At 65.7% G+C, this 55433-nt stretch carries 55 protein-coding genes and 1 other RNA gene (1 of these 56 running past the window's edge); 33 read left to right on the top strand and 23 right to left on the bottom strand.

What is annotated here, in order from left to right; genetic code table 11:
• The 4 genes from QJT82_RS23990 to QJT82_RS23975 all read left to right on the top strand — a co-directional run.
• Nucleotides 1–197, top strand: partial view of a CidA/LrgA family protein gene (locus QJT82_RS23990; RefSeq protein ID WP_018269670.1) — the 3' portion only. 190 nt of this gene lie to the left of the window's left edge; only the last 197 of its 387 coding nucleotides appear in the window; the start codon falls outside the window, past its left edge; it ends in the stop codon at nt 195–197.
• Entirely contained in the window at nt 194–916 is a 723-nt protein-coding gene (locus QJT82_RS23985; RefSeq protein WP_028342566.1) for an LrgB family protein, read from the top strand. The genes QJT82_RS23990 and QJT82_RS23985 overlap by 4 nt, the downstream gene beginning before the upstream one ends.
• 93 nt (nt 917–1009) lie before the next feature.
• Entirely contained in the window at nt 1010–1789 is a 780-nt protein-coding gene (locus QJT82_RS23980) for a sulfite exporter TauE/SafE family protein (RefSeq protein WP_028342565.1), read from the top strand.
• A gap of 36 nt (nt 1790–1825) precedes the next feature.
• The gene (locus tag QJT82_RS23975; protein ID WP_051447989.1) at nt 1826–2503 is read left to right on the top strand and encodes a DsbA family protein; all 678 of its coding nucleotides are present in this window, start codon (nt 1826–1828) and stop codon (nt 2501–2503) included.
• A gap of 77 nt (nt 2504–2580) precedes the next feature.
• Here QJT82_RS23975 and QJT82_RS23970 read toward each other — a convergent pair whose 3' ends face one another.
• Complete coding sequence (locus tag QJT82_RS23970; RefSeq protein ID WP_016841536.1) at nt 2581–2787, bottom strand: hypothetical protein; 207 nt, start codon at nt 2785–2787, stop codon at nt 2581–2583.
• 63 nt (nt 2788–2850) lie between these two features.
• On the bottom strand, nt 2851–3738 hold the full coding sequence (locus QJT82_RS23965) for a LysR family transcriptional regulator (RefSeq protein ID WP_028342563.1): 888 nt from the start codon (nt 3736–3738) through the stop codon (nt 2851–2853).
• A gap of 119 nt (nt 3739–3857) precedes the next feature.
• Here QJT82_RS23965 and QJT82_RS23960 point away from each other — a divergent pair, with 119 nt between their 5' ends.
• Nucleotides 3858–4598, top strand: a complete 741-nt coding sequence (locus tag QJT82_RS23960; protein WP_028342562.1) for an SDR family oxidoreductase — start codon at nt 3858–3860, stop codon at nt 4596–4598.
• Nucleotides 4599–4654: 56 nt separating this feature from the next.
• Nucleotides 4655–5554: an SDR family oxidoreductase gene (locus QJT82_RS23955; RefSeq protein WP_028342561.1), complete on the top strand. Its 900-nt coding sequence runs from the start codon at nt 4655–4657 to the stop codon at nt 5552–5554.
• Between the two features lie 162 nt (nt 5555–5716).
• On the opposite strand, the gene QJT82_RS23950 is transcribed toward QJT82_RS23955, so the two are convergent.
• The 3 genes from QJT82_RS23950 to QJT82_RS23940 form a co-directional block, all read right to left on the bottom strand.
• Nucleotides 5717–6784, bottom strand: a complete 1068-nt coding sequence (locus tag QJT82_RS23950; RefSeq protein ID WP_028342560.1) for a phospholipase — start codon at nt 6782–6784, stop codon at nt 5717–5719.
• Nucleotides 6785–6961: 177 nt separating this feature from the next.
• Nucleotides 6962–7933: a S1C family serine protease gene (locus tag QJT82_RS23945; RefSeq protein WP_028342559.1), complete on the bottom strand. Its 972-nt coding sequence runs from the start codon at nt 7931–7933 to the stop codon at nt 6962–6964.
• 144 nt (nt 7934–8077) lie between these two features.
• Nucleotides 8078–9592 carry an AMP-binding protein gene (locus QJT82_RS23940; protein WP_028342558.1) on the bottom strand — a complete coding sequence of 505 codons (1515 nt, stop codon included), beginning with the start codon at nt 9590–9592 and terminating at the stop codon, nt 8078–8080.
• A gap of 338 nt (nt 9593–9930) precedes the next feature.
• Between QJT82_RS23940 and QJT82_RS23935 the strand changes: the two genes are divergently transcribed.
• Complete coding sequence (locus QJT82_RS23935) at nt 9931–10251, top strand: PilZ domain-containing protein (RefSeq protein WP_051447988.1); 321 nt, start codon at nt 9931–9933, stop codon at nt 10249–10251.
• A 106-nt stretch (nt 10252–10357) separates the two neighbouring features.
• Here QJT82_RS23935 and QJT82_RS23930 read toward each other — a convergent pair whose 3' ends face one another.
• The 3 genes from QJT82_RS23930 to QJT82_RS23920 form a co-directional block, all read right to left on the bottom strand.
• Complete coding sequence (locus QJT82_RS23930; RefSeq protein WP_155258634.1) at nt 10358–10630, bottom strand: hypothetical protein; 273 nt, start codon at nt 10628–10630, stop codon at nt 10358–10360.
• Nucleotides 10631–11348: 718 nt separating this feature from the next.
• Nucleotides 11349–12377 carry a peptidoglycan -binding protein gene (locus QJT82_RS23925; protein WP_028342556.1) on the bottom strand — a complete coding sequence of 343 codons (1029 nt, stop codon included), beginning with the start codon at nt 12375–12377 and terminating at the stop codon, nt 11349–11351.
• A gap of 27 nt (nt 12378–12404) precedes the next feature.
• Nucleotides 12405–13391, bottom strand: a complete 987-nt coding sequence (locus QJT82_RS23920) for a hypothetical protein (protein ID WP_028342555.1) — start codon at nt 13389–13391, stop codon at nt 12405–12407.
• Between the two features lie 542 nt (nt 13392–13933).
• Here QJT82_RS23920 and QJT82_RS23915 point away from each other — a divergent pair.
• The 3 genes from QJT82_RS23915 (at nt 13934) to QJT82_RS23905 (ending at nt 19555) form a co-directional block, all read left to right on the top strand.
• The gene (locus tag QJT82_RS23915) at nt 13934–15139 is read left to right on the top strand and encodes an efflux RND transporter periplasmic adaptor subunit (protein WP_141341973.1); all 1206 of its coding nucleotides are present in this window, start codon (nt 13934–13936) and stop codon (nt 15137–15139) included.
• A 6-nt stretch (nt 15140–15145) separates the two neighbouring features.
• Nucleotides 15146–18301, top strand: a complete 3156-nt coding sequence (locus QJT82_RS23910; protein ID WP_028342553.1) for a multidrug efflux RND transporter permease subunit — start codon at nt 15146–15148, stop codon at nt 18299–18301.
• A gap of 117 nt (nt 18302–18418) precedes the next feature.
• Entirely contained in the window at nt 18419–19555 is a 1137-nt protein-coding gene (locus tag QJT82_RS23905) for an AAA family ATPase (protein WP_028342552.1), read from the top strand.
• A 14-nt stretch (nt 19556–19569) separates the two neighbouring features.
• Here the strand turns inward: QJT82_RS23905 and QJT82_RS23900 are convergent, their stop codons facing one another.
• From QJT82_RS23900 to tkt, 8 genes are all read right to left on the bottom strand, one after another.
• Nucleotides 19570–20364: an inositol monophosphatase family protein gene (locus QJT82_RS23900; RefSeq protein ID WP_028332804.1), complete on the bottom strand. Its 795-nt coding sequence runs from the start codon at nt 20362–20364 to the stop codon at nt 19570–19572.
• 229 nt (nt 20365–20593) lie between these two features.
• Nucleotides 20594–21676, bottom strand: coding sequence for an SEL1-like repeat protein (locus tag QJT82_RS23895; RefSeq protein ID WP_028343983.1), 1083 nt, complete (start codon nt 21674–21676; stop codon nt 20594–20596).
• Between the two features lie 7 nt (nt 21677–21683).
• The gene (locus QJT82_RS23890) at nt 21684–22373 is read right to left on the bottom strand and encodes a thiamine phosphate synthase (RefSeq protein WP_028343982.1); all 690 of its coding nucleotides are present in this window, start codon (nt 22371–22373) and stop codon (nt 21684–21686) included.
• The gene (locus QJT82_RS23885; protein WP_028343981.1) at nt 22374–23399 is read right to left on the bottom strand and encodes a class I fructose-bisphosphate aldolase; all 1026 of its coding nucleotides are present in this window, start codon (nt 23397–23399) and stop codon (nt 22374–22376) included.
• 191 nt (nt 23400–23590) lie between these two features.
• The gene (fba, locus tag QJT82_RS23880) at nt 23591–24658 is read right to left on the bottom strand and encodes a class II fructose-bisphosphate aldolase (protein WP_028343980.1); all 1068 of its coding nucleotides are present in this window, start codon (nt 24656–24658) and stop codon (nt 23591–23593) included.
• Between the two features lie 42 nt (nt 24659–24700).
• A complete protein-coding gene (locus tag QJT82_RS23875; protein ID WP_028343979.1) occupies nt 24701–25897 on the bottom strand; it encodes a phosphoglycerate kinase in 1197 nt (398 codons plus the stop codon).
• A gap of 179 nt (nt 25898–26076) precedes the next feature.
• Entirely contained in the window at nt 26077–27084 is a 1008-nt protein-coding gene (gene gap, locus QJT82_RS23870) for a type I glyceraldehyde-3-phosphate dehydrogenase (protein WP_028343978.1), read from the bottom strand.
• A 160-nt stretch (nt 27085–27244) separates the two neighbouring features.
• Nucleotides 27245–29227 carry a transketolase gene (tkt, locus tag QJT82_RS23865; RefSeq protein WP_028343977.1) on the bottom strand — a complete coding sequence of 661 codons (1983 nt, stop codon included), beginning with the start codon at nt 29225–29227 and terminating at the stop codon, nt 27245–27247.
• 330 nt (nt 29228–29557) lie between these two features.
• On the opposite strand from tkt, the gene QJT82_RS23860 reads away from it, so the two are divergent.
• The 5 genes from QJT82_RS23860 (at nt 29558) to QJT82_RS23840 (ending at nt 32194) form a co-directional block, all read left to right on the top strand.
• Entirely contained in the window at nt 29558–29878 is a 321-nt protein-coding gene (locus QJT82_RS23860; RefSeq protein WP_028343976.1) for a DUF4164 domain-containing protein, read from the top strand.
• Nucleotides 29875–30258 (top strand): cell division protein ZapA, encoded by a 384-nt coding sequence (gene zapA / locus QJT82_RS23855; protein WP_028343975.1) that lies wholly within the window; start codon nt 29875–29877, stop codon nt 30256–30258. The genes QJT82_RS23860 and zapA overlap by 4 nt, the downstream gene beginning before the upstream one ends.
• A 180-nt stretch (nt 30259–30438) precedes the next feature.
• Nucleotides 30439–30599: non-coding RNA, 6S RNA (gene ssrS / locus QJT82_RS23850), on the top strand.
• A 186-nt stretch (nt 30600–30785) separates the two neighbouring features.
• Nucleotides 30786–31364 carry a 5-formyltetrahydrofolate cyclo-ligase gene (locus QJT82_RS23845; RefSeq protein WP_028343974.1) on the top strand — a complete coding sequence of 193 codons (579 nt, stop codon included), beginning with the start codon at nt 30786–30788 and terminating at the stop codon, nt 31362–31364.
• Between the two features lie 2 nt (nt 31365–31366).
• A complete protein-coding gene (locus QJT82_RS23840) occupies nt 31367–32194 on the top strand; it encodes a TIGR00282 family metallophosphoesterase (protein WP_028343973.1) in 828 nt (275 codons plus the stop codon).
• A 308-nt stretch (nt 32195–32502) separates the two neighbouring features.
• Here the strand turns inward: QJT82_RS23840 and QJT82_RS23835 are convergent, their stop codons facing one another.
• A complete protein-coding gene (locus QJT82_RS23835; RefSeq protein ID WP_028343972.1) occupies nt 32503–33927 on the bottom strand; it encodes a methyl-accepting chemotaxis protein in 1425 nt (474 codons plus the stop codon).
• Between the two features lie 197 nt (nt 33928–34124).
• Nucleotides 34125–35891 (bottom strand): methyl-accepting chemotaxis protein, encoded by a 1767-nt coding sequence (locus QJT82_RS23830; protein WP_028343971.1) that lies wholly within the window; start codon nt 35889–35891, stop codon nt 34125–34127.
• 213 nt (nt 35892–36104) lie between these two features.
• Here QJT82_RS23830 and QJT82_RS23825 point away from each other — a divergent pair, with 213 nt between their 5' ends.
• The 7 genes from QJT82_RS23825 to QJT82_RS23795 all read left to right on the top strand — a co-directional run bounded on the left by QJT82_RS23825 (nt 36105) and on the right by QJT82_RS23795 (nt 42181).
• A complete protein-coding gene (locus QJT82_RS23825; RefSeq protein WP_016842553.1) occupies nt 36105–36851 on the top strand; it encodes a YebC/PmpR family DNA-binding transcriptional regulator in 747 nt (248 codons plus the stop codon).
• Between the two features lie 215 nt (nt 36852–37066).
• The gene (gene ruvC / locus QJT82_RS23820; RefSeq protein ID WP_028343970.1) at nt 37067–37594 is read left to right on the top strand and encodes a crossover junction endodeoxyribonuclease RuvC; all 528 of its coding nucleotides are present in this window, start codon (nt 37067–37069) and stop codon (nt 37592–37594) included.
• A gap of 310 nt (nt 37595–37904) precedes the next feature.
• A complete protein-coding gene (ruvA, locus tag QJT82_RS23815; protein ID WP_028343969.1) occupies nt 37905–38522 on the top strand; it encodes a Holliday junction branch migration protein RuvA in 618 nt (205 codons plus the stop codon).
• Between the two features lie 196 nt (nt 38523–38718).
• On the top strand, nt 38719–39768 hold the full coding sequence (gene ruvB / locus QJT82_RS23810) for a Holliday junction branch migration DNA helicase RuvB (RefSeq protein ID WP_016842550.1): 1050 nt from the start codon (nt 38719–38721) through the stop codon (nt 39766–39768).
• A 238-nt stretch (nt 39769–40006) separates the two neighbouring features.
• Nucleotides 40007–40924 carry a metallophosphoesterase gene (locus QJT82_RS23805; RefSeq protein ID WP_028343968.1) on the top strand — a complete coding sequence of 306 codons (918 nt, stop codon included), beginning with the start codon at nt 40007–40009 and terminating at the stop codon, nt 40922–40924.
• A gap of 67 nt (nt 40925–40991) precedes the next feature.
• Nucleotides 40992–41441 carry a tol-pal system-associated acyl-CoA thioesterase gene (gene ybgC / locus QJT82_RS23800; protein ID WP_028332822.1) on the top strand — a complete coding sequence of 150 codons (450 nt, stop codon included), beginning with the start codon at nt 40992–40994 and terminating at the stop codon, nt 41439–41441.
• Nucleotides 41442–41713: 272 nt separating this feature from the next.
• Nucleotides 41714–42181, top strand: coding sequence for a nuclear transport factor 2 family protein (locus QJT82_RS23795; protein WP_028343967.1), 468 nt, complete (start codon nt 41714–41716; stop codon nt 42179–42181).
• Nucleotides 42182–42527: 346 nt separating this feature from the next.
• On the opposite strand, the gene QJT82_RS23790 is transcribed toward QJT82_RS23795, so the two are convergent.
• A complete protein-coding gene (locus QJT82_RS23790; protein WP_028343966.1) occupies nt 42528–43172 on the bottom strand; it encodes a glutathione binding-like protein in 645 nt (214 codons plus the stop codon).
• 93 nt (nt 43173–43265) lie between these two features.
• On the opposite strand from QJT82_RS23790, the gene QJT82_RS23785 reads away from it, so the two are divergent.
• Both QJT82_RS23785 and QJT82_RS23780 read left to right on the top strand, forming a co-directional pair.
• Entirely contained in the window at nt 43266–43925 is a 660-nt protein-coding gene (locus QJT82_RS23785) for a TetR/AcrR family transcriptional regulator (RefSeq protein ID WP_028343965.1), read from the top strand.
• Between the two features lie 91 nt (nt 43926–44016).
• Nucleotides 44017–44670: a dihydrofolate reductase family protein gene (locus tag QJT82_RS23780; RefSeq protein WP_028343964.1), complete on the top strand. Its 654-nt coding sequence runs from the start codon at nt 44017–44019 to the stop codon at nt 44668–44670.
• A 229-nt stretch (nt 44671–44899) separates the two neighbouring features.
• On the opposite strand, the gene QJT82_RS23775 is transcribed toward QJT82_RS23780, so the two are convergent.
• Nucleotides 44900–45865, bottom strand: coding sequence for a glyoxylate/hydroxypyruvate reductase A (locus QJT82_RS23775; protein WP_028343963.1), 966 nt, complete (start codon nt 45863–45865; stop codon nt 44900–44902).
• 87 nt (nt 45866–45952) lie between these two features.
• Here QJT82_RS23775 and QJT82_RS23770 point away from each other — a divergent pair, with 87 nt between their 5' ends.
• The 7 genes from QJT82_RS23770 (at nt 45953) to QJT82_RS23740 (ending at nt 51562) form a co-directional block, all read left to right on the top strand.
• Nucleotides 45953–46246, top strand: coding sequence for a hypothetical protein (locus tag QJT82_RS23770; protein WP_028343962.1), 294 nt, complete (start codon nt 45953–45955; stop codon nt 46244–46246).
• A 182-nt stretch (nt 46247–46428) separates the two neighbouring features.
• Nucleotides 46429–46797 carry a YciI family protein gene (locus QJT82_RS23765; protein WP_028332829.1) on the top strand — a complete coding sequence of 123 codons (369 nt, stop codon included), beginning with the start codon at nt 46429–46431 and terminating at the stop codon, nt 46795–46797.
• Nucleotides 46794–48074, top strand: a complete 1281-nt coding sequence (locus QJT82_RS23760; protein ID WP_028343961.1) for an RNA polymerase sigma factor — start codon at nt 46794–46796, stop codon at nt 48072–48074. Before QJT82_RS23765 ends, QJT82_RS23760 begins: the two co-directional genes overlap by 4 nt.
• 199 nt (nt 48075–48273) lie before the next feature.
• On the top strand, nt 48274–49791 hold the full coding sequence (locus QJT82_RS23755; protein WP_028343960.1) for an arylsulfatase: 1518 nt from the start codon (nt 48274–48276) through the stop codon (nt 49789–49791).
• 202 nt (nt 49792–49993) lie between these two features.
• Nucleotides 49994–50404 (top strand): DoxX family protein, encoded by a 411-nt coding sequence (locus QJT82_RS23750; protein ID WP_028343959.1) that lies wholly within the window; start codon nt 49994–49996, stop codon nt 50402–50404.
• Nucleotides 50405–50496: 92 nt separating this feature from the next.
• The gene (locus QJT82_RS23745; RefSeq protein WP_028343958.1) at nt 50497–51033 is read left to right on the top strand and encodes an SRPBCC family protein; all 537 of its coding nucleotides are present in this window, start codon (nt 50497–50499) and stop codon (nt 51031–51033) included.
• 118 nt (nt 51034–51151) lie between these two features.
• Nucleotides 51152–51562 carry a VOC family protein gene (locus QJT82_RS23740; RefSeq protein ID WP_028343957.1) on the top strand — a complete coding sequence of 137 codons (411 nt, stop codon included), beginning with the start codon at nt 51152–51154 and terminating at the stop codon, nt 51560–51562.
• A 198-nt stretch (nt 51563–51760) separates the two neighbouring features.
• Here the strand turns inward: QJT82_RS23740 and QJT82_RS23735 are convergent, their stop codons facing one another.
• The 3 genes from QJT82_RS23735 to cobT form a co-directional block, all read right to left on the bottom strand.
• Nucleotides 51761–52183 carry a hypothetical protein gene (locus QJT82_RS23735; RefSeq protein ID WP_028343956.1) on the bottom strand — a complete coding sequence of 141 codons (423 nt, stop codon included), beginning with the start codon at nt 52181–52183 and terminating at the stop codon, nt 51761–51763.
• 111 nt (nt 52184–52294) lie between these two features.
• Entirely contained in the window at nt 52295–52585 is a 291-nt protein-coding gene (locus QJT82_RS23730; protein ID WP_016842535.1) for a hypothetical protein, read from the bottom strand.
• Between the two features lie 175 nt (nt 52586–52760).
• Nucleotides 52761–53774, bottom strand: coding sequence for a nicotinate-nucleotide--dimethylbenzimidazole phosphoribosyltransferase (gene cobT, locus QJT82_RS23725; RefSeq protein ID WP_028343955.1), 1014 nt, complete (start codon nt 53772–53774; stop codon nt 52761–52763).
• A 177-nt stretch (nt 53775–53951) separates the two neighbouring features.
• Between cobT and cobS the strand changes: the two genes are divergently transcribed.
• Together cobS and QJT82_RS23715 are read left to right on the top strand one after the other, a co-directional pair.
• On the top strand, nt 53952–54704 hold the full coding sequence (cobS, locus tag QJT82_RS23720) for an adenosylcobinamide-GDP ribazoletransferase (RefSeq protein ID WP_028343954.1): 753 nt from the start codon (nt 53952–53954) through the stop codon (nt 54702–54704).
• Between the two features lie 70 nt (nt 54705–54774).
• Nucleotides 54775–55335, top strand: a complete 561-nt coding sequence (locus QJT82_RS23715; RefSeq protein ID WP_028343953.1) for a histidine phosphatase family protein — start codon at nt 54775–54777, stop codon at nt 55333–55335.
• The last annotated feature ends 98 nt before the right edge of the window (nt 55336–55433 follow it).

The following is a 55433-nucleotide window of genomic DNA, read 5'->3' as shown; positions in this document are numbered from 1 at the left end:
GCGGCATGCTCGCCAACCTCTCGCTGCTGTTCATTCCGGCCGGCGTCGGCGTGGTGCAGAAGCTCGATCTGCTCGCCGAGCACGGCATCGCGGTCCTGGTGATCCTCGCGGTGTCGGTCATCGTCACCCTGCTGGCGACGGTTGCGACCTTCGTTGCGGCGAGCAGTTTGTTGTCGCGCGAGGAGGAGCGGCCGTGAGCGACAATCCCTTTTCGCTCTGGGTCTATCTCTCGCAGTCGCCGCTGCTCTGGCTGACGGTGACGCTGTTGACCTATGCGGTGGCCGACGCGGTGTCGCTGAAGACGAGGCGGCACCCGCTCGCCAATCCCGTGCTGCATTCGGTGTGGATCATCGGCGTGTTCCTGCTGCTGACCGGGACCACCTTCACCACCTATTTTGCCGGCGCGCAGTTCGTGCACTTCCTGCTCGGGCCGGCGACGGTGGCGCTCGCGGTGCCGCTCTACGAGAACCGCAGGCGGGTCGCGGCGGCGATCCTGCCGATGCTGGTTGCGCTCGCGATCGGCTCGCTGACCGCGATCGTCTCGGTGGTGCTGCTGGCGCAGGCGTTCGGGCTGCCGCGCGACGTCATCCTGTCGCTGGCGCCGAAATCGGTCACCGCCGGCGTTGCGATGGGCATTAGCGAATCCCTGCATGCCGATCCCTCGCTGACCGCGGTGTCGGTGATCCTCACCGGCATCATGGGGGCGATCATCGTCACGCCCCTGATGAACTTCACCGGCATCACCGACTTTCGCGCCCGCGGCTTTGCGGCGGGCATCGCCGCCCATGGCATCGGCACCGCGCGCGCCTTCCAGGTCGACGAGGTCGCCGGCGTGTTTGCCGGGATCGCGATGAGCCTGAATGCGCTGGTCACCTCGCTGCTGGTGCCGCTGGCTGTGACATATCTGCTGCGCTAATCCCGGCTGCAGGGCAGTTTTGTGCTATTGGTATGGCGTTGAGCAGCAAATCCTTCTAGGGTCGCCGCCTCAAACGCGAGTCTGTTCCCCTTGGTGTTCTCCGCAACTCAAAGCATGCTTGGGCTGGCATCGGGCATGCTGGTCGGTTTTTCGCTGGGCCTGGTCGGCGGTGGCGGCTCGATCCTTGCCGTGCCGCTGATGGTCTATGTGGTCGGCGTGCCGGAGCCCCATGTCGCGATCGGCACCTCGGCGATCGCGGTCGCGGCCAACGCGGCGGTCAATCTCTCCAACCACGCCCGCGGCGGCACCGTGATCTGGTCCTGCGCGCTGGTGTTCGCGCTGTCGGGCATGCTGGGCGCGTTCGGCGGCTCGATCCTCGGCAAGATGCTGGAGGGGCAGAAGCTGCTCGCGCTGTTCTCGCTGGTGATGCTGGTCATCGCGGGCCTGATGCTGAAGAATCGCGCGCGGATCGGGCTGACCGACGTCAAGATCTCGATGTCCAACATGCCCGCGATCATCGGCCTCGGACTTGCCACCGGAACCATGTCCGGCTTCTTCGGCATCGGCGGCGGCTTCCTGATCGTGCCGGCCCTGATGCTGGCGACCGGGATGCCGATCATGAACGCCGTGAGTTCCTCGCTGGTCGCCGTCACCGCCTTCGGCATGACCACGGCCCTGAGCTATGCGTGGTCCGGGCTGGTGTCGTGGGGCCTGGCGGGGCTATTCGTCGCCGGCGGCATCGCGGGCGGCCTGCTCGGCACAAACAGCGCCCGCCACCTGTCGGAACGGCGCGGCGCGCTGAATATCGTGTTTGCGACTGTGATTATCGTGGTGGCGATCTATATGCTGCTGCGTAACATCAATGTGTCCTGAACGTAGAAGGGCGAAGTGCCCTTGCGAAAGCCAGCCATGACCCAACTGACGAAATCGCCCCTGATCAACGCCGGTGCCACCCGCCGCGGCGCGCTCGGCCTGATCGGTGCCGGCATCGCGCTCATGGCCGGGGGAGCCGCGCGCGCCGAGGACGACAATGTCCTGACCGAGGAGCAGGTGCTGCGCGATCCGGATATTCCGGTGATCGGCAATCCGAAGGGCGACATCACCATCGTCGAATGGTTCGATTACAACTGCCCGTATTGTCGCAAGCTTGCGCCGGAACTGCGCCAGGTGGTGCAGGACGACGGCAAGGTCCGCCTCGTGCTGAAGGATTGGCCGATCCTCGGGCCGGTCTCCAAGGTCGCGGCGCGGATGGCGCTGGCGGCGAAGTACCAGGACAAGTTCGACGTCGCGCATGAGGCGATGATCTCGGTCAATTCGCGCATCACCGAGCCGCGCATCGCCGAATTGCTCTCGGGCGCCGGCCTCGACATGGACCGGCTGAAGAAGGATCACGACGCTAACGCCAAGACGATCGACGCGATCCTTTCGCGCAACAACGAGCAGGCGCTGGCGTTCGGCTTCAACGGCACGCCGTCGTTTATCGTCGGTAAGTACCGCGTGCCGGGCGTGCTCAGCATGGATCAGTTCGAGCAGGTGATCGCCGACGCCCGCAAGGCCAATATGGGCCGCAAGACCGAGCAGAATTGATCGCGCTTCCCGCGACGAAAATGGCCTCTCCGGCGCCGGAGAGGCCATCTGCTTTTGTGTCGGCTTGAAAGCAATCGTTACTTCGCTGCGATCTTGTCCCACTGCTCGCGGGTGCGCGTCTTCAGCAGGTTCCAGTCATGCGCCGCGACGTCCCAATTGACGATGGTGCGCGTGTCCTGCGCCACCTCGCCATTGGCGACGCTCGATGTCCGCATCGAGTCATAGACATAAACGCCGCATATCAGCAGCAGCGCGCCCAAAATCATGCCGAAAAAGGTCCGCATCGCTTAATCCCTCCGGTGTCGGAAGCATAACGTTGTGGGGCTCGGAGTGGTTCCGGCGATCGATCAGCTGCGCGCGAACGCCCGCATCACGTAATCGATGAACACGCGCACGCGCGGCGAGAGCTGGCGGTTGCGCGGATAGAGCAGGTTTACCGGCACCGATGGCGGCGGACATTGCTGGAGCACCGGGACCAGCGTTCCGTTGGCAAGATCGGTTTCGGCATGGAAGCGCGGCACCTGCACGAGGCCGAGACCGAGTTTGGCGCTCGCCAGATAACTCTCGGGGCCGGTCACCGACATCGGCGCCGGCAGCGGAAATTGTTTCAGCACGCCGTCGATCACGAACTCCATCGGCCGCAGGCGTCCGGTCGTCAGCGAGCGGATACCGATCATGCGATGGCCGTCGAGCGCGAACGGGTCGACCGGCGTGCCGAAGCGCGCAAGGTAATCCGGCGTCGCGCAAGTCAGCCGCTCCAGCATCGTGACCTGCCGCGCGATCATGTCGCTGTCGGGCAGCTTGCCGAAGCGCAGCACGCAGTCGACCCCTTCGCGGATCAGATCGACCCAGCGGTCGCTCTCGCTCATGTTGATCTCGATGTCGGGATACTCGGCGAGGAAGCCCGGCAGGTTCGGCAGCAGGAAGTGCCGCGCCAGCGTGCCCTGCACCTCGAGCCGCAGCAGTCCCTTCGGCCGCGCGCCGCCGAACGCACCCTCGGCGTCTTCGAGGTCGGCGATCAGCGACAGGCAGCGGCGGTAGTGCGCCTCGCCGTCGAGCGTCGGGCGCACCGTGCGCGTGGTGCGCTCGAGCAGCCGCACGCCAAGCCGCGCCTCCAGGCCCTTCACCGCGTCCGTTACCGTCGAGCGCGGCAGCCCCAGATCGTCGGCGGCGAGCGAAAAGCTGCGCCGCTCGACCACCCGGGCGAACACGCGCATCGCGTCGAAACGGTCCATCTATTATCCGGAAATCGCGAATAGTGATGCCAGAAGATGCATGATTATCCGGAAGATGCCAAGGCGTAGCGTCCTCCCATCGAACGCGGCGCGGCCGCACAACCCGATGGGAGACTGAAATGATCAACCAAACCAATAAGGTAGCTCTGGTGACGGGTGCCTCGCGCGGGATCGGCGCGGCGGTTGCCGAACGCCTCGCGAAGGATGGCTTCACCGTCGTCATCAACTACTCCGGCGACGCCGAGCCGGCGCAGGCGGTGGCCGACAGGATCGAGGCCGCCGGTGGCCGGGCACTGACCGCGAAGGCCGATGTCAGCGATGCCAGCGCGGTGCGCGGCATGTTCGACGCGGCGGAAGCCGCCTTCGGCGGCGTCGACGTGCTGGTCAACAATGCCGGCATCATGAAGCTCGGCAAGATCGCCGACAGCGACGATGCCGCGTTCGACCAGCAGGTCGCGGTCAATTTGAAGGGCAGCTTCAACACCATGCGCGAGGCGGCGCGCCGGCTGCGCAACGGCGGACGCATCGTCAACTTCTCGACCAGCGTCGTCGGCACCAGGCTCGAGACCTACGGCATCTATGTCGCGACCAAGGCCGCGATCGAGTCGTTGACCGCGATCCTGTCCAAGGAGTTGCGCGGCCGCGGCATCACCGTGAATGCCGTCGCGCCCGGGCCGACCGCGACCGATCTGTTCCTGCACGGCAAGTCGGACGAGCTGATCGACCGCTTCGCCAAGATGGTCCCGCTGGAGCGGCTCGGCACGCCCGATGACATCGCCTCTGTCGTGTCGTTCCTCGCCGGCCCCGACGGCTCCTGGATCAACGGCCAGACCTTGCGCGCCAATGGCGGCCTGGTCTGACGCCCGAACATCTCCAACCCAACGCGCGTTTAACCGACTTCACAGGGATATTTGTCATGAAACAGGTCATCGTCATCACCGGCGCTTCGAGTGGCTTCGGCCGCCTCACCGCCAACGCGCTCGCCAGGGCCGGCCACACCGTCTACGCCTCGATGCGCCATACCACCGGCCGCAATGCCGCCGCGGTCGCTGATATCGAGGAGTTCGCACGCGACAACAAGGTCGACCTGCGCTCGCTCGAGCTCGATGTCGGTTCGCAGGCGTCGGTCGATGCGGCGCTTGCGCAGATCGTCGCCGAGGAAGGCCGCCTCGACGTCGTGATGCACAATGCCGGCCACATGGTGTTCGGCCCGGCGGAGGCGTTCACGCCCGAGCAGCTTGCCGAGCTCTACGACGTCAACGTGCTCTCGACCCAGCGCGTCAATCGCGCGGCGCTGCCGCAGCTGCGCAAGCAGGGCAGGGGTCTCGTGGTCTGGGTGTCGAGCAGCTCTTCGGCCGGCGGCACGCCGCCCTATCTCGCGCCGTATTTCGCGGCCAAGGCCGGCATGGACGCGATGGCCGTGATCTATGCCCGCGAGCTGTCGCGCTGGGGCATCGAGACCTCGATCATCGTGCCCGGCGCCTTCACCGGCGGCACCAACCACTTTGCGCATTCCGGCCGTCCCGCCGACGAAGCGCGCGTCGCCGAATATGAGGCCGGTCCCTATGGCGGCTTCGGCGAGGAGATCATGAAGGCGTTCGCGGCGATCGTGCCCGAGGATGCCGACGCCTCGTCGGTCGCAGACGCGATCGTGAACGTGGTCGACACGCCGTTCGGCAAGCGGCCGTTCCGCGTCCACATCGATCCGACCCAGGATGGTGCCGAGGTTGCATTCGCTGTGATCGACCGCGTCCGCAACGAGATGTTGCACCGGGTCGGCTTCTCCGACCTGCTCAAGCCGCGGGTGAACGGGTAACTCCGCGCCTTTCACCGTCATCCTGAGGCGCGAGCGGAGCGAGCCTCGAAGGATGCACGGCCCCGATGCAGCCGCGCGGCCGCAGCGGGGCCGTCGACCCTTCGAGACGCGCTTCGCGCTCCTCAGGGTGACGGGGAGAGAGTCCTTTAAGTGCCGTTGCTCTCATTCACCATTCAGCCACTGCATGATCTCCGCATTGATCTCGCGCGGATAGGTGTGGCTGAGATCGTCGATCTCGCGATAGGTCACCTTGGCGCCGGCGGCCGACAGCAGGCCTTGCGTCTGCCGCGCGGTCTGCACCGGAAACATCCAGTCGAGCCGGCCGTGGGTGATGAAGATCGGCAAGCCGCGCAGCCGCTCCGCGTCGGCGATTTCCGCCATCAGCGGATGGAAGGTCGCGGCAACGGGCGCAAGATGCGTGAAGCGCGAGGCGCCGTCGAGCCCGCTCACATAGCTGAAGGTGCCGCCGTCGCTCATGCCGGTCAGCAGCATGCGCGTCTCGTCGATCTTCAAGCGCGCGCACACCTGGTCGAGGATGCGGTTGAGGTTTGGCGTGTCGCTGTCCTCGCCCATCAGCGCCCAGGTCTGGCCGGTCGCGGTCGGCGCCACCAGGATGGCGCCGCGGCTGCGCGCATCGCGCAGCCAGCTCCACAGGAAGCCGCGGCCGTTGCCGCTGCCGCCATGCAGCGCCATCACCAGCGGCCAGGCGCGATCGGGCGTGTAGTATTCCGGCACGTATATCGAGAAGCCGCCGCGGCTGCCCGGCTCGTTGCGCTCGTGGAAGATGCCGGTGTCGGCGTTGGGCTTGGCGGCGAGCTTCGCCTGCAGCTCGGTATTCTCGCGCAGATCGGGCGCGATGAAGAAACCGCTGACCGGCGGTAGCTCGGTCAAGGGATAGAGCGCCTCCTGCGCCCGCGGCAGATAGCGCAGCGCGCGGAACACGCTGACCAGATCGCCTTCGCCGTTCTGCACCGCGCGCAGCCCCGCATAGCCTGACAGCGCCGGTTCGATCGCGGTTTCCAGCGCGGTCTTGATATGCGCGAATTTCTCCGGCCAATCGGCAAGCCGCGGCCGCACCGCCTGCAAGGCCTCCTCGGGCTCGCCCGCGATCTGCATCACGCGATCGAAGTCCGGCGGGTTGAGGTTGCGGGCGACGAAGGACAGCGACTCCAGCGTCTGCAGCAGCGGCGGCAGCACGGCCACGATGTCGTCAACCACCGCCTCGCTCATCGCTGCTGTCCTTTGATGGTTAGAGCTTGAAGAGGAGAGCTTGATTCGCGGCCGCAGACGCACTGCAGGCGAGAACCTTTGCATGGAAAGAGCCCCCACCCGCATTGCATCTGCGATGCAATGCGACCTACCCCGCAAGCGGGAGAGGTGAAGGGAAAGGGATCGGTCCGAGGATCATCAATGCAGCCGCGGCGCCTTCAACAGCTTTATGCGGTCGATCGAGGTCAGCGTGACGTCGAAGGTGACGCCCTCGTGATAGATGGTCAGCGGCACGTCGACGCCGGCCGCGCCGAGCGACCAGAGCTTGCGGTAGAAGCCGGCCTGGCTCGTCACCTTGTCGCCGTCGACCGCGAGGATCACGTCGCCGGTCTTCAGTTCGGCGCGCGCCGCCGGTCCCTTGCTGGCGACGCCGACCACCACGAGGCGGTTGTCGATCTCGGTCGTGAACATGCCGAGCCACGGCCGCGCAGGCTTGTCGACCCGGCCGAACTTGCGCAAATCGTCCAGCACCGGATTGAGCAGATCGATCGGCACGATCATGTTGACATGCTCGGCGTGGCCCGAGCGCTCGCGTTCGAGCTGCAGCGAGCCGATGCCGATCAGCTCGCCGGCATTGTTGATCAGTCCGGTGCCGCCCCAGTTCGGATGCGACGGAGAGGTGAAGATCGCCTCGTCCAGCAGATACTCCCAGTAGCCGGCGAATTCCTGCTTCGCCGCGATCTGGCTTGCGACCGAGCGCGTGCGGCCGCCGGCGCCGCCGAGCACCACATTGTCGCCGACCTGCGTCGCCGCGGACGAGCCGATCCGCAGCGGTTCGAGATCGAGCCGGCCGAGCGCCTGCACCAGGCCGAAGCCGGATTCGAAATCGAAGCCGAGCGCGTGGCCCTCGACTGCGCGGCCGTCGCCGAGATGCAGCCACACCGTGGCGGCTTCGGTGATCAGATAGCCGATCGTCAGCACCAGCCCGTCGTCGATCAGGACGCCATTGCCGGCGCGCTCGGTGCCGAGCGTCTCGGCGCTGAAAGCATCCGGCGGAATGATCGAATGCAGCCCGACCACACTCATCAGCGCGCGATCGAGATCGTAGCGGTAATCTTCGGGGCGAGGCTGAAAGGCCGCGGGCACTTTCCATTCGGTCGTGGAGGGCATCAAGGGATCTCCTGGCGTGCAGGGCGCTGGAACCTCAAGGTAGACCGAGGTTCTGCCGGCAGGGAAGATGGAATGATATACCTTGCAGGGCCGCCTGCACAGCTCATGTGGCGTGCAGACCTGCCCCTCGCAAGATAATTGAACCTATTCGGTTTTTGCCGCACGCGCCGGCATGATGCGGAAGGCACGGTTGTCCTTGATCCACGAGGCGCGCTCGTCGCGCAGCATGGTGCGGCGGACCTTTCCGGAATCGTCGCGCGGCGCGATGCCGACGCGCTCGAAACTTTCCGGATGCTTGTAGCGGCTGAGCCGGTCCTTCAGGAAATCGCCCATGCCGTCGGCGATCGCTTGTGCATCGGCGCTGTCGGCGAGCTCGAGGATCGCATGCACGCGCTGGCCGAATTCCGGATCGGGCAGTCCGACCACGACGCAGGAGCGCACCTCGGGATGCTCGCTGACCGCGGCCTCGACCTCGGCCGGATAGATGTTGGCGCCGCCGCGCAGCACCATGTCGGCGAGCCGGTCGCCGAGATAGAGATAGCCCTCTTCATCGAGCCGGCCGATATCGCCGAGCGACTCCCAGCCGTCCGGCCGCCGCTTCGGCGTTGCGCCGAGATAGTGATAGGTCGAGCCGGCGCCGTCATTGGGCAGGAAATAGATTTCGCCGGTCTCGCCGGGCGCGACGTCGTTGCCGTCCTCGCCGATGACGCGCAGCTTCGCGGTCTCGCCGATCTTGCCGACCGAGCCCTTGTGCGCCATCCATTCGGTGCCCGAGATCACGCAGGCGCCCTGTCGCTCGGTGCCGCCATAGAGCTCCCAGATCCGCTCGGGGCCGAGCCATTCGATCCATTTCTCCTTCAGCCAGGGCGGCATCGGAGCTGCCATGTGAAACACGATGTTCAGGCTGGAGACGTCGTAGCGGTTACGCACCTCCTCGGGCAGCGCCCAGATCCGGTGCATCATTGTCGGCACGAAATTCACCCACTGCACGCGCTCGCGCTCGATCAGCCGCAGCGTCTCCTCGGCGTCGAACTTCACCATGCCGGTGACCCTTCCGCCCCCGAACAGCGCAAAGTGCGAGAGGATGAATGGCGCATTGTGATAGAGCGGCCCTGGATTGAGCAGCGAGGTGTCGCGCGCAATGCCAAGCGTCGCCTCGGCCGTGGTCTCGATCACCGCGGGGTTGTGATCGAGGATCACCTTCGGCCGTCCGGTCGAGCCGCCGCTCGTCATCGCCTTCCAATAGCGCGCGACCGGCGCATCGAGCGGCTCCCCGGAGAATCCATCCGGCACGAAATTCACCGGCAGCGAATTCGGCGCATTCCAGTCGGACTCGCCGCCGACCACCAGCGACGGTTTCAGAATCTCGAGCACCGCGGCGGCCTCGCCGCGCGGCAGTCGCCATGACAGCGAGGTCGGCGTCGCGCCGCACTTCCACACCGCGAAGGTCGTCTCGAAGAACGCGTTGCTGTTGGGCAGCCCGATCGCGACGAAGTCGCCGGGCTTGACGCCCTTGGCGGCGAAGGCGCGGGCCCGTGCATTGGCGCGGCGCTCGAGCTCGAGCCAGGTCAACGCATCCGCGCCATGACTGATGGCGATCGCATCCGTGGGCTTGCGTTCGGCATACCAGCGCGGCACGTCGGCGAGGGGGATCAGCATGGGTCGTTTCCGTCGGAAAAGGCGGCTTGAAGCGCTCTTGTTGCAGGGATGTGGCCAAGGCCACAGCCGCCACTTCACCAACAGTGCGGTCTCCGTGTCAAGCCGATGGCTGCCGACGCGGCCGGTATCCCGCTGATGGAATTGTAGAATCCCTGTTCGCTAAAAGCCCCGTCAAGATTCCGGTAAAGTTCAAGCGATCGCGCTAAGCCGGACTTTACGGGGGGCCGGCATTGTGGCCGCTGCGGTTCTGTGCCGGGCGCGTCGATCGACGTGCGCGGTGTGCAATGTATTTCAAGGACGAATGCCTTCAAGGACCAACGGCTTCAAGGACGGCGACGATGGCGAGCAATGGAGCACGGATCAAGGTCAGTCGCGAGCCGCGGCGCCAGCTCAACAATCGTGCGGCGTGGATCACGGTCGGTGATGGCGCGACCGAGCGCGAATGCGCCGTGGTCGACATCTCGCCCGGCGGCGCCAAGATCACGACCGAGGTCGAGTTCGAGGTGAAGGACCGCCTCGCGCTGACCCTGCTCGCCGATCATGCCAAGCGCTACCCTTGCGAGGTGGTCTGGCGTCGCGGCAAGACCTATGGGCTCAAATTCGTGACCGCGGAGGTCGAGCCGGTTGAACCGGCCGCGGAGCCGGCCGGCGCGATCTAGCGCAGCGTTCATCAATCAATGTTCGAATGGACGTTCGGCGCAGACCATCGCCGATCGCATCGGCCGCGCGTTCACGCCAGAATTTCTAACGCAAGCTTGGCTCACGTCATCGCCGCTGCGGGTTGTCGGCATTGCCGGTGGTGCCGGTCGGGCCTCCTGGAAGCGCCGGTGCGGCGCTGCCGCCGCCGGTGCCGGAAGACGGTGCGACGCGCTGGCCGGACTGGGTCGGGAGCGCAGTGCCGCCGACGCCGTTCGACGGCGCGGCGCGGTCGCCTGGCCTCGGCGGCAGCGGGGTGCCGCCGGTGTTCTGCGCGAGAAGCTGGGCCGGTGCGAGGATGAGGCCGGCGGCGATGATGATGGCGAATTTGGTCTTGAGCATGCGCAGGTCCGAGATGGCGCGGTGAGGCTGGGGCATACGCACAGCCGCGACGGAGACGAGATATCCGCCAAGCCCGCGAGATTGCGATACCAACATAACGCCAGCCGCATTTGATGCGTTCCCGAACGCCTCGCCAGGACGAAGCAAATATCCGTGTAATGAACGGTCTCCACCGATCGCGGCGACGCCTCGCCGGTGTTGCGGATCTTTCGACATGAAGTTTGGGCATTCATGTCGCGAGAATGCGGATGTGTGACTCACAGACCTCGCCACACACTCAATGTCGTCCTGGCGAAAGCCAGGACCCATTACCCCAAATCTCAATTGCTGCGCGACGCTGGGGCCGCGATCCCGTTCATCATCAAGTGCGGTGGCTATGGATCCTGGCTTTCGCCAGGACGACGATCGTGTGTGGCATCCGCACCGTCATCGCCCGGCTCGCCGCCTCCGCATGCGCGGGTGACGACACCGCGCTGTTTGACATCTTGAATTGCAACCCATCCTCACCGTCGTCCTGGCGAAAGCCAGGACCCATTACCCCAAATCCCAATTGTTGCGCGACGCTGGGGCCGCGATCCCGTTCATCATCAAATGCGGTGGTTATGGGTCCTGGCTTTCGCCAGGACGACGAACGGATAGTGTCGTGTGCCCGTCCCACGGGTTCACGCAAACACAGTCGAGCCCGGCAATGACGACTGGTTGGCCGGACGCCGTCGTCCTAGCGTTCCGTCAGCTTCAGCTCGATGCGGCGGTTGCGCTTGTAGGCGTCTTCGGTCTGTGCGGTGTCGAGCGGCTGGAATTCGGCGAAGCCTGCGGCGACCAGACGCTGCGCCGGCACGCCGAGCGAGACCAGGTACTGCACCACCGAGATCGCGCGCGCCGAGGACAATTCCCAGTTCGACTTGAACAGCGGACTGTTGATCGGCCGCACGTCGGTGTGGCCGTCGACGCGCAGCACCCAGGCGATCTCGGGTGGGATCTGCTTGTCGAGATCGATCAGCGCGCTCGCGACCGTTTCGAGCTCGGTCTTGCCCTCGGGCAGCAGCGTCGCCTGGCCGGTGTCGAAGAACACTTCCGACTGGAACACGAAGCGGTCGCCGACGACGCGGATATCGGGACGGTTGCCGAGGATCGCACGCAGCCGGCCGAAGAATTCCGAGCGGTATTTCGACAGTTCCTGTACCCGCTGCGCCAGCGCGACATTGAGGCGCTGGCCGAGATCGGCGATGCGGTTCTGCGATTCCTTGTCGCGTTTCTCGGAGGCGTCGAGCGCCTCTTCGAGCGCGGCGAGCTGGCGGCGCAGCGCGCTGATCTGCTGGTTCAGCAGCTCGATCTGCGCCAGCGCGCGCGACGATACGGCCTTCTCGGACTCCAGCGCCTTGTTGAGCTCGTTGGCGCGGCCCTGCGCGTCGCTGCCGGAACTCGCGAGCCCCTCATAGAGCCCCTTCATGCGGTCGCGCTCGCCTTCCGCGGAAGCGAGGCCGGCGCGCAGCTGCGCCACCTGGTCGTCGAGCGTCAGCTTGGAGAGCTTCTCCAGCGACAACAGGTCGTTGAGCTGGGCGATCTTGGCGGTGAGCTGTTCCAGCGCCTTGTCCTTGCCGGTGACCTCCTGCGACAGGAAGAATTGCACGACGAGGAACACCGACAGCAGGAACACGATCGACAGCACCAGCGTCGACAATGCGTCGACAAAGCCGGGCCAGTAGTTGAAGCCGGATTCGCTGCGGCGCGAGCGGGCGAGGGCCATGGGTTTCTCCTTGGGCTTGCTCCCCGGCTAGCTCTTCTCGGGCTGGCGGGCGAGGCGTTCCAGCAGCCGCTTGATCTCGCGGTTCTGCTCGCCCTGGCCGTCGGCCCATTCCCGGATCATCTGCTGCTCGGTGCGCATATGCGCAACCAGCCCCTGGATCGCCTCGGCAAGATTGGCCATCGCGGCCGTGGTGCTGCGGCCGCCGCCGCCTTCCTCAAGCGCGGTGCGGAGCCGGTCGATCGCGCCCTGCATGTTACCGGAAACGCCGGCTTCATCGCCGGAAATGCCGCGCACGGTGCCGGCGAGCCAGTCCTCAAGGTCGGTGTAGAAGCGGTTCTGGGCCTGGCTCGACTGCAGGTCGAGGAAGCCGAGGATCAGCGAGCCGGCGAGGCCGAACAGCGAGGACGAGAACGAGATGCCCATGCCGCCGAGCGGCGCGGCGAGGCCCTCCTTCAGCGTATCGAACAGCGCGCCGGAGTCGCCGCCGACCTTGAGCCCGTCGATCACCTTGCCGACCGAGCCCACCGTCTCGATCAGGCCCCAGAACGTGCCGAGCAGGCCGAGGAACACCAACAGGCCGGTCATGTAGCGCGAGATGTCGCGGGCTTCATCGAGGCGGGTTGCGATCGAATCGAGCAGATGTCGCATGGTCTGCTGCGAGATCGACATCCGCCCCGAGCGTTCGCCGCCGAGGATCGCGGCCATCGGGGCAAGCAGCGTCGGGCGGCGCTCGATCGCAAGGCCGGGATCGGCGATGCGGAAATTGTTGACCCAGGCGACCTCGGGATAGAGCCGGATCACCTGGCGGAACGCCAGGATGATGCCGATCAGCAGCACCGCCCCGATCAGGGCGTTCAGCCCCGGATTGGCAAAGAAGGCGGTGACGATCTGCTTGTACAGCACGACCCCGACCAGGCCGCAGAGCACCAGGAACACCAGCATCCGCACCAGGAAGATCCGGGGCGAGGACAGCTTGCTCAATTCGATCTCCATGTCGGAGCGGGAAGGGGGCATTGCCGGGTCATCCGTTCGCGAAGGCCGCATCTGCAAGCAATATGGCACAGCGGCCGAGTGAGGAAAGCCGATTCCAAGGGCAGCAAACAGCACCTTGGGTTGGAATCTCGTGGGCCGTTGCCGCTTTGCACGGCTTTCCGACCGCTCGCCGCATCACCATCCACAGAGCTGCGCGTCCCACCCGTCAATCGCGAGATGAGGTCGGTTTGCACGCGTCATTCGGTGAGGCGAACGCGACGCGCGGTGATTCGGTCCGATTGTCTCGGTGCGGTGAGGTGCGGCATTCCGCGCAGGCAAAATGGCGGGGTTCCCGCTCACGCAGACCTTAACGCATTCCCACAGCCTGCGATGGAACCCGCTCACAATGCGGTGACAAGGTAAAAGATGCCGTGAAATCAGGGTGATAGCGTTCTGTGACATTGAGCCGCCGAAAAACGCATTGCGTCGCAGCAAGCAGATTTTATTTTCATCGCAGCAACACGAGCGGTGTCGCCGTGACACCGCCGTTCGTTTGTTCAAACCTTTCAGGGGCGATTATCTCAATGTCTGGACTTCGCGCGCAATCGGCATGCATTGCATTGATGCTGGCCGTGACGGCGCCACTGCTTGCAGGCTGCGACGAGCCGAACACCGCAACCGCCGCTGTACAAGCACCCGAGCCGGACGTCAGTGTCGTCACCGTGAAGCCGCAGGCGCGCGCGATGCTGCGCGAGCTGCCGGGCCGCATCGCGCCGACCCGTGTTTCCGAGGTCCGCCCGCGCGTCTCGGGCATCGTCGTCAACCGCATGTTCCATCAGGGCAGCGAGGTGAAGGTCGGCGATCCCTTGTACCAGATCGATCCGCGCCCGTTCGAAGTCGAATTGCAGTCGACCGAGGCGGCGCTGGCGCGCGCCAAGGCCGTGCTCGAACAGGCCGCGCTGCAGGCCCGCCGTATCGCCACCTTGACCAGCCAGCGTGCGGCGCCGGAAGCCGAGAACGAAAAGGCGATCGCGACGCTGAAGCAGGCCGAAGCCGACGTGCAGGGCCGCGAGGCCGAAGTCGCGCGCGCCAAGCTCAATCTGGATTACGCCACGATCCGCGCGCCGATCGACGGCACCATCGGCGCTGCGCTGGTCAGCGAGGGCGCGCTCGTCGTGCAGAACGACGCCGCGAGCCTTGCGACCATCCAGCAGCTCGATCCGATCTATGCCGACTTCCAGCAGTCGGTGACCGAGATGAACCAGCTCCGTCGCGCCTTCGAGAGCGGCGATCTTGACCGCATCGCGCCCGACGCGATGAAGGTGCGGCTCGTGCTCGACGACGGCTCGATCTACCCGCTGCCGGGCAAGCTGCTGTTCTCCGACGCCAAGGTCGACGCCTATACCGGGCAGGTGACGTTGCGCGGCGAGTTCCCGAATCCGCATCGCATCCTGCTGCCGGGCATGTATGTGCGCGTGCTCATCGAGCAGGGCATCGACAGCGATGCGATTGCCGTGCCGCAGCAGGCGATCCAGCGCAATGGCGGCGGCGGCAGCGAGGTGTTCGTCGTCAAGGCCGACAATCACGTCGCGGTGCAGCCGGTGCGAACCGGCTCGCTGCAGGGTGGTTCCTGGTTCGTGACCGACGGTCTGAAAGCCGGCGACAAGGTCGTCGTCGAGGGGTTCCAGAAATTCGCCGCCGGCGACAAGGTCCGGCCGCAAGCCTGGCGCGAGGTCGACGCAGCTGCAGCACCGACGGATCCGCACCAGACCGCGCACGCAGTGCGGTGATCCGGCATGCCTAGCTTCTTCATCGACAGGCCGATCTTCGCCTGGGTCGTCGCGCTGTTCATCTGTCTGATCGGCGCGATCTCGATTCCGTTGCTCGCGGTCGCGCAATATCCGATCATCGCGCCGCCCTCGATCTCGATCTCGACCAGCTATCCCGGAGCGTCGCCGGAGAACCTCTACAACAGCGTGACGCGGCTGATCGAGGAGGAGCTCAACGGCGCCGCCAACATCCTGAACTTCGAATCGACCTCCGACTCGCTGGGCCAGGTCGAGATCATCGCCAACTTCAAGCCGGGCACCGACACCAGCCAAGCCTCGGTCGAGGTGCAGAACCGCCTCAAGCGCGTTGAGGCGCGGCTGCCGCGCGCGGTGATCCAGCAGGGCATCCTGGTCGAGGAAGCCTCGTCCGCCGTGCTGCAGATCATCACGCTGAACTCGACCGACGGCTCGCTGGATGAAGTGGGCCTCGGCGACTTCATGATCCGCAACGTGCTGGGCGAGGTGCGCCGCATCCCCGGCGTCGGCCGCGCCACGCTGTATTCGACCGAGCGGTCCTTGCGGATCTGGATCGATCCGGCCAAGCTGGTCGGCTACGGCCTGTCCGCCGACGACGTCAACAAGGCGATCACGGCGCAGAACGCCCAGGTCGCCTCCGGCAGCATCGGCGCTGAGCCGAGCACCGATACCCAGAAGATTTCCGCGCAGGTGCTGGTGAAGGGCCAGCTGTCCTCGCCCGACGAGTTCGGCGCCATCATCCTGCGCGCCAATGCCGACGGCTCGACGGTCCGCCTGCGCGACGTCGCGCGGATCGAGATCGGCGGCCTCAGCTACCAGTTCAACACCCGCCTCGACGGCAAGCCGACCGCCGGCCTCTCGGTGCTGCTGTCGCCGAAGGGCAATGCGCTGGCGACCGCGAGCGCGGTCGAAGCCAAGATGAAGGAGCTGTCGCGCTTCTTCCCGGCCAATATCTCCTACGAAATCCCCTACAACATCACGCCCGTCGTGAAGGCCTCGATCGAGAAGGTCCTGATGACGCTGGTCGAGGCGGTGGTGCTGGTGTTCATCGTGATGTTCCTGTTCCTGCAGAACATCCGCTACACCATCATCCCGACCATCGTGGTTCCCGTGGCGCTATTAGGCGCCTGCGCCACGCTGATGATCGCGGGCTTCTCGATCAACATGCTGACGATGTTCGGCATGGTGCTGGCGGTCGGCATCCTCGTCGACGACGCCATCGTCGTGGTCGAGAACGTCGAGCGCATCATGGCGGAGGAAGGCCTGCCGCCGAAGGAAGCCACCAAGAAGGCGATGTCGCAGATCACCGGCGCCATCATCGGCATTACGCTGGTGCTGATGGCGGTGTTCGTGCCGATGGCGTTCTTCCCCGGCTCGGTCGGCATCATCTACCGGCAGTTCTCGGTCACCATGGTGGCGGCGATCGCGTTCTCGGCGCTGCTCGCGCTGTCGCTGACGCCGGCGCTGTGCGCGACGCTGCTCAAGCCGGTCAAGAAGGGCCACGGCCATGCCAGCAAGGGTGTGTTCGGCTGGTTCAACCGCGTGCTCGACACCAGCCGCGCCGGCTATGTCAGCACGGTGCAGGCCGGGCTGAAGCGCACCGGCCGCCTGATGCTGATCTATCTGGTGCTGTTCGCAGGCGTCGCCTACGGCTTCGTGCGGTTGCCCGGCGGCTTCCTGCCGGTCGACGACCAGGGCTTCATCACGACCGACGTGCAGACGCCGTCGGAGTCGTCCTATGCCCGGACCGAAGCCGCGGTCGAGCAGGTCGAGAAGTATCTCAAGGACCGCGCCGGCATCGAGAACGTCACGTTCCTCACCGGCTTTAGCTTCCTCGGCCAGGGCATGAACACCGCGCAGGCCTTCATCACCCTGAAGGACTGGTCGGAGCGCGGCCCGAAGGATTCCGCCGCCGCCATCGTTGCGGACATCAACCGCGACCTGTCGTCGATCCGCGACGCCAGGATCTCGGCGTTGCAGCCGCCGCCGATCGACAACCTCGGCAACTCCTCGGGCTTCTCGTTCCGCCTGCAGGACCGCGGCCAGAAGGGTTATTCGGCGCTGATCGCCGCGTCCGATCGCCTGATTGCGGAGGCCAATGCCAGCCCGATCCTGCAGAAGGTCTATGTCGAAGGCCTGCCGCCGGCGCCGCAGGTCAATCTGATGATCGACCGCGAGAAGGCGGGCGCGTTCGGTGTCACCTTCGAGGACATCAACAACACGATCTCGACCAATCTCGGCTCGAACTACATCAACGACTTCCCGAACCGCGGGCGCATGCAGCGCGTCATCGTGCAGGCCGACAAGACCAGCCGCATGAACGCGGACGACATCCTTAACTACAACGTCAAGAACAGCCGCGGCCAGCTGGTGCCGTTCTCGGCCTTCGCCACCATCGAGTGGACGAAGGGGCCGACGCAGATCGCGGGCTTCAACTACTACCCAGCGGTGCGCATCTCCGGCGAGGCGCGGCCGGGCTTCACCTCGGGCGATGCGATCGCCGAGATGGAGCGGCTTGCCGACAAGCTGCCGCGCGGCTTCGGCTATGAATGGACCGGCCAGTCGCTGCAGGAGAAGCTGTCGGGCTCGCAGGCGCCGTTCCTGCTCGCGCTGTCGGTGCTGGTGGTGTTCCTGTTGCTCGCCGCTCTCTATGAGAGCTGGACCATTCCGCTCGCGGTGCTGCTCACCATTCCGCTCGGCATTCTCGGTGCGGTGGTGGCGGCGACGATGCGCGGGCTCTCCAACGACGTCTATTTCACCGTCGGCCTGATCACCATCATCGGCCTTGCCGCCAAGGACGCGATCCTGATCATCGAGTTCGCCAAGGATCTGCGCGCGCAGGGCAAGCCGCTGGTCGAGGCGACCATCGAGGCGTGCAGCCTCAGATTCCGGCCGATCCTGATGACCGGTCTGGCCTTCGTCTGCGGCGTGCTGCCGATGGCGATCGCGACCGGCGCCGGCGGCGCCAGCCAGCAGGCGCTCGGCACGTCAGTGATGGGCGGCATGATCGCCGTCGTGATCCTCGCGCTGCTCCTGGTGCCGGTGTTCTTCGTCAGCGTGCAGCGCGTGCTCGCCGGCGATCGCGAGACGGCGCCGGGGCAGGGTGAGGCGTACGGACCGCCCGCGCCGGCGAGGATCGGTCACTGATATCAGGGACCGACGCCGGTCAGATCAGCGGCTTGCTTTCGCACGCCGGCCAATCCAGATTGCAGCTCTGGATTGAACGGGGAGCGTTTGGGCAACCCCGGAGATTGAGGGCATGCGGTGCGGCCGAGCGATATTGCGATCTCGAATTATCGCTCGATCCGGCGGCTCTTCATGCCCATCCAGCCGCTGTCCGTCTTCGTCGGCGAGAACGGTGTCGGCAAATCCAATCTCTACAAGTCCCTGTCGCTGTTGCGCGACGCGGCAACCGGCCGGATCACGCGCACGATCTCCGACGAAGGCGGTTTGAACTCGGTCTGCTGGTCCGGACTCCGCAAACGGGGCGAGGATGGCCGTTTGCGGCTGGCGGCCAGATTCGAGCACGTCAATTACGCGATCGAGCTTGGACATCCCGGCCCGCTCGAGGCGGCATTTCCCGGCGAGCCGATGATCAAGTCCGAACGCATCGAGGCGATCCACGGCAAGCGGAAAGTCCTGATGATGGAGCGGACCAACTCGCACGTCAGCGTCCGCGGCGAGAGCGGCGCGTGGAGCGAGCACAAGGATGCGGTGCTGCCGTCGGAAACCGCGCTTGCCGATTTCGTCGACGGCAAGGCGTGCCCCGAGATCGATCTGATCCGAAACGCGCTGCAGAGCTGGCGCTTCTATCACGACTTCCGCACCGATCCGGCGTCGCCGATCCGCAAGCCCTGTCTCGCGATCACGACGCCCTCGCTGAGCGCCGATGGCAGTGACCTTGCTGCCGCGCTGGCAACGCTCAGCGCGATCAGACAGGATGCGGTCGACCTGCAGGATGCGATCGAGGATGCGTTCCCGGGCGCCGAGCTCCGGGCATGGGCGGAAAATGGACGGTGCGAATTCGAGCTGCAACAGGCGGACATGCCGCGTCCGTTCAAGGCGCACGAACTATCCGATGGGACGCTGAAATATATCTGCCTGCTCGCCGTGTTCATGGGCTATCGGCTGCCGCCGTTCATCGCGCTGAACGAGCCCGAGTCCAGCCTGCATCCATCGCTGCTGGCGCCATTGGCGAGGCTGATCGCCAAGGCATCGCGCCGCGCCGACATCTGGATCGTCACCCATTCGGAACATCTGATGGAGGCGTTGCGAAGCGAGAGCTCTGTCCCGCTGCGCCGGGTGATCAAGGCAAAGGGCGCCACGACCATCGAGGGCCTGTCCCTCGGCGGTGAATTTCGTGACAGGGAAGACGACGAGGATGACGATGACGACGACTAGATCGCGCCGTCGCGCTACTGCCCGAGCGGCTTCAGGATCTTGATCAATTCGCCGTGCACGAACTCGTTGCCGCAGACGACATGGCCGGTCTGCAACGGGTCGTCATTGCCCTGGATGCCGGAGACGGTGCCGCCGGCCTCGCGGACCATCAGCAGGCCGGCCGCGACGTCCCAGGCCTGCAGGTTGCGCTCCCAATAGCCGTCGAGCCTGCCGGCGGCGACGAAGGCGAGGTCGAGCGAGGCGGCGCCGAAGCGGCGGAAGCCCGCGACCTTGGTCTGCAGCGCGGCCATCTCCTGCAGCGCCAGCTGGTGATTGCCGCGGCCGATATGCGGCAGGCCGCAGGCGACCACGCATTCGTTGAGCTGGCGGCGGCCGGCGACGCGCAGCCGCTGGTCGTTGAGGAAGGCGCCCTTGCCGCGCTCGGCGATGTAAAGCTCGTCATTGGCGGGATTGTAGATCACGCCGGCGATCACGGTGTCCTCGCGCTTGAGCCCAATCGAGATCGCGAATTGCGGGATGCCGTGCAGGAAGTTGGTGGTGCCGTCCAAGGGATCGACGATCCAGGTGTGGCTCTTGTCGCTGCCTTCGCGCTTGCCGCCTTCCTCGCCGAGGAACCCGTAGCCGGGCCGGGCCTTCTCGAGGTCGGTGTAGAGCATCTCCTCGGCGCGCTTGTCGGCGAGCGAGACGAAGTTCGCCGGCCCCTTCAGCGACACCTGGAGATGTTCGATCTCGCCGAGGTCGCGCTTGAGGCTGCGGCCGGCGCGGCGCGCGGCCTTGACCATGACATTGATGAGAGCGGAGTAGAGCATGATGGAAGCTGGTGGCTTTCGAGCGTTGGAAATCGATCGGGCAGCGTGGGCAAGACCCTGCCCGTCATCCTGAGGAGCGCGGAACGCGCGTCTCGAAGGATCGGCGGCCCGGTCCGGGGCCGCGCATCCTTCGAGGCTAGCTCCGCTCGCACCTCAGGATGACGGGAAACGGCCTGTGGCGCCCTGGGTTTCGGACTGGGTGCCCTCTGGAAGTGGCGCCGTCAAGGCGTCATTTGACGTTGTTTCCGATCCATTTTCGCGCGGCTGCCTCGCCCTTGGCGCGGTCTTCCGGGCTCATATCGGCGAGGATGTCGTCGAGATCGGGGTCGCCCTTGCCGGCGGTCTTGGCGACCGTGTGCCATTTCAGCGCCTCGACCTTGTCCACCGGGGCGCCGGCACCGGTCGCCAGCACATGGGCGAGGCGGTTCTGCGCGATCGCGCTGTTCTGCCGGGCCGCCTTGCGCAGCAGCGCTACCGCCGCCGGCACGTTCCGCGGCGTGCCCGAGCCGTTGTAGAGCGCGATGGCATATTCGACCTCGGCATCGACATTGTCGGCCAGCGAGGCGGCCTGCAGCAGCCGCGCCGCCTTCTCGAGGTCCTTCGGCACGCCGGTGCCTTCCTTGTAGAAGGTCGCGAGCGCGTATTGCGCTTCGGGGCTGCCGGCGTCGGCGGCCATGCGCAAGAGTTCGGCGGAGCGGCGGAGGTCCTGCGGCAGGGTCTGGCCGTCGAGATAGAGCAGCGCGAGATTATAGGCCGCCTTCGGCTCGCCGAGCTTGGCCGACGACGCCAGCAGCTTGACCGCGGCATCCTTGTCAACCGCGCCGCCGCGGCCCGCGATCTTCATCATGGCGAGCGCGAACATCGCCTCGCGGTCGCCGGCATCGGAGGCGCGCTTGTACCACTCGTCGGCCTTGACGTAGTCGCGCTTGACGCCGAGCCCGTTGGCATAGAGCTCGCCCAGCATCGTCATGGCCTTGGCATCGTTGTTGTTCTGCGCGCGCACGGTCGCGAGGTCGAACGCGGTCTTGTACATGCCGCGCTGATAGGCGCCGTAGACGAGGTCGACATTGGGATCGTCGACGGCCTGGGTCGGGGTCGGAGAGGGCGTCGGAGATGCGGCAGGCTTCGGCGTCGCCGAGGCGGCGGGCTTGGGCGTCGGCTTCTTCGCGACCGGCGAATGCACCTTCGGCTTCGCAGCCTCCTTCTTCGCGGGCGGCGTCTGGGCCGGCGGCGTGATCGAGAGCTGCGCCATCGCGCCGCTCGCCAGCATCGTGCAGCCGAGCGCAACACCTATCGGACGCAGGCATTTCATTCCGGCGTCATCCCTCGGCCTTTCCGTCGGCCTTGGCCTTGCCGAATGCGCCGGCATGCGCCCGCGCCATCGCGTCGCCGATCTCGGCGAGCGCCGCCTTGGCGCCGCGCGGATCGGACCAGACGAAGTCTCCGACCAGCACGAAATCCGCGCCGGCCGCCGCGAACGCCTCGGCTTCCTCGCGCGAGGTTGCAAAGCCGACGCAGGGCGGCTCGAACAGTTCGTCCCACCATTCCAGCCGCTCGGCGATCGCCTCGCGCGAGGGCCGCTGTCCGTTGGCGTCGGGCTCGCCGAACAGCACATAGTCGGCACCGGCTTCGCCTGCGGCCATGGAATCGTGGCGGGTCGCGAGCCCGCCGACGCCGACAATGCGATCGGGCTTCAGCGACGGCACCGCCTCTTCCATCGCGGCGATGCCGGTTAGATGCGCGCCGTCGGCGCCGCCGCGAGCCACGATATCGGGATGGCCGTCGATCAGCAGCGCCGCGCCGGCGTTCTGGATCGCAGGCGCCAGCGCCTTGATGGTGGAGATCATGCTGCGTGGATCGCTCTCACGCAGCCGCACCAGCACGGCCGCGACATCGGCCGCGGCGAGCAGCTCGGTGAGCTCGGCCGCAAGCCGCGCGGGCTCATCGACCGGCGGCGTTGCCAGATAGAGGCGCGGCGCCGGCCGCGGCGGAACGGGCTTGGTCGCCAACTATGCCGCCTGTTTCTCGAGGCCGGCTTCCCAATTGCCGGTGCTCGCGAGTCCGTTCATCCGGGCGCGATGCGAGAAGGCATGCTGGCCCGCGGGCACGTTGTCTGATTTGCCGGACCACGCCTTCTGCGGCGCCGCCTGCAGCGCACGGCCATAAGAGAAGGTCAGCCGCCAGGGCAAATTGCCAATCTTGTTCATGGCGTCGAGATGGGCGGTCGCTTCCTCGTCGCTCTGACCGCCGGAGAGGAAGGCGATGCCGGGCACCGCGGCCGGCACGCAGCTCTTGAGCAGGCGGATGGTCTTCTCGGCGACTTCCTGGACCGACGCCTGCTTCGGGCATTTCTTGCCCGAGATCGCCATGTTCGGCTTCAGGATCATGCCTTCCAGCGCGACGCGCTGCACCCGCAATTCCTGGAAGGTTCGGTTCAGCACGCGTTGCGTCACCTCATAGCAGCGGTCGATGTCGTGATCGCCGTCCATCAGCACCTCGGGCTCGACGATCGGCACGATCTGCGCGGCCTGGCACAACGCGGCGTAGCGCGCCAGCGCATGCGCATTGACGCGGACCGCGGTCTGGGTCGGGATTCGCGGCCCGATGTCGATCACCGCGCGCCATTTCGCAAAGCGCGCACCGCGCTCGTAATATTTCTTCAGGCGCTCGGCGAGCTTGTCGAGGCCGACGGTAACGAGTTCGCCCGGGCAGTTCGGCAGCGCCTGGGTGCCCTCGTCGACCTTGATGCCGGGGATCGCGCCGGCCTGCTCGATCAGCTTGACCAGCGGCGTGCCGTCCTTGGCATTCTGCCAGATCGTCTCGTCGTAGAGGATGACGCCGGAGATGTACTTGCTCATCGCCTCCTGCGAGCGGAACAGCATCTCGCGATAGTCGCGGCGATTGTCCTCGGTCGAATCGACCTTGATGGCGTCGAAGCGCTTCTTGATCGTGCCGGAGGATTCGTCGGCGGCGAGGATGCCCTTGCCCGGGGTGACCATGGCAAGCGCGATTTTGTTGAGGTCGGAGAGGTTCATCGGGGCGTCCTCCAGAGCCATTGCCTTTGCAAACCAAAATAGGCGGTTCTCGGGCAAATGCCTAGAAAACGTTCGTCGCGGCCGATGTTTGTCGCAGCCGGCGATCAAGCCTTCGGGACACCGCTTCCGACTGCGCCGGAGCCGGTGTCCCGCCGTAATGTTTCAGGCGATATGTTGTCAGGCAAACCTTGTCAGGCAACCTTGGGGTCGAGCTGGCCCGCGGCGTAGCGCTTGGCCATTTCCGCCGTGGTCAGCACCTTCTTGATCTTGCTGGCCTGGCCCGCGGTGTTGAACTCCTGCAGGCGCTGTTTGCACAGCTTGGTCATCGCCTCCATCGCGGGCTTCAGGTACTTGCGCGGATCGAACTCTTCCGGATTGTCCTTCAGCACCTTGCGGATCTGGCCGGTCATCGCCATCCGGTTGTCGGTGTCGATGTTGATCTTGCGCACGCCGTTCTTGATGCCGCGCTGGATCTCGGCGACCGGCACGCCCCAGGTCGGCTTCATCTTGCCGCCATTGGCGTTGATGATCTCCTGCAGCTCCTGCGGCACCGACGAGGAGCCGTGCATGACGAGATGCGTGTTCGGCAGCTTGCGATGGATTTCCTCGATCACGTTCATGGCGAGGATGTCGCCGTCGGGCTTGCGGGTGAACTTGTAGGCGCCGTGCGAGGTGCCCATCGCGATCGCGAGCGCATCGACCTTGGTTTCCCTGACGAACTTCACGGCCTCGTCCGGATTGGTCAGCAGCTGGTCGTGCGACAGCTTGCCCTCGGCGCCATGGCCGTCTTCCTTGTCGCCCATGCCGGTCTCGAGCGAGCCGAGCACGCCGAGCTCGCCTTCCACCGAGATGCCGCCGAGATGGGCCATGCCGGTCACGGTTTTGGTGACGCCGACATTGTAGTCCCAGTCGCCGGGGGTCTTGCCGTCGGCCTTCAGCGAGCCGTCCATCATGACCGAGGTGAAGCCGGCCTGGATCGCGGTCATGCAGGTCGCGGGCTCGTTGCCATGGTCGAGATGCACGCAGACCGGGATCTGCGGGTAGATCTCGGTGACGGCGTCCATCATGTGCTTGAGCATGACGTCGTTGGCGTAGGACCGCGCGCCGCGCGAGGCCTGGATGATGACGGGCGCGTCGACCTCGGAGGCTGCCGCCATGATCGACAGCGCCTGTTCCATGTTGTTGATGTTGAAGGCAGGTACGCCGTAATCATGCTCGGCCGCGTGGTCGAGCAGTTGCCGCAACGTAATGCGAGCCATTCCATTTCTCCCTGTAGTGCAAGTTCGCGGATGTGACCTAAATCAACCTTTTTTCAAGACTTCGACGCCCGGCAGCGGCTTGCCTTCCATCCATTCAAGAAACGCGCCGCCCGCGGTCGAGACGTAGGAAAAATCACCGCCGACGCCCGCCTGATTCAGCGCAGCGACGGTGTCGCCGCCGCCGGCAACCGAAATCAGCTTCCTGGCCTTGGTGCGTTCGGCGGCATGCTTGGCCGACACCATGGTGCCGCGGTCGAACGGCGTCAGCTCGAAGGCGCCGAGCGGGCCGTTCCAGACCAGTGTCGCCGCGTCGTCGATCGCGGCATGGATGCGCGCGATCGATTGCGGACCGACGTCGAGGATCATGCCGTCGGCCGGGATCGCATCGAGGCCATAGGCATGCGACGGCGCGTTGGCGGCAAACTGGTTGGCGACGACAGCGTCGACCGGGAGGATGATGGCGCAATTGGCCGCGTTGGCTTTCTCCATGATCCGCAGCGCGGTCGGGGCAAGATCCTTTTCGGCGAGCGACTTGCCGACGGCGACGCCCTGCGCGTGCAGGAAGGTGTTGGCCATGCCGCCTCCGATCACCAGCGCGTCGACCTTGCTCACGAGGTTTTCCAAGAGGTCGATCTTGGTCGAGACCTTGGCGCCGCCGATGATTGCGATCACCGGCTTGGTCGGCGCTTCCAGCGCCTTGCCGAGCGCGTCGAGTTCGGCCTGCATGGTGCGGCCGGCATAGGCCGGAAGCTTGTGGCCGAGGCCTTCGGTCGAGGCGTGGGCGCGATGCGCGGCGGAGAAGGCGTCGTTGACCCAGATGTCGCCGAGCTTGGCGAGTTCGGCGACGAAGCCGGCGTCGTTCTTCTCCTCTTCCTTGTGGAAGCGAGTGTTTTCGAGACAGAGGATGTCGCCGTCCTTGAGGGCGGCGACCGCCTTGGCTGCGGCATCGCCGATGCAGTCCTCGGCGAAGGCCACCGGGCGCTTGATCACTTTCGACAGCGCGTCAGCGACCGGCTTCAGCGATTCCTTGGGATCGCGTCCCTTGGGGCGGCCGAAATGGGCGAGCAAGATCACCTTGCCGCCCTTGTCGGAAATTTCGGTGATGGTGGGGGCAACGCGCTCGAGCCGGGTGGCATCGGTGACGCGGCCATTTTCCATGGGGACGTTGAGGTCGACGCGCAGCAGCACGCGCTTGCCCTTCACGTTGACGTCGTCGAGGGTGCGGAACGATTTTGTCATGGGGGGTGTCGAACTCCTGGGGTCATTCCGGGGCGATGCGGAGCATCGAACCTCAGATGCGCAATTGCGCATCGGGGAATCTCGAGATTCCGGGTCTGGTCCTGCGGACCATCCCGGAATGACGGAGCGGCAAACACGCAGATGCCCGGCGGTGAGCCGGGCATCACGAACAGTCGAACTTAAACCAGCTTGCCGATCGCGACGGCGGTATCCGCCATACGGTTCGAGAAGCCCCATTCATTGTCGTACCAGGACATCACGCGCACGAAGTTGCCGTTCTGCACCTTGGTCTGGTCCATGTGGAAGGTCGACGAGTGCGGATCGTGGTTGAAGTCGATCGAGACGTTCGGCGCGTTGGTGTAGCCGAGGATGCCCTTGAGCTGCTGCTCGGACGCACGCTTCATCGCCTCGTTGATCTCCTTGACGTCGGTTGCGCGCTTGGCGACGATCTTGAGGTCGATCACGGAAACGTTCGGGGTCGGAACGCGGACCGAGACGCCGTCGAGCTTACCCTTCAGCTCGGGCAGCACGAGGCCGATCGCCTTCGCGGCACCGGTCGAGGTCGGGATCATCGACATCGCCGCGGCGCGGCCGCGATAGAGATCCTTGTGCAGGGTGTCGAGCGTCGGCTGGTCGCCGGTATAGGCATGGATCGTGGTCATGAAGCCGGTCTCGATGCCGACGGTGTCGTTCAGGACCTTGGCGACCGGCGCGAGGCAGTTGGTGGTGCAGGAGCCGTTCGAGATCACCAGGTGATCCTTGGTCAGCGTGTCGTGGTTGACGCCGTAGACGATGGTGGCGTCAGCACCGTCGGCGGGCGCCGAGACCAGCACGCGCTTGGCGCCGGCGGTGAGGTGTGCGGAGGCCTTGTCCTTCGCGGTGAAGATGCCGGTGCATTCCAGCGCGACGTCGACGCCGAGCGCCTTCCACGGCAGCTTGGAGGGATCGCGCTCGGCCGAAACCTTGATCTTGTTGTCGCCGAGGCTGATCGAGTCGCCGTCGACGGTGACGGTGCCGGGGAAGCGGCCATGCACGGAATCGAAGCGCAGCAGGTGCGCATTGGTCTCGACCGGGCCGAGGTCGTTGATGCCGACCACCTCGATGTCCTTGCGGCCGGACTCGGCGATGGCGCGCAGAATGTTGCGGCCGATACGCCCAAACCCGTTGATCGCGACGCGGATTGCCATGCTCGTCTCCTCTAATGCTGTTGTCAGCCCCGCGGGAGCGCTCCCACGAGGTTTTTACGGCGGAACGCCCGGTTCGGCCGGGCGCGTACGGAAAAGATGGAGCTTAGGTAATCCTTTTTTGCGACAAGCTCAACCTTGGCCGACGGGTGTCAGGCCAGCGTCAGACGCGCTTGGTGGCAGCGTTAACGACGGCTTCAGCAGTAATGCCGAAATGCCGGAAAAGGTCCTTCGCCGGGGCGCTGGCGCCAAATCCGTGCATGCCGATGAATTCGCCGTCATGGCCGATCACGGCATCCCAGCCCCAGCGCACCGCGGCCTCGATCGCGATCTTGACCGGGGCGTTGCCGATAATGGCATTTTGCCGCTCGGCGGGCTGCGCCAGCAGCAATTCCAGCGACGGGACCGAGACCACCCGCGTCGCGATGCCGCGTCCGGCGAGCTGTTTCTGCGCCTCGACCGCGATCTGGACCTCGGAACCCGACGCGAACAATGACACTTTTGCGTCGCCCTGCGCTGCGACCAGCTCATAGGCGCCGTGGCTGCACGGGTTGTCGTTCGGCGCGGTGGTGCGGAGCTGCGGCAGGTTCTGGCGGGTCAGCGCCAGCACCGTCGGTCCGTCGACGCGGTTGAGCGCCAGTTCCCAGCACTCGGCGGTCTCGACCGCGTCGCAGGGACGGAACACGCGCATGTTGGGGATCGCGCGCAGTGCGGAGAGGTGCTCGACCGGCTGGTGCGTCGGGCCGTCCTCGCCGAGGCCGATCGAGTCATGGGTCATGACATAGACGACGCCCGTGCCCATCAGCGCCGACAGCCGCATCGCGGGGCGCGCATAATCGGTGAACACCAGGAAGGTGGCGCCGTTCGGCGCGAAGCCGCCGTGCAGGAAGATGCCGTTGAGGCACGCCGCCATGCCGTGCTCGCGGACGCCGTAATGGATGAAGCGGCCCTTCGGCGTCTTGGCGCCGAACGCCGTCGCCGACTTCGCCTTGTTGTTGTTGGAGCCGGTGAGGTCGGCCGAGCCGGCCACGAACTCCATCGGCATCGCAGCCGCGATCACCTCGATCGCAGCCTCCGACGATTTGCGGGTCGCGACGTTGAGCGGATTTTCCAACAGCCCCTTCTTGAAGGCGCGCAGCCCCTTGGCGAGCGACTGCGGCCGCTCGTGGCGAATGCGGCGTTCGAACTCGGCGCGCTTGCGGCTGCCGAGCTGCGCGAACTGCTCGTCCCACGCCTTGTGCTCGGCGGCGCCGCGGGCGCCTGCCTCGCGCCAGGCCTTCAGCACATCGTCGGGCACCGAGAACGGCTCGAGCGAGATGCCGAGCTTCTCCTTGGCGGCCTTGAGCTCGTCGGCGCCGAGCGCCTCGCCATGCGCCTTGGCGGTGCCGGCCTTGTGCGGCGCGCCGTACCCGATCGTGGTCTTGCAGGCGATCATCGAGGGCTTGTTGGATTTCTGCGCGCGGGTGATTGCAGCGGCAATCGCCTGCGGATCGTGGCCGTCGATCAATTCGGCGGCCCAGCCTGCGGACTTGAAGCGCTTCACCTGATCGACCGAATCGGAGATCGAGGTCGGGCCGTCGATCGAGATGCCGTTGTCGTCGTACAGCACGATCATCCTGTTGAGCCGCCAGACACCGGCGAGCGCGATCGCTTCCTGCGAGATGCCCTCCATCAGGTCGCCGTCGGAGGCGAGCACATAGGTGTGGTGGTTGACGATCTTCTTGCCGAATTCGGCGGCCAGCATCTTCTCGGCGACCGCCATGCCGACCGCGGTCGCAATGCCCTGGCCGAGCGGACCGGTGGTGGTCTCGATGCCCTTGGTGTGGAAGTTCTCGGGGTGTCCCGGCGTCAGCGATCCGAGCTGGCGGAAATGCTTGAGCTGGTCGAGCGTCATGTCCTTGTTGCCGGTGAGGTACAGCAACGAATAGAGCAGCATCGAACCATGGCCGGCCGAGAGCACGAAGCGGTCGCGATCGGGCCACGCCGTGTCGGCCGCATCGAATTTCAGGAATTTTGTGAACAGGACGGTCGCGACGTCGGCGGCGCCCATCGGCAGGCCGGGATGGCCGGAATTCGCCTTTTCGACGGCGTCCATGGCAAGGCCACGGATCGCATTGGCCATACGGGTGTGATCGACCTGCGTCATGATGAAAAGTCCGCCTAAAATGAGGAGCTGATTGCGGGACGGATCGGGGCGGGCAGCCGCGATACGCGCGTGGATGGCCTTACGGGTTGCGGGTGGATTAGCACCTCAATTCCGCAAGTCCAAGGCGATGAAACGCCTCAAAACGGGGAAAAGTTGCCCGAAATCGCCCTATTTCATTCAACGGTGCATAGTTCTGCGCCGCCGTTGCGCTGGGCTCGCTTGCCACGTAAATTTCGTCCCGTAAACGCTTGCCGAACCGCCAGTTTTGCCGTGCGGCAGGCCTGTCTGTAGCAAGCTACCAAGCCAACCGAAGGGTCCACGCCGCGTGCCATGAGTGATCGTCTCGCCAACGGGTCTGGCAATACCGAGGCACCGCTTGCCGATATCGATGCTGCGACAAAGCGGCTGATGTCAGCGCTTGATGCGCTGGAGAGCTCGGTGGAGCGGCGCCGCGAGGCCGACCGCGACGAGAACGAATTGGCGAGCCGGATCCAGGCACTCGGCGCCGATCGCTCGCGGCTTGCCGACGAGCTCGACGGCTCGCTGGTGAAGACGCGCAAGCTCGAGCGCGCCAATCGTGAGATCGCGGAAAAGCTCGACGCGGCAATCGGCAGCATTCGCGCCGTGCTCGATGGCGGAGACAGCAGATGAGCCACATCAACGTCACCATCAATGGCCGGCAATACCGGATGGCCTGCGAGGAGGGCCAGGAGGTGCGGCTGCTGAAGCTCGCGGAAAATCTCCAGCAGCGCGTCGAATCGCTGCGCGGCAAGTTCGGCGAGATCGGCGATGCGCGGCTGACGGTGATGGCGGCGCTCACCGCCTGCGACGAACTGGTCGACGCCAGCGCACGCATCCGCAGCCTCGAGGAAGAGGTCGAGCAGCTGCGCAATGCGCGCGTTGCCGCCGTCGACCGCGCCCGCGCGACCCAGACCGCGGTCTCCAACGCGCTCAACGCCGCCGCCGAGCGGATCGAGCGCACCACGCAGGTGCTCAACCGCACCATCGGCGGCGGCATCGCGATCGGGTGATTATTCTTGGTCGTCCCGGCGAAGGCCGGGACCCATAACCACCATCGCCGATTGTTGCGCGTGGTATTGATCCTCACCGCCTAAATCGAACGGCCGCGGAGTATGGGTCCCGGCCTTCGCCGGGACGACGCCAAGTTCTTACCGCTGGCGGATTGCGGCAACGATGGCTAGATTAGCCCCGCGAAGCTGCGTCGTGCGTCAGGAGCCATATATCCCCGGGGCCTTATCGATCCTTTAGGGAACTGTCCCTGGCCGGGTCCGTGGACCCGGACATATGGTGCCCACCTACTTTCGTAGGGAACTCCGGGATCGAGCGCTCCAACGGCCTCTGCGGCTTCGCACTGATTTTTGCTGTTGCCTTGTCGTCGCGCTGCGGCGGTTGAATTGTCTGGCAGTGTTGTGCCCCGCGATACGGGGCGTCCAGCGCGCCGCGGCGGTCTTACGAAAGCTCTGGCCTTAACGAAAGCTAGCGTCTCTGGAATGATGGATCGTCCGTTGTCGCGGACGACGACAGCGGAAGATGGATCATGCACGCATCTCCATCGAAGGCCGAGCTTCGGGCACTTGCTCTCGCCAAGCGCGATGCGCTGAGCGACGAGCAGCGCGCGACCGCTGCCGAAGCGCTCGCCAAGCGCGGCGCGCCGTTCGAGATCGCGCAGGGCATGATCGTCTCGGGCTATGCGCCGATCCGCAGCGAGCTCGATCCGGCGCCGTTGATGAAGAAGCTTGCCGACAAGGGCGCGCGGCTCGCGCTGCCCTGCATCAATGCGCGCGGCCAGTCGCTGATCTTCCGCAGCTGGTCGCCGCAGGACCGGCTGATGCTCGGGCCGCTCGGCATTCCCGAGCCGTCGCCGGCCGCCGCCGAAGTGCATCCGGACGTGATGCTGGTGCCGCTCGCGGCTTTCGACAAGCTCGGTCACCGCATCGGCTACGGCGCCGGCTATTACGACTATACCTTCGCGCATCTGCGCAAGGCCAAGCATGTGATCGGGGTCGGACTTGCCTTTGCTGCACAGGAAACCAAGGCGATTCCGGCGCTGTCGCACGACGTCCCGCTCGATTATGTGCTAACGGAGCGCAAGACGTTCGATTTCCGGAGTAGCTAGCCTTGCGAATTCTCTTCGTTGGTGACGTCGTCGGCAGGACCGGCCGCACCGCCATCGCCGACCACCTTCCCGGCATGATCAGGGACTGGTCGCTCGATCTCGTGGTCGTCAATGGCGAGAATTCCGCCGGCGGCTTCGGCATCACCGAGGCGATCTATCAGGAGCTGCTCGACGCCGGCGCCGATGCGATCACGCTCGGCAACCACGCCTGGAATCAGAAGGAGGCGCTGGTCTTCATCGAGCGCGCGCCGCGCCTGATCCGCCCGCTGAATTTCCCGCGCCATTCGCCCGGCCGCGGCGCCACGCTGGTCGATACCAAGAGCGGCAAGCGGGCGCTGGTCATCAACGCGATCGGCCGCGTCTTCATGGAGCCGTCCTCGAACGATCCGTTCAGCGCCATCGAGCGCGAGCTCGAGGCCTGTCCGCTGCGCGAGGGCTGTGACGCCATCGTGCTCGATTTCCATGCCGAGGCGACCAGCGAGAAGCAGGGCATCGGCTTCTTCTGCGACGGCCGCGTCAGCCTCGTGGTCGGTACCCATACCCATGTGCCGACATCAGATCATCAGGTGCTGCCGGGCGGCACCGCCTATATGAGCGATGCCGGCATGACCGGCGACTATGACTCGGTGATCGGCATGCAGAAGGAGGAGCCGCTGCAGCGCTTCCTCACCGGTATTCCCTCCGGCCGTTTCGAGCCGGCGGGCGGTGTGGCCACGCTGAGCGGCGTCGCGGTCGAGACCGACGATGCGACCGGGCTCGCGGTGAAGGTCGCGCCGGTGCGCGCCGGCGGGCGGCTCGAGCCCGCGGTGCCGGGATTCTGGGTGAAGTGAGTTTCAGCGCTCGCTAGCTGCAGATTTTTTCGTCATTGCGAGCGAAGCGAAGCAATCCATCTTACCACAAGCGGCGGCATGGATTGCTTCGTCGCTGTCGCTCCTCGCAATGACGGGGATGGGGTCGCGGATTTCACGACTGCCCGGGACGAGGAGTGTTCGCATTATTTCGGAATAATAGAAGAGTACTTCTGAGTTGCCCGACGTGTCAAGTGCAGTGTCGAGCGCCGACAGCCGCCGGCTTACTTTGCATGGGGTTGTTTTCCATATTTTGGCATTGCATCCCCCGTCCCGGCCAAGGGGCTGGCCTAGCTCTGCCGGAAGCCCATTCGGAATGCGCCCCAGTGGCGGCCGTTCACGACGATCGGCGATGACAGGTCCTTCATCAGCACGAAATTGCCGCCGCCCATGTCGCGGCGATAGGTCTGCAGCAGGAACGGTTTTGTGTTGGCAGCGACCTTGCTCACCGCGCGGTCGTTGAACAGGCGGCGGTTGCGGCAATTGGCGTTGTTCCAGACCGGGTCCGGTCCCTGCGGCTGCCGGTAGTTCGGATTGTGGGTCGGCAGATAGCCGCTGCGCGCCCAGGCGACGCAGAACACGATGCGCGGGTCGCTCTTCTGGATCGGATCCTGGATCGCGGGCAATACGCGGTCGGTGAAGGCGACGTAGTCGGTCAGGTACTGCTTCGGATTGGTGCCGGCGATCTCGCGATAATTCTCGTCCATCAATTGCGCGAGCGTGATCTCGCCGCGCGCGACGGCATTCTCGAACAGCTCCGAGATCTGCCTTGCGGTGTCGATCACGACGCGGATCAGCGGCGTGTCACTGGTCTCCACGCCGCTGTCGGCGATGGTCACGATCAGGCTCTCGGAGAGCTCGAGCAGTTTCGCGACGCGGCTGTCGGCGTGCTTGAGGTCGCGCGAGGAGAGATCGACGCCCTTGGCCAGTTCGTTCAGCTCCGCGATCACGCTGTCGCAATGGCCGAGATTGGAGGTTGCGGCGCGCGCCACGCTGCCGATCTCGGCGCCGACGGATGAGAAGCCTTCCTGCACGCGCATGATGATGCCCGAAATCTGCTGCGCGCCTTCGCCGGCGCTTTTGGCGCGCAACGAGGCATCGCTGCTCTCGCCGATCAGGTTGCCGATCTGGCCGTCGAGATCGCGCACGGTGTCGGAAATCTGCTGCGTCGCCTGGCGGGTCGCTTCCGCAAGGTTCTTGACCTCGCTCGCGACCACGGCAAAGCCGCGGCCGGCGTTGCCGGCGCGCGCCGCCTCGATGGTGGCGTTGAGCGCCAGCAGATTGGTCTGCTTGGCGATCGCCTCGATCGAACCGGAAACCTTGGCGACCTGGCTCAGCGCGGAGCCGACCGCGGCGAGCCGCGCCTCGATCCGTCCGACCGCCGCGACGAGCTCAGCGATGTGGCTGACCGCCGTTTCGACCACATGGCGGGACTCCGCAATCTGGCCGACCGCGGCGGATGCGGTCGTTTGCACCGCCTGCGATGCGTTGGCGATGTCGTGATTGGCCGCGACCATCGTCTCGGCCGTCGTCTGCAAATGATGGAAGCGCTCGGACTGGCTGCTGACGCGGTTCGCGACCTCCTGGACGTTGCCGGCGATGTCGGCGAGCTCCACCCCGAGGCCGCCGATGCGGTCGGCGAGCTGGTCCACCAGCCGCTCGGCCAGCGTTCGGTCCGATGACGTATCCAGAACTGCAAGCTGCGCGGCCGACATATCGACGCTTCCTCCGTTACAGCGGCCAGTCGGCCGCCGCAGCATTCCCCATTCCAATCCTAAAGCGTGATTCGCGCTGCCGGTCTTGCCTGAGCGCGCACTGTGTAGCCCGGATGCAGCGCAGCGAAATCCGGGACTCCTGCCCGTGGAAACACGTGTCCCGGATTACGCTTCGCTTCATCCGGGCTACGAAGTGTTCAAAGCTTGTAGGCGGTGCGGAACCCGCCCCAGTGCCGGCCGCGCACGCGGATCGGTACGTCGATCTCGCGCATCATCACCGTGTTGCCGCCTCCCATGTCGCGCGCATAGGTCTGGATCAGATAGGCGCGCTGGTTGCGGCCGGCGGCGAGGCCCGCGGCGTCGTTGAAGATGCGGCGGTTGCGGCTGTTGGCGGTGTTGTATGCCACCTCGCCCGGCCGCTGCGGCTGCGAGTAGAGCTTGTTGTGGACCGGCAGATAGCCGTTCTGGTCGATCATCACGCAGAACGCCATTCGCTTGTCCCTGGCGAGGAACGCCTCCTGGAACGCCGGCAGCGTGCGCTCCGCCCAGTCCAGCATTTTGGTGCGGTACTGCACCGGGTTGGTGCCTGCGATCTCGACATAGTCGGTGTCGAACATGTCGGCGATCGCGATCGCGCCGCTCGCCAGCCCGTTCTCGAACATCTTGCTCAGCGCGCTGCCGGCTTCGATCGCGCGGGTGACGAGCTCGGCGTTCTCCTCGTGGATCGCCCACATCCGGTCTTCGATTTTTTCGCGCAGCTCGGCGGTTGCCGCCTCGAAGCGGGCCTGGCTGCCTGCCTTGGAGCGCTCGCCGATCCGGATCCGGCACGCGCCGATCTCCTGCAAGGTCGCGTTCAGGGTCTCTTGCGCCGGCAGCTTCTCGGCATCGGGGCCGCCGATCAGAATGCCGTCCATCGCGATCTCGTAGACCGGTGCGGTGACGATGCCGCGCGCGGTCGTGATCTCGATCTTGAGGCTGCAGGGCAGGCGCTCGTTCTTGCGCGGATCGCCGCGCTCGTCCTGGCGCAGCAGCACAGCGCAGCGCGCTTTAAGCTTCTGCGCAAAGGCGGTCACCGCCTTGCCGGCCTTGGCGACATTGTCGCCATGCGCGGCGGCTTCGCGCGTTGCCGAATCGATCTCGCCGGCGCTGGTGCCGACCGAGACGATGAAGTGCGAGGCGGAGGCGGCGTTCTGGCCCATCTCGCCGGTGATTTCATTCTGCTCGGCGACCGCGCCGTTGACGTTCTCGAACACCGGGCGGATCTTTTCGATCGCCTGCGAGATACGGTGCACCGCGTCGGCCGATCCGGTGGCGTCCTTCTGCAACGCCTCGATCTTCCGCGTGATCTCCTCGGTCGCGCTCTGGGTCTGCACCGCCAGCGCCTTGACCTCGGTTGCGACCACCGCAAAGCCCTTGCCGGCGGCGCCGGCGCGCGCTGCCTCGATCGTCGAGTTCAGCGCGAGCAGCGTGGTCTGCCGCGCGATCTGCGCGATCAGATTGACGACGTTGCCGATCGCGGCTGAAGACTCGCGCAGGCGATCGACATTGGCGGTGGCCTCGCGCGCCGCGGCCGCGGCGTCGTCGGCGAGCTGGCTCGCGCTGCGCACCTGCGCCCCGATGCCCTCGGCGGAGTGAGTGAAGCGATCAGCGGCTTCCGAGAACGTCGTCGCGGTGCTCTGTGCATCGCTGCTGCGGCCGGTCAGCGCGTCGGTGCGGGCGCGGATGGTGGCGAGCTTGGCTGCCGTCGCCTCGGCGCCGTCGGCGACCGAGCTCGCGGCGCGTTCGAGCTGGCGGATCATCGCGCCGAGCTCGAGTTCCAGCAATTCCAGGATCTCCTTGGACGAATCCTTGGCCGAATCAGTCTCGGTCGAGACACCAGGGGCGGCGGCCGCGGTTGGAACCTGCGGCGCGACGGCCGGCGCAGCCGGCTCCGGCACTTGCTTTCGAAACAAACCGAACGCCATGTGGGCTCTTTGGGGGCTCTGGAAAGTTGCGGCGGGACGGGGCGATCCTCGCACCCGGGCATGAAGTCATGGTTAACAAGTGCCTCATATTCCGGCTTGCGGTAGTATTCGTCCGCCGGAAGGCCCCGCCGATCCTTTGATTTTGACCGTGAGGGGCCTATAAGGCCGCGTTTTCCATCCCTGTTCAGACCCTAAGCTCCGAAGAGACGTCGCATGGCCGGCCATTCCCAATTCAAGAACATCATGCACCGCAAGGGCCGGCAGGATGCCCAGAAGTCGAAGCTTTTCGGCAAGCTGGCCCGCGAAATCACCGTGGCGGCCAAACTCGGCACCCCCGACCCGGCGATGAATCCGCGGCTGCGCGCCGCCGTGGTCGCGGCCCGCGCCGAGAACATGCCCAAGGACAATATCGACCGCGCCATCAAGAAGGCTGCGGGCAATGAGGGCGAGAACTATGACGAGATCCGCTACGAGGGTTATGGCCCCGGCGGCGTCGCCGTGATCGTCGAGGCGCTGACCGACAACCGCAACCGCGCCGCCTCCGATATCCGCTCCTTCTTCACCAAGTCGGGCGGCAATCTCGGCGAAACCGGCTCGGTCGCCTTCATGTTCGACCGCACCGGCATCATCGAATACGACGCCAAGGTCGCCTCCGACGACGCCATGCTGGACGCCGCGATCGAGGCCGGCGCCGACGACGTGGTCTCCAGCGAAGGCGGCCATGAGGTCTACGCCTCGCAGGATACTTTCCGCGAAGTCGCAAAAGCGCTGGAAGCGAAGTTCGGCGAGCCGCGCAAGGCGGCGCTGACCTGGAAGCCGCAGAACACCGTCGCGGTCGACGACGAGACCGGCGAAAAGCTGCTGAAGCTGATGGATCTGCTCAACGAGCACGACGACGTGCAGAACGTGTTCGCCAATTTCGAGGTGTCCGACGCGCTGATCGCGAAGATGGGCGGCTAGTCGCTTGCACTGCTGTCGTCGTCCGGCTGGACCGGGGGACCCAGTATTCCAGAGACCTGCATTCGATCCGAGAAGCCGCGGCGTCCTGGATCCCCGCTCTCGTGCGCAATCGCGCACTAGGCGGGGATGACGAGTGGGTCGAGTACAACGACCGCGGCAGGGGATGAGGCTCCGTTTGTGTTTCGTTCTCCCGGCGCAGGCGGTATCACTAGCCCATGACATCCCAGCCGATTCGCTCTCCCGTCCGCATCATCGGTATCGATCCGGGTCTCCGCCGCACCGGCTGGGGCGTGATCGAGACTGAAGGCAACCGTCTGGTCTACATCGCCTGCGGTTCGGTCGAGCCGCCGGACGATCTGCCGCTGGCGAGCCGGCTGCTCGCGATCCATGAGGGGCTCGCCGCCGTGCTCGGCGACTACAAGCCTGCGGAGGCGGCGGTCGAGCAGACCTTCGTCAACAAGGACGGCGTTGCCACGCTGAAGCTCGGCCAGGCGCGCGGCGTCGCCATGCTGGCGCCCGCAATGTTCGGTATCTCGGTCGCCGAATACGCGCCCAACCAGGTCAAGAAGACCGTGGTCGGCGCCGGACATGCCGAGAAGAACCAGATCCAGGTGATGCTGAAGATCCTGCTGCCGAAAGCCGAGCCGCCGTCCGCCGACGCCGCGGACGCGCTCGCGGTCGCGATCACCCACGCGCATCACCGCCAGAGCACCGCGCTGCGGCTCAGGGTGGCGAGCCTATGACGGGCTATTTCTGCTCAGCACGATGTGAGGTGAGCACGCTCGTCAGGCTCCCTCCCCCCTTGCGGGGGAGGGTTGGGGAGAGGGGTACCGCTTGCTCGACTGCGCGACGCAGTGCGCGAACAACGCTCGCACCGCGCTTAGTTATCCCGCGTGCTTCGTTGCTGGGTCCTCGTCGCACCTTTGAAGTCAGCGCCCGGGGCTTACCCCTCTCCCTAACCCTCCCCCGCAAGGGGGGAGGGAACCCTTCCGCCGCTGCGTCCCTCACTGAAGGATTCGAACGGAGTGTGACCACCGAGCGCGGGGGCGCACGATGATCGGCAAGCTGAAGGGCCTGATCGATTCCTATGGCGAGGATTACGTGATCCTCGACGTCGGCGGCGTCGGTTATCAGGTGCATTGCGCGAGCCGCACGTTGCAGGCGCTGCCGTCGCCAGGCGGTGCCGCCGTGCTCTCGATCGAGACCTATGTCCGCGAGGATCAGATCAAGCTGTTCGGTTTCCGCTCGGATCACGAGCGCGAATGGTTTCGCCTGCTGCAGACCGTGCAGGGGGTCGGCGCCAAGGTGGCGCTCGCGGTGCTCGGCACGCTGCCGCCGACCGATCTCGCCAACGCCATCGCGCTGCGCGACAAGGCGGCGGTGGCGCGGACGCCGGGGGTCGGGCCGAAGGTCGCCGAGCGTATCGTCAGCGAATTGAAGGAAAAGGCGCCGGGCTTTGCCGATGTCGATCCCGCGGTGGTGCAGCTCTCGGGTGCGATCGACAACAATCGCGCGCCGCGTCCGGTCACCGACGCCATCTCCGCGCTGGTCAATCTCGGCTACGGCCAGCCGCAGGCCGCCGCCGCCATCGCCGCCGCCTCGCGCAGCGCCGGTGAGAAGGCCGAGACCGCGCAGCTGATCCGGCTGGGCCTGAAGGAATTGTCGAAGTGAGTTGTGCATTGGAGCGCCTCTTTTCTTCACCTCGCCCCGCTTGCGGGGAGAGGTCGGATCGCATCGCAGATGCGATCCGGGTGAGGGGGTACAGGTCTCGACGCACATCGCGCTCGCGGAGGGAGCCCCTCACCCCAACCCTCTCCCCGCAAGAGCGGGGAGAGGGAGAACAATCATCTCGTGTTAGTCTCGCATCATGAATACGCCCTCGCGCATGGTCTCGCCCGAACGCCGCTCCGATGATGTCGGCGACACCGCACTGCGGCCGCAGTCGCTGACGGAGTTCGTCGGCCAGGCCCAGGCGCGCAAGAATCTCTCGATCTTCATCGAGGCCGCGAAGAAGCGCGGCGAGGCGCTCGATCACGTGCTGTTCGTCGGTCCCCCCGGCCTCGGCAAGACCACACTGGCGCAGATCGTCGCGCGCGAACTCGGCGTCGGCTTTCGTGCCACCTCCGGCCCGGTCATCGCCAAGGCCGGCGACCTCGCGGCGCTGCTGACCAATCTCGAAGAGCGCGATGTGCTGTTCATCGACGAGATCCATCGCCTCAGCCCGGCGGTCGAGGAAGTGCTCTATCCCGCGATGGAGGATTTTCAGCTCGACCTGATCATCGGCGAAGGCCCCGCGGCGCGCTCGGTCAAGATCGAGCTGTCGAAATTCACGCTGGTCGGCGCGACGACGCGCGCAGGCCTGCTCACCAATCCGTTGCGCGACCGCTTCGGCATTCCGATCCGGCTCAATTTCTACACCGAGGAGGAGCTGGAGAAGATCGTCACCCGTGGCGCCCGCGTGCTCAATATCGGCATGAGCCCGGATGGCGCCAACGAAATCGCGCGCCGCGCCCGCGGCACGCCGCGCATCGCCGGCCGCCTGCTGCGCCGGGTGCGCGACTTTGCCTCCGCAGCGGACGCCGATTCCGTCGACCGCGGCATCGCCGACCGGGCGCTGAGCGCCCTCGAGGTCGACAGCGCCGGGCTCGATGCGATGGACCGGCGCTATCTCACCACGATCGCCTTGAACTATGGCGGTGGACCCGTCGGCGTCGAGACCATGGCGGCGGCGCTGTCGGAGCCGCGCGATGCGATCGAGGACATCATCGAGCCCTATCTGATCCAGTGCGGCTATCTGCAGCGCACCCCGCGGGGCCGGCTCCTGACCTCGCATGCCTTCCGCCATCTCGGCCTCGCCGAGCCGAACCGCGACCCCTCGCAGTTCGGCCTGTTCGGCGGCAATGGCGACGAGGACTGACGCATGATCCAGAACAGCGCGAACCGGTTGTCATGCTCGAACAAAGGGCCTCCGCTCCCAAAGACGTGAATGACGTGTTGATGCAGCGCGTCGCGCTTGCCGGTAACCTTGCCTACTAACCATTGCGGCATCTCCGCAGGCCGTCGGCACAAACGCGGCCCAATTTCGCTCCAATCAAAGGGCCTATGATAGCCCAGAGTGTTTTCGACAAGCGCCAGGCATCACCGATCACACATCCATGATTTCACGTCGTCATTTTCTGCGCGGGTTCGGCGGATTGACCGCCGCCACCGCTTCGACCGCGGCCTATGGCTTGAGCGAGCCGGTCGTCCGCCTCGCGCTCACGCGCTACGATCTGTCGCCGCGGCAATGGCCGGCGGACTTTCCGCTCAAGATCGCCGCACTCGCCGACATCCACGCCTGCGATCCCTGGATGTCGCTCGATCACATCGCTGAGATCGTCGAGCGGACGAACGCCCTGAACCCCGACATCATCGTGCTGCTCGGCGACTATGTTGCGGGGCTACGTCATGTGACGCGCTTCATTCCGGCCTCCGACTGGGCCGCGGTGCTGAAGGGCCTGAAGGCGCCGCTCGGCGTGCACGCCGTGCTCGGCAACCACGACTACTGGGAAGACAAGGCGGTACAGCGCCTGGGGCGCGGCATCCCGCTCGCGCGCCGTGCGCTGGAGGGGGCGGGGATTCCGGTCTACGAGAACGACGCGGTGCGGCTCGCCAAGGACGGCCGTCCGTTCTGGCTCGCCGGTCTCGGCGACCAACTCGCCTTCATGGCGGCGCGGCCCTATCGCCAGGTCTTGCGCATCGGCGTCGACGATCTCAACGCGACGCTTGCCAAGGTCACCGACGATGCGCCGGTGATCCTGCTCGCGCATGAGCCCGACATCGCGCTCCGCGTGCCCTCGCGCGTCGCGTTGCAGCTGTCCGGCCACACCCATGGCGGACAGGTGCGGCTGCTCGGCTGGTCGCCGGCGGTGCCGGTGAAGCACGGCATGCGGCTCGCCTATGGCCATATCAAGCTGAAATGCGACGTCGTCGTCTCCGGCGGCCTCGGCTGCAGCATCATGCCGTTCCGCCTTGGCGTGCCGCCCGAGATCGTGCAGGTCACGCTCGGCGCAAAGGGGCCGGTGGTGTCCTGAGCGCGCTTGCGCCGGCTGGCGATTTTGCGCAATACGAACCAAAGTTTTGCGCAATCGGGGGCTGCAAATGACCTCACCCATTCTCGACGGCCAGATCCGCGATGGCCGCCACCATATGCAGGTTCGCGTCTATTACGAAGACACCGATTTTTCCGGCATCGTCTATCACGCCAATTACCTGCGCTTCATGGAGCGCGGGCGCACCAATCATCTCCGCCTGATGGGCGCCGAGCAGCAGGCGCTGTTCGATGAAGCGCAGGAGGAGACCGGCGGCTTCGCCTTTGTCGTGCGCTCGATGACGCTCGACTTCCTCAAGCCGGCGCGGATGGACGACGTGCTCGACGTCGTGACCTGGCCGATCGCTGTGAAGGGCGCCTCCATCATGCTCGCTCAGGAAGTCCGGCGCGGCGATGACGTGCTTGTGAAGGCCGAGGTCCGCGTCGCCTTCATCAGCGGCGGCCGCGCGCAGCCGATTCCCAAGGCTATTCGCGCGCTGATGAAGGCCGATCTGGCTTAGAGCGTTTTCGAGCGAGGTGGATACCGGTTCGCGTGAAGAAAACGCGTCAAAAACAGGAATCTGGATCCCTGTTCCGATACAATCGGAACGGAATAGGCTCCAGCTATCGGGCGATAAGAAACGACCCATCGACTCTGCGCGGCGCGGCGATAGATTTGCGCGCGACAAAGCGCGATCAGATTGATCGCGTTTGTCTTACATTTCGAGCACGATCTTTTCGGAAAACCGCTTCACACTTTTCCGGATCATGCTTCAACCGCGAGGGATCGCCAATGTCACGCCCGCCGCTGCCACCCTTCACCCGCGAGACCGCCGCGCAGAAAGCGCGCATGGCGGAGGACGCCTGGAATTCGCGCGACCCGGTTCGGGTTGCCGGCGCCTATACCGAGGACAGCCGCTGGCGTAACCGCTCCGAGGTGTTTCAGGGCCGCGAGGCGATCGTGGCCTTCCTGACCCGCAAATGGGAGAAGGAGCAGGAGTATCGCCTGATCAAGGATCTCTGGGCATTCGACGGCAACCGCATCGCGGTCCGCTTCCAGTACGAATGGCACGATGCCGGCGGCAACTGGTTTCGCTCCTACGGCAACGAGCAGTGGGAGTTCGACGAGCACGGCCTGATGCGCCGCCGCGAGGCCTCGATCAACGACATCGCGATCGCAGAGAAGGACCGCCGCTTCCACTGGCCCGCCCCGGGCCCGCGTCCGGCCGACGTGCCGGGCCTGAGGCCGGAGCCGTTCTGATCAACTCGTAGCCCGGATGGAGCCAACGGGTCGCGCGAACGCGGGCCCGATGACACGCTCCGCGAAATCCGGGGCGGTCTCGTGGCTGTACCGTCCCCGGATTGCGCTTCGCTGCATCCGGGCTACTTGCAAGCGGCGGGAGCTGGGCCGTTGTGCTTCGAGACGCGCGTTCCGCGCTCCTCAGCATGACGGGGATGAGATTGAGTGCGCGGCTAGAGTTAAGCGCGCAGATCCTCGCTCCGTCACCCCCGCGCAAAGGCATCGCCTTTGTCGCTGGAGGTGCGAGCGGAGCGAGCCTCGAAGGGTGGACGGCCCCGCGCTCGGAGCCGTCGCTTCTCAGTGTGCCCTATGCCGCAGCCTTATGCCGCGCGATCTCGGCCTTGTAGAGCTCGAACTCCTCCGCGATCGCCTTCGCAACCGAGGGACGGGCGCGCAGGCGCTCGTAATAGGCCTTCAGCGCCGGCCATTTCGCGAGCTCGATCGGCGGCGTTGCCATGGTCCAGTTGATCACGGTGACGAGATAGGCGTCGGCGACGCTGAAATGATCGAGCAGGTACTCGCGGCCCTTTAGGTGGTCCTCGACATAGTCGAGCCGCGAGACGTATTTCTCCACGGCATAGGTCTTGGCCTCCGGCGGCGCCTTCTTGTCGAGCAGCGGCAGGAACAGGCCCTTGTGCAGCTCGGTGCCGATGAAGCACAGCCATTGATGCAGCTTTGAACGCTCGGCGTTCGACGCCGTGCCGATGCCGGCGCGCGGAAACTGGTCGGCGACATATTGCAGGATCGCGGCGTTCTCGGTCAGCACGACGCCGTCGTCGGTGCGCAGCGTCGGTACCAGCCCGAGCGGATTGACCTTGTTGAAGTCGGAGCCGTCGTTGCGCACCGCCTTGGTCTTCGGATCGACCTCGAGATAGTTGGCCGGCTGGCCCGCTTCATAGAGCGCGACTCGGGTCGCCATCGAGCAGGCGAGGGGCGAGAAATAAAGGTCCATGGGTGCCTCCAGTGTCTGGCGCGGGTGTCCGGCCGTTGTTGATTTTTGTACTGTCTTGGATAATATTGAAGCCGTCAAGGAATTAAATGCGAAATGGTACAAAAAAGTAAGAAACCGCCATCTGCTGCAAAGATCGACGCTCCGGTCGCACCGAAGCGGCGCGGGCGGCCGCGCGCCTACGAGCCCGATGTCGCGCTCGGCAAGGCGCTCGATCTGTTCCGCCGCGATGGCTTCGCCGCGACCTCGCTCGATGATCTGAGCGCGGCGACCGGCATGAACCGGCCGAGCCTCTATGGCGCGTTCGGTGACAAGCGCGAGCTCTACATCAAGAGCTATCAGCGCTACCGCGACGACGCGCGCGCGGCGATGATCGACATCTTCCGCGCCGATGCGCCGCTGCGCGAGCGGCTCGAGCGCATCTATCGCATCGCGCTCGACATCTATCTCTCCGGCGAGTCCGGCCCCCGCGGCTGCTTCACGGTGATGACGGCGGCGTCCGAGGCGGTGTCGGATCCGGATATCCGCAGCATGGTGGTGGAGGGCCTGACCGAGCTCGACAAGGCGTTTGGCATTTGCTTCCGCCATGCCAAGGAGCGCGGCGAGCTGCCCGAGGGAGCCGATCCGGCATCACTGGCGCATCTGGCCTCCGCCACCATCCACACCATCGCGATCCGCGCCCGAGCCCGCGTGCCGCGCAAGGAGCTCGAGGCGATCGTGAAGGGCGCCGTCGACGTGCTGTGCGGGGCGAAATAGCGGCGGGGAACTTTCTCGCGCAGCAAATGTCGGGCGCTGGCTTTCCCGCCCGTCTTCCGTAAGGTCTACCCACTCACGGAAGCGGAACATCATGGGAAAAGTCAGGACTTCAGTATTCACGGTCTCGATCGACGGATTTGGCGCGGCGCTGAATCAGAGCCTCGAACATCCGTTCGGCGTGGGCGGCCTGGCGCTGCCCGCCGCCTGGTTCTTCGAGACGCGAACCTTTCGCGCGATGACCGGCCAGGACGGCGGCACCACCGGGCTCGACGACGAGATCGCGCGCAAGTCGATGGAGGGGATCGGCGCCTGGATCATGGGCCGCAACATGTTCGGCCCGATCCGCGGACCATGGCCGGATCACGCCTGGAAGGGCTGGTGGGGCGACAATCCGCCATACCACACCCCGGTGTTCGTGCTGACCCATCACGCGCGGCCCGACATCGAGATGGAAGGCGGCACCACGTTCCACTTCGTGACCGACGGCATGCTCGCGGCGCTCGAGCGGGCGCGCGCGGTTGCTGGGGACAAGGATATCCGCGTCGGCGGCGGCGTCTCGGTGGTGCGGCAATTCCTGCAGGCGCGCCTGCTCGACGAGCTGCAACTGGTGTTGCCGCCGGTCGCGCTCGGTGCCGGCGAGAGTTTGTTCGCGGGCATCGATCTGCCCGCCCTCGGCTATGCCGTCGTCTCGCATGTCGCGAGCCCGCACGCGACCCACGTCACCTTCGCGCGCAAGGCGTCTTAGTCAGCCGTGCACCTTGTCCGTCATTGCGAGCGAAGCGAAGCAATCGATGTCTCCGCGTATGCGGTACGATGGATTGCTTCGTCGCTTCGCTCCCCGCAATGACGCTCAAGCGTGATTCCGCAATCGCCCGTTTCGTAGCCCGGATGGAGCGCAGCGCAATCCGGGAGCGGTTTGTCCGGCGCAAAGAACCCCGGATTTCGCTTCGCTGCATCCGGGCTACACGCAGGTGTCAATACCCCCGCTTGCGGTCGACGAGGTTCTCCAGCGCGCCGCCGGCCTCGAAGCGCGCGATCTGCTGCGCGACATATTTCGAGATCTCGTCGGCGTCGGTGTCGGCGGCGTTGTGCGGCGTCAGCACCACCTTCGGGTGGCTCCAGAACGGGCTCGCCTCGGGCAGCGGCTCGGTCTCGAAGACGTCGAGCGAGGCGGCGCCCAGCGTGCCGTCATCGAGCGCGCGCAGGATGTCGGCCTCGTTCTGCAAGCCGCCGCGGCCGGCATTGATGATGACGGGCGCGCCGAGCGGGCTCTCGCGGTTCAGCTTCGCGAACGCGTCGCGGTTCAGCACATGCCTTGTGTCCGGCGTCAGCGGCAGCAGGCAGACCAGGATGTTGGTCTCGCGCAGGAATGCGTCGAGCCCGTCCGCGCCGTGATAGCAGGCGATGCCGTCGATCCGCTTCTCGCTGCGGCTCCAGCCGACGACGCGAAAGCCGAGCGCGCGCAGTGCCTGCGCCGAGGCGGCGCCGAGCGTGCCGAGCCCCATCACGCCGACGGTGATCGCGCTCGCCGCCCATTGATAGTCCGGCGCCCAGCGCTTCACCCGCTGCGACTCGCGCAAATAGAGCTCCTGGCGGTGATGCATCAGCACATGCAGCACGACATATTCGGTCATGCGGTCGGTGAGATCGGAGACCGCGACCCGCACCAGCGGCACATCCGGCAGCGAGCGATCGGCCATCAACGCGTCGACCCCGGCGCCGAGATTGAAGATGACGCGCAGGTTCTTGAACGCCGCGAGATCGCCCGGCTTCGGCTTCCACACCGCGGCGTAATGCACCTCGGCGGGATCGAGCGCGCCGTCCGGCAGCAGCACGACGCGGCGATCCGGGCAGACCCCGTCGAACCGCGCCTTCCAGCGCGCCGACGACCAGTTTTCCGAGCCGCCATTGATCAGCAGCGCGAGTGCGCCATTACCCATCCGGATACCTCCAGCATTAATGTGACGCATGTCACAGAGCGGGTCCAACCCGCACTCATCTCCTGCCATCAACAGGGGAGAACTTCCATGCGCAAACTGATCCTGGTGTCCGCTTTCGTCCTCGCTGCCGTCGCCACGGCCCACGCCGATCAAAGCCGCGGCCTCGTGCTCGCAAACGCTGAAGCGCCGGCGCAGGCGCAACCGGCCGTTGCTCCAGCGCAGGGCGAGGCCCAGCGGGCCTCATCACAGGCCCAGGCACAACCCGTGGAGCCCCCGCGGCAGCAGGCGTCCCGTCCGGTGACGAGGAGCCACGTCCGCCATCGCGAGAGCGATGAAGCCGAGGCGCGCCGGATCGCCGCCCGCTACGGCGTCTATTGGTAACAGCGTGCTCATCGCCGCGGCGACGGCCTGACGCGCCGCCGCCGCGGCTGAGTTTGTCGAAGCTCGCGATGGAGCCTCGATCAAAATCCATCGCCGGCATCCGGAACCTAAATTTCTTTCGCGCCCCCTGTCGGCAGCGGGCATAATCGTTCGTTCTTGCAATGAACGGAGATGCCTTTTCGATGCTGTACGCCATCCTCTGCTATCATGACGAAGACATGGTCGGTTCCTGGAGCAAGGAACACGACGCCTCCGTCATGCAGAAACTGTCCGTCGTGCAGGACAAGCTCGCCAAGCAGGGCAAGCTCGGCCCGGTGGCGCGGCTGTTGCCGACCACCGCGGCGACCACGCTGCGCAAGGAAAATCCGCCGCTGGTGCTGGACGGCCCGTTCGCCGAAACCAAGGAGCAGCTGCTCGGCTTCTATCTGGTCGAGGGCAAGAACCTCGACGAGGTGCTCGACATCGCGCGCGACCTCGGCGAGGCCAATCCCGGCGGCACCTATGAGATCCGTCCGGTCGGCTACTTCAATCAGGGGGGTACCAAGGCGTGAGCGTGACCGACACCGCCTGGATCGATGCTGCGTTGACGTCCGCGCGTCCCCAGGCGGTCGGCGCCCTGCTGCGCTACTTCCGCAATCTCGACACCGCCGAGGAGGCGTTCCAGAACGCCTGCCTGCGGGCGCTCAAGAGCTGGCCGCAGAACGGCCCGCCGCGCGATCCCGCGGCGTGGCTGATCATGGTCGGCCGCAACGTCGCGATCGACGAGGTCCGCCGCAACAAGAAGCAGCAGCCGCTGCCCGACGACGACCAGGCGATCTCCGACCTCGACGACGCCGAGGACGAGATCGCCGAGCGGCTCGACGGCTCGCACTACCGCGACGACATTCTGCGGCTGCTCTTCATCTGCTGTCACAAGGATCTGCCGGCGACGCAGCAGATCGCGCTCGCGCTGCGCATCGTCTCAGGTCTCACGGTGAAGCAGATCGCGCGCGCCTTCCTGGTCTCGGAAGCGGCGATGGAGCAGCGCATCACGCGGGCCAAGGCGCGCGTCGCCGATGCCAACGTGCCGTTCGAGACGCCGGGTGCGGTCGAGCGCAGCGAGCGGCTCGCCTCGGTCGCGGCGATGATCTATCTGATCTTCAACGAGGGCTATTCGGCGAGCGGCGACACCGCCGAAATCCGCGCGCCGCTGTGCGAGGAGGCGATTCGCCTCGCCCGCCTGCTGCTGCGGCTGTTCCAGAGCGAGCCCGAGATCATGGGGCTCACCGCGCTGCTGTTGCTGCAGCATGCCCGCGCCGAGGCGCGCTTCGACGCCGACGGCCAGGTGATCCTGCTCGACGACCAGGACCGCAGCCTGTGGAATCAGAAGCAGATCGCCGAGGGCCTCGCGCTGATCGACAAGGCGATGCGCCACCGCCGCAGCGGTCCCTATCAGGTGCAGGCGGCGATCGCAGCGCTGCACGCCCGTGCGGAAAAGCCCGAGGATACCGACTGGACCCAGATCGATCTGCTGTACGGTGCGCTCGAGGTCTTGCAGCCGTCGCCGGTGATCACGCTCAACCGCGCCGTTGCGGTCTCCAAGGTGAAGGGGCCGGAAGCCGCGCTCGAGATGATCGAGCCCCTGGCACCGCGGCTTGCCAACTACTTCCATTATTTCGGCGTGCGCGGCGCCTTCTTGATGCAGCTCGGCCGCAACGAGGAGGCCCGCATCGCCTTCGACCGCGCCATCGCGCTTGCCAACACCACCGCTGAAGCCGCCCACATCCGCATGCATATCGACCGCCTGATGCGCGACAGCCAGCCGCGCAACGCGAAGGCGGGGAAATAGTCGTCCAAGGTGTCGCGCGGCCGTCATGCGCGGCCCTGAGCCCGTATAGCTTCCTCCCCGAAAGCGATGCTTCCCTCGAAGCCCCGATTGCCGCCCGGCATCGAAACGACGCCGGCTGTCGCCATTGCCTGCTTCCCTGCGGCGCACCTCCGCAGTAGCCTGCGTGAATTGCACACAAAACCATTGCCCGGAGAATGAAATGATTGATCGCCCGCTCGATAAATCGGTGCATTCAGCGCAAGGCAATCGCCAAATAAATCGCCGCGATCTCCTGTTGAACGGCAGCTCGGTCCTGGCCATGCTTGCGTTGGCCTCAATTGCGCCCGCGAACCCCACGTCTGCCGCCGCGCAATCGACCGCGCCGCGCCCGCACATCGTTTACATCGTCGCGGACGATCTCGGATGGAAGGACGTCGGATTTCACGGCTCCGACATCAAGACCTCAAATATCGACAAGCTTGCGCAGGACGGGGCCCGGCTCGAGCAATTCTACGTCCAGCCGATGTGCACCCCAACCCGCGCAGCATTGATGACCGGCCGCTATCCGTGCCGCTACGGCTTGCAAACCCTGGTCATTCCGACGCCCGCCAAATACGGATTGCCAACCGATGAATGGCTGCTGCCGCAGGCGCTCAAGGAAGCGGGCTACAGGACCGCCATGGTCGGCAAGTGGCATCTTGGGCACGCCGACCGCAAGTTCTGGCCGCGTCAACGCGGGTTCGATTACCACTATGGATCGATGGTGGGCGAGGTCGATTACTTCACCCATTCATCGGCAAATGTGCGCGACTGGTATCGCAACGACAAGCCGGTGAACGAGCCGGGCTACGTCACTCAATTGTGGGGTGCGGATGCAGTCGCGCAAATCGACGCCCATGATCCAAAGGTACCGCTGTTTCTGTATCTAGCCTTTACCGCTCCGCACTCGCCTTACCAGGCTCCGAAGGAATACATCGACAGGTACCGGCATATCGAAGATCCGACGAGACGCATTTACGCCGCCATGATCACGTGCATGGACGACGAGATCGGCAAGCTGGTCTCCGCGCTCGAACGGAAGAAGATGCGCGAGAACACTTTGATCGTTTTCATGAGCGACAATGGCGGCAACCAGACCGCGCTCCTTGCCGGGGATGCGGACGTGTCGAAGCTGAAGCTGCCAGCCGACAACGGTCCTTACCGCGGCGGAAAAGGCATGCTGTACGAAGGCGGGACGCGCGTCGCCGCGTTCGCGAACTGGCCCGGACAGATCAGAGCCGGCGAGGTGAGGGAGATGATGCACGTCGTGGACATGTTCCCGACGCTCGCCGGCCTCGCCGGCGCCAACCTCGCCAAGGGAAGCAAGGAAAGGCCGCTCGATGGGCTGGACGTCTGGGCCACCGTCAGCAAAGGCGCCCCCTCGCCCAGGCACGAGGTGGTCTACAACATCGAGCCGTTCCGCGGCGGTGTGCGCGCAGGTGACTGGAAGCTGATCTGGCGGACACCGCTCCCTTCGGCGATCGAGCTGTACAACATCCCGCAAGACCCGTCGGAAAAAACCAATCTGGCCGAAAGCAACCCTCAGAAGGTCAGGGAGTTGCAGTCCCGCATCGAACAACTCGCCAGGGAGAGCGCCAAGTCTCTGTTTCTTGCCGACGCTTTCGCGGCGGTCAAGGGCGCGGCACACGGGCCGCCTTCGCTACCCAGCGAGGAAGCCTTTTTCACGCAAGGTGACTGAGGGCGAGGGGCTGCGGGGCCGACCCCGTTGAAGGGGCAAACCACATTGAATCTGGCCGGATGCCCGTGACTCGAGCTCCCGCACCGGGAGCCTCGATCATGCATTGCGACGACATGCAAAAATCTTCACCGGGGTTGTCGGCCCCGTACTCCGCCGTTCGTCATGAAGGCAGAGAGCATCACCAAGCGTTACGGAGCCTGTCATGCCGACGATCGTCGACACCGAAGTCTCAAAGCCCGCCCGCATCACCGGACGCGTCATGAGCGGCGTGGTCGTCCTGTTCCTGCTGTTCGACGGCGCGATCAAGCTGGTGCCGCTGTCTGTTGTTACCGAGACCATGGACAGGATGGGCTTCGGCGCGAGCGATGCGCTGGCGCGCAGCCTCGGCATCATCACCATCGTCTGCACGCTGCTGTACTCGGTGCCGCCGACCTCGATCCTCGGCGCGATCCTGCTCACCGGCTATCTCGGCGGCGCGATCGCATCGCATGTGCGGATCGGCAGCCCGCTGTTCACCCACACGTTGTTCGGGCTCTATCTCGGCCTGATGCTGTGGGGCGGGCTCTATCTGCGCGACGGCAATCTGCGCGCAATGCTTCCGTTTCGCGGGTGAGCTGCTTGTTTGCCGCGTTTTCTTCACGCGAACCGGTACCCACTTCGCTTGAAAACGCTTCCGTTGTTCAATCCATCCTTGTGGAGACTGTCATGTTGGAGACCATTGCCATCATCGCGATCGTCCTCGGCGTCGCGATCGCCGTCATCCTCGTCGTCGCGGCGACCAAGCCGGGCACGCTCCGCGTCACGCGTGCGGTCAGCATCAACGCGCCGGCCGAGCGGATCTTTCCATTGATCGACGATTTCCATCAGTGGACGGTCTGGTCGCCCTACGAGAACCGGGATCCGGCCATGAAGCGCATCTATAGCGGCGCCGGGCGCGGGCAGGGTGCGGTCTACGCCTGGGACGGCAACAAGAATGTCGGTGCCGGCCGCATGGAGATCCTGCAATCCTCCGCGCCGTCGAAGATCGTCATCAAGCTCGACTTCATCAAGCCGTTCGAAGGCCACAACACCGCCGAGTTCACAATGCTGCCGCAGGGAGATGCGACCAGCGTCACATGGACCATGTATGGTCCGGCCGTCTTCATGTCGAAGGTGATGCAGGTGTTCATGAACCTGGATCGCATGATCGGCAGGGATTTCGAGGTCGGTCTCGCCAATCTGAAGAAGCTGACTGAAAAGTAGCGCGTTTTCGCGCGAAGTAGTTACCGGTTCGCGTCAAGAAAACGTGTCAAGATAACAATCCAGAGCCCTCGTTCCGATACCATCGGGACGAGGCTCGAATGACCCAAGGGAGCATGCGATGCAGGTCAACCCCTATCTCTCCTACGACGGCAATTGCGGCGCGGCGCTGAAATTCTACGAGAAGGTTCTCGGCGCGCGGATCGAGGACACCTTCCCCTACGGCGAGGGTAGTGCGGAGATGCAGACGCCGCCCGGCTGGAAAGACAAGATCATGCACGCTCGCCTCACGATCGACGGCGAGATCATCATGGCGTCCGACGCCCCGCCCGGCCACTTCCAGAAGCCGCAGGGCTTCCACGTCGCGTTGCAGGTCGAGGATCCCGCGGAGGCCGAACGCCGCTTCAAGGCGCTGTCCGAGGGCGGCACGGTGACGATGCCGTTCGGCAAGACCTTCTTCTCCAACGGCTTCGGCATGTGCGTCGATCAGTTCGGCATCCCCTGGATGGTGAACTGCCCGCAGGGGATGTAACCCCGAGCTGCCTGATTGGACCGTCATCCCCGCGCAACGGCTCCGCCGTTGTCGCTGGAGGTGGCCGCTTCTTCAGCGGCCCTCGAAGGATCGACGGCCACCGGCGGGGCCGTTCATCCTTCGAGGCTCGCAAGGGCTCGCACCTCAGGATGACGGTCCGGTAGCGTCGGCGGGTCAAGAAAGACGCAATCCACGCCGCTACCTGCACCGCGGATAAATCGCCGCGAGCTCGCGGCCGCGCAGCAATAGCAGGCGCGAGGTCAGGCCGCCGCGGCGCACGATCCAGCCGCGCACCGGTGCCGGATAGGCTTGCAGCACCGCGACGGACGCTTCCGGCTCTGCATACGTGCGGCCGCGCCGGTCAATCGAGCGCGCGGCGTGGAAGCCGAGCACGGCGCGCCGCGTCACGCAGATGCGGTCACCCGGCACCATCGAGAGCACCAGGGTGCAGGCCGACAGGCAGGGCCCGTCGATCACGACGCGTTCGCCCGACTCGCGCACCTTGTCGAACAGTTCGATGAACGGGCCGACCTCCCCGCCGGGGCTGGCGAGGATACGAACATCGGCTTGCGCGCAGCTAACCGTTGCGCAGAGAGCTGCCGCCGCGACAAGTATTTTCATGCGCGCAATCCCTGCCACGATGCGATCGAGGTGCCGCATCTGAAGCCGCAAGGCTCGCGCCGGAATGGGGCATCGTCAAGACCGATGTCCCGGTCGCCGACAGCAGGTGGCTCAGGCCGCGCGGTTCTTGAGCGCCCCCACGATGGCAGTGAGCACGGCGCCGGCAACGCCGCCGCCCGCGACCTGGCCGATGATGCTGCCGATGTCAGGCGTCGCGCCGGAATTGGCGAGCAGCGGGATCAGCATGCCCAGAAGCTGTCCGCCCGCGCCGCCGCCGATGGCGCCTGCGATGGTGTTACCGAGCGTGCCGAGATCGATGTTCTTGGCCGCTCCCGCCGCGACATTGCCGCCGACGGCTCCGCTGATGACTTGAATGATCAGATTGATGAGGACGCCCGACATGAGGTGACTTCCCCCGGTATCTGGTTCAGCACGGCGGAGACGCCGGCCGGCGTCCCACCGCCGCGAAGGTTAGGCCTCCAGCGCGCAGAGGTCATGCTGCACACGCGAAGATTGCGGCCCGTGCCGACGCTATGCACCGGCTTTTTGAGGGAACCCTCCGGCTCTCCCGAGAGCCTCAGCCCGCGCTGGAGACGCCGGCCTCGGCAAAGGTCGCCATGCCGCCATGACAGGCGAGCGCCGCGCGCAGCAAAAGGATCGCAACCCCCGCGCCGGAGCCTTCGCCGAGCCGCATGTTAAGGTCGAGCAAGGGGGCGAGTTCGAGCTCGCGCAGCAATTCGCGGTGGCCGAGTTCGGCCGACACATGTCCGGCGCGGCAATGCGCGAGGCTGTCGGGTTGAAGCCGCGCCAGCGGCAGCACCGCGGCTGTCGCCACGAAGCCGTCGAGCAGCACCGGGATGGATCTTGCACGCGCCGCCAGCACAGCGCCCGCGATCGCCGCGAGCTCGCGTCCGCCGAGCGACATTGCGGTGACGAGCGGATCGTCGATCACGCCGCGATGCAGCTTGAGCGCCGCATCGATCGTGGTGCGCTTGCGTATCAGCCCGGCATCGTCGACGCCGGTGCCGCGGCCGGCCCAGCGTACGCCGCGCCCGCCCATCAATGCCGCGCACAGCGTCGCGGCGACCGTGGTGTTGGCGATGCCCATCTCGCCGACCACGAGCAAATCGCATTGCTCGGGCACCGTGCGCCAGCCGGTATCGAGCGCGACCAGGAAATCGGCGGCGTCCATCGCCGGCCCGGTCGTGAAGTCGCGGGTCGGGCGCGCCAGCTCGAGCGGCTCGACGCGCAGCTCGGCACCGGCAAGCTTGGCGATCTGGTTGATCGCAGCGCCGCCGGCGGCGAAGTTCGCCACCATCTGCGCGGTGACCTCGGAGGGATAGGCTGAAACGCCTCGCTCGGCGATGCCGTGATTGCCGGCGAACACGGCGATCGTGACGTGATCGAGCCGGGGCATCTCGCGCCGCTGCCAGCGCGCCAGCCAGATCGCAACCTCTTCCAGGCGGCCGAGGCTTCCCCTCGGCTTGGTCAGGTTCTGCTGGCGCTGCGTGGCGGCCGCGGCACTGGCCTCGTCGCCCTGCGGCAGGTCGCGACAAAAGCCGCGGATGTCGTCTAGAGTACTGAACTGCATGCGATTCCCTCGTCGAGCGGGCCGCAAGCTAATGCATGATCCGGAAAAGTGTGAAGCGGTTTTCCTCGCGACAAATGCGTAGCATTTGCGTGGAGATCATGCCCTAACAGGAAGCTAAAGCGCGATGAGATCGAGCCCGATCTCGTCGCGCTTTAGCCCAATTTCCAGGCCTTCACCATGAATCAATGGCTCGACGAACTCAGGACCGCCACCGCCTTCCTGACCCGCTTGCCGATGCCGCATCCGGACGGCGCGCGGCCGGAGAGCTTTGCCCGGGCGCAGCGGCTGTTTCCCTTGGTCGGGGCCGCCATCGGGGCGGCGATCGGCCTGTTTTGCCTGCTGCTGCGGGCGATCGGTGTGCCGGATCTCGCCGCCGCCGCGCTCGCGCTCGGCGGCGGTGCGCTGCTCACCGGCGCGCTGCATGAGGACGGGCTCGCCGATGTCGCCGACGGGTTCGGCGGCGGCCGCGATGTCGCGGCCAAGCTCGAGATCATGCGCGACAGCCGGCTCGGCACCTATGGCGCGCTGGCGCTGGTGGTGAGCTTTGCCGCCAAGCTCGCGGCGCTGGCTGCACTTCCGAACGGATTTGTGGTGCAGAGTCTGATATCTGCGCACGCGCTGGGCCGTGGCGTGCTGCCATGGATTGCGATCAGCCTGCCTTATGCGCGCAAGGACGGGCTCGCCGCCAATGCCGGTAGGCCCGACGGGACAATTGCCGTGGTCGCGGCGGGCCTGGCGCTGCTGATCGCAGTCCTCGCCTTGCCGTTCGGCAGCGCGCTGCTGGCGGCAATCGCGGCCGGTGCGAGCGCACTGGTCATGGTGCTCGTGGCAAAGCGGCAGATCGGCGGCCAGACCGGCGACGTGCTCGGCGGCGCCGAGCAGGTCGCGGAGACCGCGATCCTGGTGCTGCTTGCGGCGCGGTTAGGTTAGGGCGTTTTCGAGCGAAGTGGATCCCGGTTCGCGTGAAGAAAGCGCGCCAAAATGAAAGCGTGAGCGGAACATGGAAACCCGTCTCTGGCTTATCCGTCATGCGCCGGTGGACGGTCCGCGCGGCGTGATCCACGCGCCGGATGCGCCCGCCGACCTCAGCGATGGCGCGGCATTCGCGTCGTTGCAGGTGAGGCTGCCGGCTCACGCTCTCGCGGTCTGCAGTCCGGCGCGGCGCACCCGCGAGACCGCAGCAAAGCTCGGCCTGACGGCAGCCGAGGACGACGCGTTTCGCGAGCAGGATTTTGGCGATTGGACCGGCCGGCGCCATAGCGAGATCGAAGCCGAGCTCGGCGCAGCCTATCGCGCGTTCTGGCAATCGCCGGGCAACAACCGGCCGCCGGGCGGCGAAAGCTTTGCCGATCAGATCATGCGGGCACGGGCGGGGCTGGCGCGTCTGCCGGCCGGCGACGTCGTGCTGGTCGTGCATTCCGGCACCATCCGCGCGATCCTTGCAATCGCCCTCGATCTTGCGCCGGAGCTCGCGCTGCGCTTCGTCATCGATCCGCTGTCGCTGACCCGGATCGATCGGTTGCCGAATGCTTGGCGCGTCGTCGCGGTGAACGGGCGCTAGGCCGATTGCGCTAATGTTAGTTCCGTCATCCTGAGAGGCTGTGAATCTATGTGATTTGAGGCGTTTCCGTTTGCGGAACGGTGAGTCGAATGATTCTC

This window comes from Bradyrhizobium sp. Mp19, assembly GCF_029952935.1.
Classification (GTDB): domain Bacteria; phylum Pseudomonadota; class Alphaproteobacteria; order Rhizobiales; family Xanthobacteraceae; genus Bradyrhizobium; species Bradyrhizobium elkanii.
This window is presented reverse-complemented; position numbering and strand designations above follow the sequence as displayed.

Coding starts and splice junctions, on each gene's coding strand:
- QJT82_RS23975 (WP_051447989.1), top strand. CDS start 1,826: ATGACCCAACTGACGAAATCGCCCCTGATCAACGCCGGTGCCACCCGC.
- QJT82_RS23970 (WP_016841536.1), bottom strand. CDS start 2,787: ATGCGGACCTTTTTCGGCATGATTTTGGGCGCGCTGCTGCTGATATGC.
- QJT82_RS23965 (WP_028342563.1), bottom strand. CDS start 3,738: ATGGACCGTTTCGACGCGATGCGCGTGTTCGCCCGGGTGGTCGAGCGG.
- QJT82_RS23960 (WP_028342562.1), top strand. CDS start 3,858: ATGATCAACCAAACCAATAAGGTAGCTCTGGTGACGGGTGCCTCGCGC.
- QJT82_RS23955 (WP_028342561.1), top strand. CDS start 4,655: ATGAAACAGGTCATCGTCATCACCGGCGCTTCGAGTGGCTTCGGCCGC.
- QJT82_RS23950 (WP_028342560.1), bottom strand. CDS start 6,784: ATGAGCGAGGCGGTGGTTGACGACATCGTGGCCGTGCTGCCGCCGCTG.
- QJT82_RS23945 (WP_028342559.1), bottom strand. CDS start 7,933: ATGCCCTCCACGACCGAATGGAAAGTGCCCGCGGCCTTTCAGCCTCGC.
- QJT82_RS23940 (WP_028342558.1), bottom strand. CDS start 9,592: ATGCTGATCCCCCTCGCCGACGTGCCGCGCTGGTATGCCGAACGCAAG.
- QJT82_RS23935 (WP_051447988.1), top strand. CDS start 9,931: ATGGCGAGCAATGGAGCACGGATCAAGGTCAGTCGCGAGCCGCGGCGC.
- QJT82_RS23930 (WP_155258634.1), bottom strand. CDS start 10,630: ATGCTCAAGACCAAATTCGCCATCATCATCGCCGCCGGCCTCATCCTC.
- QJT82_RS23925 (WP_028342556.1), bottom strand. CDS start 12,377: ATGGCCCTCGCCCGCTCGCGCCGCAGCGAATCCGGCTTCAACTACTGG.
- QJT82_RS23920 (WP_028342555.1), bottom strand. CDS start 13,391: ATGCCCCCTTCCCGCTCCGACATGGAGATCGAATTGAGCAAGCTGTCC.
- QJT82_RS23915 (WP_141341973.1), top strand. CDS start 13,934: ATGTCTGGACTTCGCGCGCAATCGGCATGCATTGCATTGATGCTGGCC.
- QJT82_RS23910 (WP_028342553.1), top strand. CDS start 15,146: ATGCCTAGCTTCTTCATCGACAGGCCGATCTTCGCCTGGGTCGTCGCG.
- QJT82_RS23900 (WP_028332804.1), bottom strand. CDS start 20,364: ATGCTCTACTCCGCTCTCATCAATGTCATGGTCAAGGCCGCGCGCCGC.
- QJT82_RS23895 (WP_028343983.1), bottom strand. CDS start 21,676: ATGAAATGCCTGCGTCCGATAGGTGTTGCGCTCGGCTGCACGATGCTG.
- QJT82_RS23885 (WP_028343981.1), bottom strand. CDS start 23,399: ATGAACCTCTCCGACCTCAACAAAATCGCGCTTGCCATGGTCACCCCG.
- fba (WP_028343980.1), bottom strand. CDS start 24,658: ATGGCTCGCATTACGTTGCGGCAACTGCTCGACCACGCGGCCGAGCAT.
- QJT82_RS23875 (WP_028343979.1), bottom strand. CDS start 25,897: ATGACAAAATCGTTCCGCACCCTCGACGACGTCAACGTGAAGGGCAAG.
- gap (WP_028343978.1), bottom strand. CDS start 27,084: ATGGCAATCCGCGTCGCGATCAACGGGTTTGGGCGTATCGGCCGCAAC.
- tkt (WP_028343977.1), bottom strand. CDS start 29,227: ATGACGCAGGTCGATCACACCCGTATGGCCAATGCGATCCGTGGCCTT.
- QJT82_RS23860 (WP_028343976.1), top strand. CDS start 29,558: ATGAGTGATCGTCTCGCCAACGGGTCTGGCAATACCGAGGCACCGCTT.
- zapA (WP_028343975.1), top strand. CDS start 29,875: ATGAGCCACATCAACGTCACCATCAATGGCCGGCAATACCGGATGGCC.
- QJT82_RS23845 (WP_028343974.1), top strand. CDS start 30,786: ATGCACGCATCTCCATCGAAGGCCGAGCTTCGGGCACTTGCTCTCGCC.
- QJT82_RS23835 (WP_028343972.1), bottom strand. CDS start 33,927: ATGTCGGCCGCGCAGCTTGCAGTTCTGGATACGTCATCGGACCGAACG.
- QJT82_RS23830 (WP_028343971.1), bottom strand. CDS start 35,891: ATGGCGTTCGGTTTGTTTCGAAAGCAAGTGCCGGAGCCGGCTGCGCCG.
- QJT82_RS23825 (WP_016842553.1), top strand. CDS start 36,105: ATGGCCGGCCATTCCCAATTCAAGAACATCATGCACCGCAAGGGCCGG.
- ruvC (WP_028343970.1), top strand. CDS start 37,067: ATGACATCCCAGCCGATTCGCTCTCCCGTCCGCATCATCGGTATCGAT.
- ruvA (WP_028343969.1), top strand. CDS start 37,905: ATGATCGGCAAGCTGAAGGGCCTGATCGATTCCTATGGCGAGGATTAC.
- ruvB (WP_016842550.1), top strand. CDS start 38,719: ATGAATACGCCCTCGCGCATGGTCTCGCCCGAACGCCGCTCCGATGAT.
- QJT82_RS23805 (WP_028343968.1), top strand. CDS start 40,007: ATGATTTCACGTCGTCATTTTCTGCGCGGGTTCGGCGGATTGACCGCC.
- ybgC (WP_028332822.1), top strand. CDS start 40,992: ATGACCTCACCCATTCTCGACGGCCAGATCCGCGATGGCCGCCACCAT.
- QJT82_RS23795 (WP_028343967.1), top strand. CDS start 41,714: ATGTCACGCCCGCCGCTGCCACCCTTCACCCGCGAGACCGCCGCGCAG.
- QJT82_RS23790 (WP_028343966.1), bottom strand. CDS start 43,172: ATGGACCTTTATTTCTCGCCCCTCGCCTGCTCGATGGCGACCCGAGTC.
- QJT82_RS23785 (WP_028343965.1), top strand. CDS start 43,266: ATGGTACAAAAAAGTAAGAAACCGCCATCTGCTGCAAAGATCGACGCT.
- QJT82_RS23780 (WP_028343964.1), top strand. CDS start 44,017: ATGGGAAAAGTCAGGACTTCAGTATTCACGGTCTCGATCGACGGATTT.
- QJT82_RS23775 (WP_028343963.1), bottom strand. CDS start 45,865: ATGGGTAATGGCGCACTCGCGCTGCTGATCAATGGCGGCTCGGAAAAC.
- QJT82_RS23770 (WP_028343962.1), top strand. CDS start 45,953: ATGCGCAAACTGATCCTGGTGTCCGCTTTCGTCCTCGCTGCCGTCGCC.
- QJT82_RS23765 (WP_028332829.1), top strand. CDS start 46,429: ATGCTGTACGCCATCCTCTGCTATCATGACGAAGACATGGTCGGTTCC.
- QJT82_RS23755 (WP_028343960.1), top strand. CDS start 48,274: ATGATTGATCGCCCGCTCGATAAATCGGTGCATTCAGCGCAAGGCAAT.
- QJT82_RS23750 (WP_028343959.1), top strand. CDS start 49,994: ATGCCGACGATCGTCGACACCGAAGTCTCAAAGCCCGCCCGCATCACC.
- QJT82_RS23745 (WP_028343958.1), top strand. CDS start 50,497: ATGTTGGAGACCATTGCCATCATCGCGATCGTCCTCGGCGTCGCGATC.
- QJT82_RS23740 (WP_028343957.1), top strand. CDS start 51,152: ATGCAGGTCAACCCCTATCTCTCCTACGACGGCAATTGCGGCGCGGCG.
- QJT82_RS23735 (WP_028343956.1), bottom strand. CDS start 52,183: ATGAAAATACTTGTCGCGGCGGCAGCTCTCTGCGCAACGGTTAGCTGC.
- QJT82_RS23730 (WP_016842535.1), bottom strand. CDS start 52,585: ATGTCGGGCGTCCTCATCAATCTGATCATTCAAGTCATCAGCGGAGCC.
- cobT (WP_028343955.1), bottom strand. CDS start 53,774: ATGCAGTTCAGTACTCTAGACGACATCCGCGGCTTTTGTCGCGACCTG.
- cobS (WP_028343954.1), top strand. CDS start 53,952: ATGAATCAATGGCTCGACGAACTCAGGACCGCCACCGCCTTCCTGACC.
- QJT82_RS23715 (WP_028343953.1), top strand. CDS start 54,775: ATGGAAACCCGTCTCTGGCTTATCCGTCATGCGCCGGTGGACGGTCCG.